Origin of the sequence: Microbacterium sp. HSID17254 (genome assembly GCF_003989315.1) — a bacterium.
Taxonomy (GTDB): domain Bacteria; phylum Actinomycetota; class Actinomycetes; order Actinomycetales; family Microbacteriaceae; genus Microbacterium.
Genome location: NZ_RBLT01000006.1, coordinates 107,877 through 163,822, shown reverse-complemented (window position 1 = coordinate 163,822; position 55,946 = coordinate 107,877). Strand labels below are relative to the sequence as shown.

At 70.9% G+C, this 55,946-nt stretch carries 54 protein-coding genes, 2 tRNA genes and 1 pseudogene (2 of these 57 cut by a window edge); 9 read left to right on the top strand and 48 right to left on the bottom strand.

Annotation, left to right across the window (positions count from 1 at the left end):
• Positions 1–1,109 carry the final stretch of a transglutaminase family protein gene (locus D8M34_RS05170; RefSeq protein WP_126893325.1) on the top strand. Its footprint begins 1,156 nt before the window's first position, so the window shows 1,109 of its 2,265 coding nt (coding positions 1,157–2,265); its start codon lies beyond the left edge, outside the window; the stop codon is at positions 1,107–1,109.
• 19 nt (positions 1,110–1,128) lie between these two features.
• Here the strand turns inward: D8M34_RS05170 and trhO are convergent, their stop codons facing one another.
• From trhO to mpaB, 12 genes and pseudogenes are all read right to left on the bottom strand, one after another.
• Complete coding sequence (gene trhO, locus D8M34_RS05165) at positions 1,129–2,037, bottom strand: oxygen-dependent tRNA uridine(34) hydroxylase TrhO (RefSeq protein WP_126893324.1); 909 nt, start codon at positions 2,035–2,037, stop codon at positions 1,129–1,131.
• Positions 2,038–2,066: 29 nt separating this feature from the next.
• Positions 2,067–2,798 carry a hypothetical protein gene (locus D8M34_RS05160; protein WP_126893323.1) on the bottom strand — a complete coding sequence of 244 codons (732 nt, stop codon included), beginning with the start codon at positions 2,796–2,798 and terminating at the stop codon, positions 2,067–2,069.
• A complete protein-coding gene (locus tag D8M34_RS05155) occupies positions 2,795–3,523 on the bottom strand; it encodes an ABC transporter permease (protein ID WP_126893322.1) in 729 nt (242 codons plus the stop codon). Before D8M34_RS05155 ends, D8M34_RS05160 begins: the two co-directional genes overlap by 4 nt.
• Entirely contained in the window at positions 3,520–4,242 is a 723-nt protein-coding gene (locus tag D8M34_RS05150) for an ATP-binding cassette domain-containing protein (protein ID WP_126893321.1), read from the bottom strand. Before D8M34_RS05150 ends, D8M34_RS05155 begins: the two co-directional genes overlap by 4 nt.
• Complete coding sequence (gene mpaP / locus D8M34_RS05145; RefSeq protein ID WP_126893320.1) at positions 4,239–5,924, bottom strand: daptide biosynthesis intramembrane metalloprotease; 1,686 nt, start codon at positions 5,922–5,924, stop codon at positions 4,239–4,241. Before mpaP ends, D8M34_RS05150 begins: the two co-directional genes overlap by 4 nt.
• Positions 5,921–6,733 (bottom strand): daptide-type RiPP biosynthesis methyltransferase, encoded by an 813-nt coding sequence (gene mpaM / locus D8M34_RS05140; protein WP_164498162.1) that lies wholly within the window; start codon positions 6,731–6,733, stop codon positions 5,921–5,923. Before mpaM ends, mpaP begins: the two co-directional genes overlap by 4 nt.
• Before the next feature lie 68 nt (positions 6,734–6,801).
• On the bottom strand, positions 6,802–6,921 hold the full coding sequence (mpaA3, locus tag D8M34_RS19815) for an MpaA3 family daptide-type RiPP (RefSeq protein ID WP_301178377.1): 120 nt from the start codon (positions 6,919–6,921) through the stop codon (positions 6,802–6,804).
• A gap of 10 nt (positions 6,922–6,931) precedes the next feature.
• Complete coding sequence (mpaA2, locus tag D8M34_RS19735; RefSeq protein WP_257721411.1) at positions 6,932–7,057, bottom strand: MpaA2 family daptide-type RiPP; 126 nt, start codon at positions 7,055–7,057, stop codon at positions 6,932–6,934.
• Positions 7,058–7,100: 43 nt separating this feature from the next.
• A complete protein-coding gene (gene mpaA1 / locus D8M34_RS19835; protein WP_374209022.1) occupies positions 7,101–7,187 on the bottom strand; it encodes an MpaA1 family daptide-type RiPP in 87 nt (28 codons plus the stop codon).
• A gap of 121 nt (positions 7,188–7,308) precedes the next feature.
• Positions 7,309–8,349 (bottom strand): annotated as a pseudogene (gene mpaC / locus D8M34_RS05135) (daptide-type RiPP biosynthesis dehydogenase); the annotation flags it as partial.
• Positions 8,350–8,408: 59 nt separating this feature from the next.
• Entirely contained in the window at positions 8,409–9,668 is a 1,260-nt protein-coding gene (gene mpaD / locus D8M34_RS05130; protein ID WP_126893319.1) for a daptide-type RiPP biosynthesis aminotransferase, read from the bottom strand.
• The gene (gene mpaB / locus D8M34_RS05125; protein WP_238695599.1) at positions 9,665–10,732 is read right to left on the bottom strand and encodes a daptide biosynthesis RiPP recognition protein; all 1,068 of its coding nucleotides are present in this window, start codon (positions 10,730–10,732) and stop codon (positions 9,665–9,667) included. The genes mpaD and mpaB overlap by 4 nt, the downstream gene beginning before the upstream one ends.
• 165 nt (positions 10,733–10,897) lie before the next feature.
• On the opposite strand from mpaB, the gene D8M34_RS05120 reads away from it, so the two are divergent.
• Positions 10,898–10,985: transfer RNA gene (locus tag D8M34_RS05120), tRNA-Ser, on the top strand.
• A gap of 52 nt (positions 10,986–11,037) precedes the next feature.
• Here the strand turns inward: D8M34_RS05120 and D8M34_RS05115 are convergent.
• The 7 genes from D8M34_RS05115 to D8M34_RS05085 form a co-directional block, all read right to left on the bottom strand.
• Positions 11,038–11,640, bottom strand: a complete 603-nt coding sequence (locus tag D8M34_RS05115; protein WP_126893318.1) for a GNAT family N-acetyltransferase — start codon at positions 11,638–11,640, stop codon at positions 11,038–11,040.
• Positions 11,641–11,658: 18 nt separating this feature from the next.
• Positions 11,659–12,300: a phosphatase PAP2 family protein gene (locus tag D8M34_RS05110; protein WP_234024150.1), complete on the bottom strand. Its 642-nt coding sequence runs from the start codon at positions 12,298–12,300 to the stop codon at positions 11,659–11,661.
• Positions 12,301–12,347: 47 nt separating this feature from the next.
• Positions 12,348–13,508, bottom strand: coding sequence for a cystathionine gamma-synthase (locus tag D8M34_RS05105; protein ID WP_126893317.1), 1,161 nt, complete (start codon positions 13,506–13,508; stop codon positions 12,348–12,350).
• Between the two features lie 54 nt (positions 13,509–13,562).
• Positions 13,563–14,933 (bottom strand): cystathionine beta-synthase, encoded by a 1,371-nt coding sequence (locus D8M34_RS05100; RefSeq protein ID WP_126893316.1) that lies wholly within the window; start codon positions 14,931–14,933, stop codon positions 13,563–13,565.
• A 121-nt stretch (positions 14,934–15,054) separates the two neighbouring features.
• The gene (locus tag D8M34_RS05095; RefSeq protein WP_025104231.1) at positions 15,055–16,023 is read right to left on the bottom strand and encodes a carbohydrate ABC transporter permease; all 969 of its coding nucleotides are present in this window, start codon (positions 16,021–16,023) and stop codon (positions 15,055–15,057) included.
• Entirely contained in the window at positions 16,023–17,360 is a 1,338-nt protein-coding gene (locus D8M34_RS05090) for a carbohydrate ABC transporter permease (RefSeq protein WP_025104230.1), read from the bottom strand. The genes D8M34_RS05095 and D8M34_RS05090 overlap by 1 nt, the downstream gene beginning before the upstream one ends.
• Before the next feature lie 111 nt (positions 17,361–17,471).
• On the bottom strand, positions 17,472–18,794 hold the full coding sequence (locus D8M34_RS05085; protein ID WP_126893315.1) for an ABC transporter substrate-binding protein: 1,323 nt from the start codon (positions 18,792–18,794) through the stop codon (positions 17,472–17,474).
• A 283-nt stretch (positions 18,795–19,077) separates the two neighbouring features.
• Between D8M34_RS05085 and D8M34_RS05080 the strand changes: the two genes are divergently transcribed.
• A complete protein-coding gene (locus tag D8M34_RS05080; protein WP_025104228.1) occupies positions 19,078–20,082 on the top strand; it encodes a LacI family DNA-binding transcriptional regulator in 1,005 nt (334 codons plus the stop codon).
• 66 nt (positions 20,083–20,148) lie between these two features.
• Here the strand turns inward: D8M34_RS05080 and rplL are convergent, their stop codons facing one another.
• The 3 genes from rplL to D8M34_RS05065 all read right to left on the bottom strand — a co-directional run bounded on the left by rplL (position 20,149) and on the right by D8M34_RS05065 (position 22,354).
• A complete protein-coding gene (gene rplL / locus D8M34_RS05075) occupies positions 20,149–20,532 on the bottom strand; it encodes a 50S ribosomal protein L7/L12 (RefSeq protein WP_025104227.1) in 384 nt (127 codons plus the stop codon).
• 48 nt (positions 20,533–20,580) lie between these two features.
• A complete protein-coding gene (rplJ, locus tag D8M34_RS05070; protein WP_025104226.1) occupies positions 20,581–21,069 on the bottom strand; it encodes a 50S ribosomal protein L10 in 489 nt (162 codons plus the stop codon).
• A gap of 325 nt (positions 21,070–21,394) precedes the next feature.
• The gene (locus D8M34_RS05065; RefSeq protein WP_126893314.1) at positions 21,395–22,354 is read right to left on the bottom strand and encodes a hypothetical protein; all 960 of its coding nucleotides are present in this window, start codon (positions 22,352–22,354) and stop codon (positions 21,395–21,397) included.
• A 255-nt stretch (positions 22,355–22,609) separates the two neighbouring features.
• Between D8M34_RS05065 and D8M34_RS05060 the strand changes: the two genes are divergently transcribed.
• Entirely contained in the window at positions 22,610–23,290 is a 681-nt protein-coding gene (locus D8M34_RS05060) for a YqaJ viral recombinase family protein (RefSeq protein WP_126893313.1), read from the top strand.
• A 30-nt stretch (positions 23,291–23,320) separates the two neighbouring features.
• On the opposite strand, the gene D8M34_RS05055 is transcribed toward D8M34_RS05060, so the two are convergent.
• Positions 23,321–24,205 (bottom strand): LysR family transcriptional regulator ArgP, encoded by an 885-nt coding sequence (locus tag D8M34_RS05055; RefSeq protein WP_174235372.1) that lies wholly within the window; start codon positions 24,203–24,205, stop codon positions 23,321–23,323.
• A gap of 69 nt (positions 24,206–24,274) precedes the next feature.
• On the opposite strand from D8M34_RS05055, the gene lysE reads away from it, so the two are divergent.
• Positions 24,275–24,928 (top strand): L-lysine exporter, encoded by a 654-nt coding sequence (gene lysE, locus D8M34_RS05050; protein ID WP_062765060.1) that lies wholly within the window; start codon positions 24,275–24,277, stop codon positions 24,926–24,928.
• Between the two features lie 4 nt (positions 24,929–24,932).
• Here lysE and D8M34_RS05045 read toward each other — a convergent pair whose 3' ends face one another.
• The 9 genes from D8M34_RS05045 to D8M34_RS05005 all read right to left on the bottom strand — a co-directional run bounded on the left by D8M34_RS05045 (position 24,933) and on the right by D8M34_RS05005 (position 30,665).
• On the bottom strand, positions 24,933–25,289 hold the full coding sequence (locus tag D8M34_RS05045; protein ID WP_126893312.1) for an iron chaperone: 357 nt from the start codon (positions 25,287–25,289) through the stop codon (positions 24,933–24,935).
• 40 nt (positions 25,290–25,329) lie between these two features.
• Positions 25,330–26,133: an amino acid ABC transporter ATP-binding protein gene (locus tag D8M34_RS05040; protein WP_062765066.1), complete on the bottom strand. Its 804-nt coding sequence runs from the start codon at positions 26,131–26,133 to the stop codon at positions 25,330–25,332.
• Positions 26,120–26,785 (bottom strand): amino acid ABC transporter permease, encoded by a 666-nt coding sequence (locus tag D8M34_RS05035; RefSeq protein WP_062765069.1) that lies wholly within the window; start codon positions 26,783–26,785, stop codon positions 26,120–26,122. The genes D8M34_RS05040 and D8M34_RS05035 overlap by 14 nt, the downstream gene beginning before the upstream one ends.
• Before the next feature lie 3 nt (positions 26,786–26,788).
• Positions 26,789–27,604: an amino acid ABC transporter substrate-binding protein gene (locus tag D8M34_RS05030; RefSeq protein ID WP_025102335.1), complete on the bottom strand. Its 816-nt coding sequence runs from the start codon at positions 27,602–27,604 to the stop codon at positions 26,789–26,791.
• A 197-nt stretch (positions 27,605–27,801) separates the two neighbouring features.
• The gene (gene rplA / locus D8M34_RS05025) at positions 27,802–28,491 is read right to left on the bottom strand and encodes a 50S ribosomal protein L1 (RefSeq protein WP_025102336.1); all 690 of its coding nucleotides are present in this window, start codon (positions 28,489–28,491) and stop codon (positions 27,802–27,804) included.
• An 11-nt stretch (positions 28,492–28,502) separates the two neighbouring features.
• Positions 28,503–28,934 (bottom strand): 50S ribosomal protein L11, encoded by a 432-nt coding sequence (gene rplK / locus D8M34_RS05020; protein ID WP_025102337.1) that lies wholly within the window; start codon positions 28,932–28,934, stop codon positions 28,503–28,505.
• Positions 28,935–29,203: 269 nt separating this feature from the next.
• The gene (gene nusG, locus D8M34_RS05015; protein ID WP_025102338.1) at positions 29,204–30,238 is read right to left on the bottom strand and encodes a transcription termination/antitermination protein NusG; all 1,035 of its coding nucleotides are present in this window, start codon (positions 30,236–30,238) and stop codon (positions 29,204–29,206) included.
• A 42-nt stretch (positions 30,239–30,280) separates the two neighbouring features.
• Positions 30,281–30,553 carry a preprotein translocase subunit SecE gene (secE, locus tag D8M34_RS05010; RefSeq protein ID WP_025102339.1) on the bottom strand — a complete coding sequence of 91 codons (273 nt, stop codon included), beginning with the start codon at positions 30,551–30,553 and terminating at the stop codon, positions 30,281–30,283.
• A gap of 39 nt (positions 30,554–30,592) precedes the next feature.
• Positions 30,593–30,665: transfer RNA gene (locus D8M34_RS05005), tRNA-Trp, on the bottom strand.
• 192 nt (positions 30,666–30,857) lie between these two features.
• On the opposite strand from D8M34_RS05005, the gene D8M34_RS05000 reads away from it, so the two are divergent.
• On the top strand, positions 30,858–32,678 hold the full coding sequence (locus D8M34_RS05000) for an HSP90 family protein (protein ID WP_126893311.1): 1,821 nt from the start codon (positions 30,858–30,860) through the stop codon (positions 32,676–32,678).
• Positions 32,679–32,706: 28 nt separating this feature from the next.
• Positions 32,707–35,499, top strand: a complete 2,793-nt coding sequence (locus tag D8M34_RS04995; RefSeq protein WP_126893310.1) for a hypothetical protein — start codon at positions 32,707–32,709, stop codon at positions 35,497–35,499.
• A gap of 63 nt (positions 35,500–35,562) precedes the next feature.
• Here D8M34_RS04995 and poxB read toward each other — a convergent pair whose 3' ends face one another.
• From poxB to gabT, 8 genes are all read right to left on the bottom strand, one after another.
• Positions 35,563–37,287, bottom strand: a complete 1,725-nt coding sequence (gene poxB, locus D8M34_RS04990; protein ID WP_062765086.1) for a ubiquinone-dependent pyruvate dehydrogenase — start codon at positions 37,285–37,287, stop codon at positions 35,563–35,565.
• A gap of 40 nt (positions 37,288–37,327) precedes the next feature.
• On the bottom strand, positions 37,328–37,765 hold the full coding sequence (locus tag D8M34_RS04985) for a pyridoxamine 5'-phosphate oxidase family protein (protein WP_062765090.1): 438 nt from the start codon (positions 37,763–37,765) through the stop codon (positions 37,328–37,330).
• A 122-nt stretch (positions 37,766–37,887) separates the two neighbouring features.
• On the bottom strand, positions 37,888–39,252 hold the full coding sequence (locus D8M34_RS04980) for an NAD-dependent succinate-semialdehyde dehydrogenase (protein WP_062765093.1): 1,365 nt from the start codon (positions 39,250–39,252) through the stop codon (positions 37,888–37,890).
• A 25-nt stretch (positions 39,253–39,277) separates the two neighbouring features.
• On the bottom strand, positions 39,278–40,744 hold the full coding sequence (locus D8M34_RS04975; RefSeq protein WP_060923240.1) for an NAD-dependent succinate-semialdehyde dehydrogenase: 1,467 nt from the start codon (positions 40,742–40,744) through the stop codon (positions 39,278–39,280).
• 14 nt (positions 40,745–40,758) lie between these two features.
• Positions 40,759–42,315 carry an APC family permease gene (locus tag D8M34_RS04970; protein ID WP_062765097.1) on the bottom strand — a complete coding sequence of 519 codons (1,557 nt, stop codon included), beginning with the start codon at positions 42,313–42,315 and terminating at the stop codon, positions 40,759–40,761.
• Positions 42,315–43,199 carry a universal stress protein gene (locus D8M34_RS04965; RefSeq protein ID WP_062765100.1) on the bottom strand — a complete coding sequence of 295 codons (885 nt, stop codon included), beginning with the start codon at positions 43,197–43,199 and terminating at the stop codon, positions 42,315–42,317. Before D8M34_RS04965 ends, D8M34_RS04970 begins: the two co-directional genes overlap by 1 nt.
• On the bottom strand, positions 43,199–44,581 hold the full coding sequence (locus D8M34_RS04960; RefSeq protein ID WP_062765104.1) for a flavin monoamine oxidase family protein: 1,383 nt from the start codon (positions 44,579–44,581) through the stop codon (positions 43,199–43,201). The genes D8M34_RS04965 and D8M34_RS04960 overlap by 1 nt, the downstream gene beginning before the upstream one ends.
• A 91-nt stretch (positions 44,582–44,672) precedes the next feature.
• The gene (gene gabT / locus D8M34_RS04955) at positions 44,673–46,034 is read right to left on the bottom strand and encodes a 4-aminobutyrate--2-oxoglutarate transaminase (protein WP_062633027.1); all 1,362 of its coding nucleotides are present in this window, start codon (positions 46,032–46,034) and stop codon (positions 44,673–44,675) included.
• A 93-nt stretch (positions 46,035–46,127) separates the two neighbouring features.
• Here gabT and D8M34_RS04950 point away from each other — a divergent pair, with 93 nt between their 5' ends.
• Entirely contained in the window at positions 46,128–47,636 is a 1,509-nt protein-coding gene (locus D8M34_RS04950; protein ID WP_126893309.1) for a PucR family transcriptional regulator, read from the top strand.
• A 329-nt stretch (positions 47,637–47,965) separates the two neighbouring features.
• On the opposite strand, the gene D8M34_RS04945 is transcribed toward D8M34_RS04950, so the two are convergent.
• Together D8M34_RS04945 and D8M34_RS04940 are read right to left on the bottom strand one after the other, a co-directional pair.
• Positions 47,966–48,355 (bottom strand): riboflavin kinase, encoded by a 390-nt coding sequence (locus tag D8M34_RS04945; protein ID WP_126893308.1) that lies wholly within the window; start codon positions 48,353–48,355, stop codon positions 47,966–47,968.
• Positions 48,352–48,861 (bottom strand): flavin reductase family protein, encoded by a 510-nt coding sequence (locus D8M34_RS04940; protein WP_060923367.1) that lies wholly within the window; start codon positions 48,859–48,861, stop codon positions 48,352–48,354. The genes D8M34_RS04945 and D8M34_RS04940 overlap by 4 nt, the downstream gene beginning before the upstream one ends.
• A 103-nt stretch (positions 48,862–48,964) precedes the next feature.
• On the opposite strand from D8M34_RS04940, the gene D8M34_RS04935 reads away from it, so the two are divergent.
• Entirely contained in the window at positions 48,965–49,567 is a 603-nt protein-coding gene (locus D8M34_RS04935) for a PadR family transcriptional regulator (protein WP_062765115.1), read from the top strand.
• A gap of 31 nt (positions 49,568–49,598) precedes the next feature.
• On the opposite strand, the gene D8M34_RS04930 is transcribed toward D8M34_RS04935, so the two are convergent.
• From D8M34_RS04930 to D8M34_RS04905, 6 genes are all read right to left on the bottom strand, one after another.
• A complete protein-coding gene (locus D8M34_RS04930; protein ID WP_062765118.1) occupies positions 49,599–50,483 on the bottom strand; it encodes a ribokinase in 885 nt (294 codons plus the stop codon).
• On the bottom strand, positions 50,476–51,855 hold the full coding sequence (locus D8M34_RS04925) for an NtaA/DmoA family FMN-dependent monooxygenase (protein ID WP_062765121.1): 1,380 nt from the start codon (positions 51,853–51,855) through the stop codon (positions 50,476–50,478). Before D8M34_RS04925 ends, D8M34_RS04930 begins: the two co-directional genes overlap by 8 nt.
• A gap of 111 nt (positions 51,856–51,966) precedes the next feature.
• A complete protein-coding gene (locus D8M34_RS04920) occupies positions 51,967–52,815 on the bottom strand; it encodes an ABC transporter permease (RefSeq protein WP_062765124.1) in 849 nt (282 codons plus the stop codon).
• The gene (locus tag D8M34_RS04915) at positions 52,808–53,605 is read right to left on the bottom strand and encodes an ABC transporter ATP-binding protein (protein WP_029989074.1); all 798 of its coding nucleotides are present in this window, start codon (positions 53,603–53,605) and stop codon (positions 52,808–52,810) included. The genes D8M34_RS04920 and D8M34_RS04915 overlap by 8 nt, the downstream gene beginning before the upstream one ends.
• Entirely contained in the window at positions 53,605–54,708 is a 1,104-nt protein-coding gene (locus D8M34_RS04910) for an ABC transporter substrate-binding protein (protein ID WP_231729496.1), read from the bottom strand. Before D8M34_RS04910 ends, D8M34_RS04915 begins: the two co-directional genes overlap by 1 nt.
• Positions 54,709–54,898: 190 nt before the next feature.
• Positions 54,899–55,946, bottom strand: the 3' portion of a protein-coding gene (locus D8M34_RS04905; protein WP_126893307.1) for a DUF6226 family protein. It continues 77 nt past the right edge of the window; 1,048 of the gene's 1,125 nt are visible here — the last part of the coding sequence; its start codon lies off the right edge, out of view; the stop codon is at positions 54,899–54,901.

The following is a 55,946-nucleotide window of genomic DNA, read 5'->3' as shown; positions in this document are numbered from 1 at the left end:
ACTACACCGTGACCTCCCTCCGCGTGACGCCGACGCTGGAGCAGATCCGTGCGACGGAAGCGGCCCCGCCCCGCGAGACCGACGAGGACGAGGAGGTGGAGCTCCCGGCCATCATCCCCGAGCTCGCGGCCGAGGTGACCGCGGACGAGGAGACCGACTACGACCGGCTCGTCGCGCTGCAGGACTGGTTCCGGTCGCAGTTCGAGTACTCGCTGGAGACGCCGGTCGACGAGGGCTTCGACGGCACCGGCGCCGACGCCGTGGCGCGATTCCTCGAGGAACGCTCCGGATACTGCGTGCACTTCGCCGGCTCCTTCGCGCTCATGGCCGAGAGCCTGGGCATGCAGGTGCGGATCGTGGTCGGATACCTCCCCGGTTCGCCCACCGACGAGAAGCGCGGTGACGAGTCGATCTTCTCGGTGTCGAGCGACCAGCTGCACTCCTGGCCCGAGGTGCTGTTCCCCGGCATCGGCTGGGTGCCTTTCGAGCCGACCGCCTCGCTCGGTGTCCCCACGGCCTTCCGTGCCGGCACCACCGGGGGCGGGAGCAGCAGCGGCCCGGCGACCCCCGCACCCACGACGGCTCCACAGACCGAGGAGACCTCCGGGCCGGAGGTCGACCGGAGGGATGCGGATGCCGGCTCGACGGACTCCGGGGAGCTGCGCCGGCTCGACCCGACACCGGTCCTCCTCACGACACTCGGCGTGGTGATCGTGCTCCTCCTCCCCGCCGTCGTCCGGCTCCTCGAGCGGCGCCTCCGGATGCGTCGTGCCGCCCACGGAGACGCCGCCGCGGCGTGGGCGGAGCTGCGCGACACCCTGATCGACCTCCGGATCCCCGTCTCGGACGCGGAGAGCCCGCGGATACGTGCCGCCGGGCTCGTCAGGGAGGCAGGTGCGGACGAGGCCGCGTTGGGCCGGTTGGTCACGGCGGTGGAGCGCGCGAACTATGCGCGCACGTCCGCCGCTGCCGACGACCTCGCCCTCCCCCTGCAGGCCGTGCTCGTCAGCCTCCGCGCGCACGTCGCCGGGGGGACTCGGGCCGAGGCGCTGCTGTTGCCGCGGTCGCTCTATGCGCCGCGGGGTTCCGACTCCCGACTCCTGGCCTGACGGTCGGCAGGCGCCGCGGTCAGAGGTGCGCCGCGGACGGCTCCGCGTGCGTCGGGCAGGCGACCGCGTCGCAGTCCGCACAGACGACGAACTGCGCCCGGCAGGAGGGGTCGGGGCAGTTCGCGGTGCGCTTCGTCGCCGCCCCGCATCCCGCGCAGACGCCGATCACCCGCGCGTGGTCCGAGAAGTCGACGGATCCGCGCCCGTCGAAGACGTAGAGCGATCCGTCCCAGAGGCCGTCGTCGCCATAGGTCTCGCCATAGCGGACGATCCCGCCCTCGAGCTGGTAGACCTCGCCGAAGCCGCGGGACACCATGAGGCTCGACAGCACCTCGCAGCGGATGCCCCCGGTGCAGTAGGTGACGACGGGCTTGCCCTTCAGGTCGTCGTACACGCCGGAGTCGAGCAGACGCACGAAGTCCCTGGTGGTCTCGGTGTCCGGCACGACGGCGCCGCGGAAGCGTCCGATCTCCGCCTCCAGCGCGTTCCGGCCGTCGAAGAACACGACCTCGTCCCCGCGTTCGGCGACCAGGGCGTGCAGCTCGTCGGGGGTGAGCCGCGCCCCTCCGCCGACGACGCCGTGCGCGTCGACCCGCAGCTCATCCGGGGCGCCGAACGACACGATCTCGTCGCGCACCTTCACGCTCAGCTTCGGGAAATCGAGGCTGCGGCCCGCCTCGTCCAGTCCGGTGCCCTCGCTCCATTTGATGTCGGTGTGCCGGAAAGGGGCGTAGGAGCGGAACGAACGCGCCCACTTCTTCAGAGCCGGGAGATCCCCGCCCAGAGTGCCGTTGACGCCGTGCGACGAGATCAGCAGCCGTCCGCGCAGCCCCAGCGCCTCGCCGAGGTCACGCTGCCAGACGCGGATGGCCTCCGGATCGGCGAGCGGGGTGAACGCGTAGAAGAGGACGATCTTGGGGGTGGCCACCCAGGAATCCTACGTCGCCTCCCGTCGAGCTAGCTCACGTCTCGCCGCAGGAACACCACCGCTCCCGCCCCGACCGCGAGCAGGATCCAGCCCGCCGCGATCGGCACCGCCGCCGGCCCGAGCCCCTCTCCCGCGGGGATGCCCAGGGCGGCCACGTCGAACCGGAAGGCGTCGAGCAGGGCGGGAAGCGGCAGATAGACGGCGCCGGCGCTCCAGAACATCGCCGCGAGGAGGCCCACCCCCATCGAGAGGGCGGCGACGAAGAGCGCCGCGAGATGCGCCTGCACGACGATGCCGATCCCCAGACCCCACAGCGCCGCGGCCGCACCGAGGGCGACAGCCGACGCGACGGCCGGCGCGTGCACGGGGACGCCGCCCAGGGTGACGAGAAGCGCCGTGTGCCCGCCGACCGCCGCGGCGGCCGCCACGACCGCGCCGCCCAGCGCCGCGGCGGGCACGCGGACGACGAGCATCGCCCACCGCGACTCCAGCATCAGCCGCTGCGCGACGACGCCGTCCCGCCGGTCGATCGTGTAGCGGAAGGAGCCGTAGACGGCCGCGAGGATGCCGGCGTAGGTCGCGAGCACGGCGTCGAAGGGGGCGACGAGCTCCTCCCTGGCCGCCGACGGGGCCTCGGCGAGCTCCGCCGGGATGCTCGTCGCCAGGGAGAGGGACAGCAGGAAGGCCGCCAGCGCGACCCCGAGGAGGACGACGTCCCCGGCCGCGCCCCGCGCCTGTGCCCGCAACGCTCGACCGATCACGCGACGCTCCGGCGTCCCCGGACGGCGGCGAGCGCGACGAGGCCGACCGCCCACGCCGTCCCGATGGCGAGGGCGGGCGCGAAGGCGAGCAGTCGGCCCTGGTACTCCGGCACGCTCAGCGCCGCGATGGCCATTCCCGGCGAGAACCGCGCGATCTCGGGTGCCGTCCGCAGCATCGCGAACTCCAGCGCCATCGGGAAGACGAGGACGATGATCGCCGTCGCGTAGTAGTTCCGGGTGATCCAGCCGATCGCTCCGCCGATGAGGGCGCCGAGGACCACGCCGCCCAGAGCCCCCGCGACGATGCGCCCCGCCTCCGCCGTGAACACGAGGCTGAGCCCGTGCCGGGCGAGGAAGACCGAGATGCCGAGCATCCACAGCAGGACGACCACCACGGCCAGCGCGAGGGCGATGACGACGCCGGCGACCAGCTTCCCCGGGAAGGCGCGGCGGAACCCGACCGCCGTGAGCGTCCGGTCCATGGAGCCGTAGTAGTACTCCCGCGTCACGGGGTACGCGCCGACGAACGCCGCCGAGATGACCGACCACGCGAGCGGCTCCAGCAGCCGGGCCGTCGCCGCGCCCGCGTCGAGGCCGTCCACCGCGAGACGGGAACCGTCGGAGAAGAGCACGAAGGCCGGCATGAGGACCGCGACGAGGTACACGGCCAGGATCGACAGCCCGCTCACCGCGCGCAGCAGTTCGCCCCGGATCACGCCGCTCATGCGGGGGCTCCTTCGACGAGATCGAAGTACCGGCTCTCGAGCGAGTCGGCCCCGCCCGTGACGAGGTCGTCCAGCCTCCCGGCGAAGAGCGCGCGTCGTTTGATGACGACCACCTCGTCCACGACCTGCTCGAGCTCGGAGAGCTGATGACTGGAGACGAGCACCGTGCCGCCGCGTTCGGCGAAGCCGCGGAGGAACCCGCGCAGCCAGCGGATGCCGTCGGGATCCAGACCGTTGGCCGGCTCGTCGAGGATGAGCGTCCGCGGCCCACCGATCAACGCCGCGGCCAGGCCTAGCCGCTGCGCCATACCCGTCGAGTAGGTCTTCACGCGGCGGCGCGCATCGGCGGCGAGGCCCACCTCGTCCAGCACCTCGTCGACGCGGCCGCGCGGCGCACCGGCTGCGAGTCGGCAGATCTCCAGGTGCCGTCGCCCGGAGATGCCGGGCTCGAAGCCGAACCCGTCCATGTGGACGCCGACGTGCGCGGCCGGGTTGTCCAGCGCCCCGAACGGCGCCCCGTCGATCACGGCCTCGCCGCTGGTCGGCCGCACGAGACCGACGATCGCCCGCAGCGTCGTCGACTTCCCCGCGCCGTTCGGGCCGAGAAGCCCGACGATCGCCCCGCGGGGCACCGCGAACGACAGATCCTCGACAGCGGTGCGGCGTCCGAACTTCTTCGTGAGGCTGCGTACCTCGATGGCGTGCTGATTCATGGTCATCCTCTCTCCTCCTCGCTCGTGAGAGCTGCCAGCGGCGACGCGACCGCCGCCCAGAGCGCCTGCCAGAGCGGCGCCGTGCCGAGCTGCACGCGCGCCTGTCCCGCTGCCGGGAGGGCGCTGCGCTCCCCCGACACCTCCACCTCCGCCACGGCCGTCGCCGGGACCGATGCCCCGGGCGTCCTGACCGGGAAGAGCGCCTCGACCGGCACCTCGGTCTCCGTCGCAGGTCGGGTCCTGATCGTCCCCTCGCCGCGGTACTCGCTGGCGAGGATGCCCCGCGTCGACAAGACCACCGGGGCGCCGTCCGGGATGCGGGTGCCGGGATCCCGTCCGCCCCGCACCAGGACCACCCGGTCGTCGTCCACGGAGAACCCCAGCACCGCGGCCGTCGGGACCGGGACGAGGATGCCGGCGGCCACGATTCCGGCCGCGAGCGCGGCGGTCACGCCGACGAGGCGGAACCGCGAGGCACCGGATCGCCACATCCGGACCAGAGCGCGCACCAGGAGGACGACGCCCGCCATGACCACGACGGCCTCCAGAGCGAGCACGAAGAGGCTCGCCGCCGGGCCGGCTCCGTCGAGCAGCTGCGCGGTCCGGACGACCGCGAACAGCACCATGACGACCGGGGCCGCCAGGCAGCAGAGACCGAACGGCACGCTCCACCACCGCTCCAGCGCCCGCGGCTGCCGCGGCGCCCCGAACACGAGGCGGGCGAGGAAGCCCGCGCCGTCGCGGATCGACCTCCTCCGGAGATTCGGCTCGTCCAGGGCGCTCATCAGGGCGAGGTACCCGTCGAAGCGCACGAAGGGGATCAGGTTCACGAGCACGACGACCGTGCAGGAGATCGCGAGGAGCAGCAGTGTCTCGCGGGCCGCCGACGACGGCAGGGCGAGAGCGGCGAGCATCGCCACCGCCGCCACCGTGGCGTGGACGGCGGGGCCGGCCAGGGCGATCGCCACACGATGCCGGCGGTCGGGGAGCCGCCAGCCGTCCGTGACATCGACGAAGAAGGCGGGCGTGAGGTACAGGAGCATGAACCCCGCGCGCCGCGGCCGGCCTCCCAGCCGGGTGAGGGTGAGCCCGTGCGCGGTCTCGTGGACCAGGGTCGCGAGGCCGAGCGCCACGACGACGAGGGCGAAGCCGGCGAGCGGCACCGGACGAGCGAGCACGGCACCCAGCTCGCCGAGGTGCAGGGCCGCGCCGACGGTCCCGGCACCGACCACCGCGGCGACGACCGCGAGGACCGCACGATGCGGGACGGGCACGACCACACGGTCGAGACGCGCGAAGAGCGCGGACGCGCGGAGGGTCGCGAACTGCACGGTGAACGGCGGTCGATACGTGACACGACCGGGCAGCCGGGACGCACCCCCGTCCAGGAGCCCGGTGTCGCGGAAGCGCTCCATCAGTCGCAGCACGCTCTCATCGGTCTCCCCCGCCGCGAAACGGGCACGCAGCGCGGAGACCGCGGTGCGGCCGTCCATCGCCGTCAGCAGGTCGACGACCGGTCGGGACAGCCGCGCCGACGGCACGCCCTGGACAGTGGCGAGCCACCCGGAGCCCTCCGCCGTCGGCTCGAACGCGACGCCGGCGGCCAGGGTCGGACACGACTCGGCGGTGAGGGCGTCCCGTCCTCGTCCGCGACGTCGCCGCACGGCTCGTGGTCCTGCCGTCGTCATCGCCCGCCCCTTCCATCCTCGGCGCGGGTGGTGGTGAGGAGGAGGATCTCCACGCCGACGGGCGTCCGCACCGGGGACGTCTCGGGCGCCGCGAAACCGGCCTCGACGAGTTCGTCGGCCAGGAGTCGGGGGTTCAGCACGTGCAGGCGACTCGTGAGGACCGGCACCTCCGCGCGCGGGGCGATGTCCGCGAGGCGGACCCAGTTGATCAGCCGCACGGCGCCGTCGTCCTCGATCTGCTGCGCGAAGAGGAAGGGCTCGTCTCCCGCGCTGCCGGGGACCGTGATCTCGCGGTCGGTCGGGAGGGCGAGAGTGTCCGCCGACGCCCCGTCCGCGATGGTGAGGGCGAAGACGCCGGCGGAGGCCAGATGACGTCGAACGCCCGCGTAGAGACGCGCCCGGTCTTCGCGATCGAGCAGCGTGATGGAGGTCGCCCCGAGGACGACGAGGCCGAAGTGCTCGCCGAGCGCGAGGTCGCGCATGTCCGCCACGACGCACTCGACGGTCGCCCCGTGCGGCACGGCGCCGCGGAGACGCGCGAGCATGTCCGCGGAGAGATCCACCGCCGTGACGCGATGCCCCGAGCGTGCGAGCGGGATCGTCAGCCGTCCGCTGCCCGCGGCGAGGTCCAGCACGGGTCCGGAGGCCGTGTGCGCGAGCCCCAGGACCTCGCGGATCTCCGCCCGGTCCGGGCCGACGAGCCGGTCGTAGAAGTCGGTGCCGGCTCCGGCGTACAGGTCTTGTGCCCTGGCGGTCGCGCCGACGAGGTCGAGCCGTGCCGCCACGGTCTCGGTGATCAGGGACGTCATCCGTGCATCGCCTCTCCTCGGCTGGATGGTCGGGGGGTGCGGGCGGACGATCCCGCCCGCACCCGCTGTCAGGTCGCGATGGCGGCGGCTCCGCCGATGATCGCGATGATGTAGCTCGCGTGCTCCCACCACTCGAGCGGGGTGTCGATCTGTTCGAGTTCCAGGAACTCCAGCGACGTGGACTGCACGGTGCACCTCCTAGGTCAGAGCGAGAATTCCGATGATCACGCCCACGGCGAAGCCGCGGATGTAGTCATCGGCATCGCCCGGCGCGTCCATGGCCTCGAGTTCGGTGAACTCGAGCGCCGGCAGTGCTGCGGTCATGCGTCCCTCCTTCCTTTCTCCGATCGGGTGCTGCCGGACGGCATCACGTGGCGGCTGCCGCACCGATCCCGATGAGGACCAGCGCGCCGATCACGCCCTGGTAGAAGCTGTCCCAGCTGGGCGCCTCCATCGGGTCGAGCTCCTGGAACCGGATGCTCATCTCCGTGCTTTCGTTCATTCCCATCACCTCCTCTCCGCTGCTCGGGCCGGCGATCGCCGACCGGGGACGGGCTCCACCGGGAGTCGTGGAGCACAGCGCGGACGTCCGCGGCGCGGACTCCGCGCAGCATGGGGCGGTGATCCCCCCACGCCGTCTCCACGGCGGCGGCGATCCGATCGATCTCCCGTCCGCTCGGGCGCGGCGGTGACGGGAGCCCTCCCTGGTCGACGACGGCGGCGATGCCGGCGGCCGGGTCACGAGGCAGTGCTGTCCCCGCCGCGACGCCGGCCCAGAAGGCGTCGAGGCTGGCGCGGTCGCCCCAGCGCGGATCGCCCGCACCGATCCGCCGCCAGACGGCGGCGATGACCGCCGCCGTGGCCGTCATCTTGCGGACGCCGAGATGGAAGGCGACCTCGTTCGCGAGGTACCAGTGGCGGGCGCTGTACGGATCGGGCCCGCGGAGGGCGGCCGTGCGCTGGGTCGCGGCGCTGAGCCGCGCGAGGCGCAGCCGTCCCGTCGTCGACATCACGTCAGCCGAGGCCGCCTCGAGCAGCGCCCGGCCGAGGAGCCGCGCGTCGCGGTCGGCCCGCGCCGTCCGTGGACTCGTCGAGGCGCCGGCCACCCGGAGGAACGCCTCCAGCGCTCCCTCCCGGACGGCCGCGGGGGTGAGTGTGGCGAGCTGGTCGGGATCGAGGACGGCGTGGCGCGGACGCAGCGAGCGACCGACGAGGAGCCGGGCTCCGCAGCGGTTCCGGAGGATGGCGACGCTGTTCGTCTCCGACGACGTGCCGAGCGTCGTCGGCATCGCGACGATGTCGACCGGCGGAGGCGCGTCGGGCAGGATCGTGAGCGCCGAGGTCGCCGCGTGCCGCAGGGCGAAGTCCAGGAGGCGTCCGCGGCTGAGCGCGAGGGCCGCGATCTTGCTCGCATCGAGGACGCTTCCGCCGCCGACGGCGACGATGACCTCGGGCGGTCGTCGGACGAGCTCGTCGGCGATCAGGACGACGCCGAGCTCGTCCACCCCCGAGGCGTCCACCGTCATCGTCCGGGCGGACGCTGCGGCGGGAAGCGGGCGCGCGACGGCCGCGTCGGCGATCACCAGCGTGTCGCGTCCCGCTGTCAGAGCCGCCATCGTCTCTCGTGCGCGCGGCCCGTGCCACAGCGTGGGGACGCGTGCGGTGAACGGCACGGTCATGCCGCCGCCTCCCGCACCCGTGCCAGGCCGCCTCGCACGGCCCGGTCGGTCTCGGCCACCTCCGCCGGGGTGAAGCCGTAGCCGGGGATGAGCTGGAAGGAGCTCGGACCGGGGTGCACCACGACGCCGCTGTCGGCGATGGCGGACACCACCTCCAGGACGTCGGTCCCGGAGAGCGGGGACCCGTCCGGGCCGCGGAGCCCCACCCCGACGAAGCAGCCGCTGCCGGTGACGTCGGTGACGATCCCGTCCTCCTGCCAGGTCCGCGCGAGGCGGCGCAGCGTCGACGCCAGGGCCTGCGTGGTGGCCTCGACGTCGATGCGGCGGAGCTCGTCGATCACGGCGAGGACCGCGGCCGCGCAGGCGGGCGTGCCCGCCTGCGTCTCCCCGTGGACGAACGTCCATCCGCCGCGGGCGAACGCCGTCGCGATGCGGTCGCCGACGAGGAGCGCCGCCGCTCCCATCGCCCCGTTCGTCAGCGCCTTCGACACGAGGAGGACGTCCGGCGCGGCCGCCCAGCGGTCGGTGGCGAACATCGCGCCCGTGCGCCCGAAACCGGTCGCCACCTCGTCTGCCACCAGCAGGAACCCGTGCCGCTCCCTCAGCTCCAGGAGACGACGGACGAAGACGGCGGACAAGGCATGGGCTCCGCTGCCGAGGACGGGCTCCACCACGACGGAGGCGACGCGGGAGCCTTCACGCTCCAGCAGCGCTTCGAGCTCCGCCCCGTCGTCGGCGTGCGACACGTGCCGCACCGTGCGCCGGTCGACGCCGTAGACCGACTGCAGCAGGTCGTCGCCGCTCAGCACGTGGCTGCCGTACATCGTGCCGTGATAGCTGCCGCGCAGGCCGACGACGAGCGACCGCGAGCCCGCGCCCTGCTGCGCCCAGTACTGCCGGGCGAGCTTCATGGCGGCGTCGTTGGCCGCCCCGCCGGAGGTGGAGAAGATCACCCGCCGGTAGCGCTCGGAACCCGCGAGGGCGATGAGGGCATCGGCGGCGTCCTCGGCGTACCGGTGCGGGGCGCGGAACAGCGAGAGGTAGGAGGCGTCGCGCGTCGCCCTGCTCACGGCCTCGGTCACCGCCGGGTTGCCGAAGCCGAGGGGCACATTCCACAGGCCGCTGGTCGCGCAGAGGCGGTCGGAGCCGTCGGCGTAGAAGAGGCGATGCCCGGAGGCGCCGACCGCCACCCGATCCGGAGGGAAGGCGGTGTCGGCGGGGAGCATCGACGTCCACAGCGCGTGCGGCGCGCTCATCGTGCTCCTCCCCCCGAGGTGTCCTCGATCCCCGCACCGAGGTGGACTCCGAGCGCGGCGAGCGCCTCCAGGCACAGATGCCGCGCGTGGGCATCGGGCACTCCGCAGGCGCGGGCCACGCGCGCCGCCGCACGTCCGCGTGTGCTCGAGGTCTGGATCGCGTCGACCACCGCAGCGGTCAGCGGGGACAGGAGGTGCCGGCGGAGCGTCCGGACATCGGCGAGCAGGAACCCCTCGGCGGTGTCGAGCAGGAACGGGTCGTCGGTCAAGGGTTCCGCGTCCGCGAGATCGTCATCCAGGAGCGCCCACCCGAAGCCCGCGATCCGAGCGGCGCCGTTCGGCAGGCGGAGCATCTTCCGGAGATCGGCCGCGTCGAGGTACCGGCGGAGCCACGGCCGGCGGTCGAGCTCGACGATGAGGTTCGCCGAGCCGGGCACGCCGCCCAGCGCCGACGCCAGGGGCAGGGCCTTCCCGAGGGCGGCAGGGAGGTCGTCCACGTGGCCGATCGCCTCCCCCTGCACTCCGAGATGCACACCGCCGTCCGCGTCGATGCGGAGGGCGCGCGGAGCCTCCACCTCCTGCGGCCGCGCGAGAGCGGAGCGGTCCGCGAGCAGCACCCGCGGGTCGAGCATGGCCGCGGCGAAGACTCCGGTGCCGCGCGCGAGATCGGCGTCGTCGAGGAAGGCACGCCAGCTCGCCTCGTCGAAGAAGCGCATCGCCGTCGGTCCGACGATCTGGACGAAGGAGGCCGCGATGTAGTCCTGGAGCTCGACGCCGCGCTCCCCCAGGAAGAGCTCGTCGCCGAGGTCGGCGAGCCGTCCTCCGTAGCCGACGACCCGCGCCGCCCCCGGCCGAGGCACCGATCCTGCGGGCTCGAGGATCACGTCCTCGGGGTCGGCCGCAGCCGCGAGGGCGTCAGCGCCGGTCTCCGCCTCGCGCAGGAACACGCGACCGCGTGCCGCATGCCCGCCCGTGACCCACGCCCGCAGGGCCTGCGGCCCGAGGAGCGGGTCCTCGCCCATCGACCCGTCGCCCTGCCGTGCCGTCGTCGCACTCGTCCCCATGATCCCCCCAGAGAACCGGATCCGTCTGACGCCGTTGCGTCTTCATATGAAGATATACAGGCCTCTGACGAGGTGCAATATAACAGCTTTCGCGACCGCAGGCCTGGATCGCCGGTATGTCACGAGGCCCCCGGGACATCGGATAGGATGGACAGGTTGTTCCCTGGTGACGTGTCCGAGCGGCCGAAGGAGCACGCTTGGAAAGCGTGTGTTGTGCAAGCAACCGCGGGTTCGAATCCCGCCGTCACCGCCACAGACGAAGAAGACCTCCGCATCGCGGAGGTCTTCTCTCGTTTCGGGCGGCGTCAGCCGTCGAAGCGCACCCCGTACGTCAGACCACCGGGCGCGGACGGGAGCACGGTCATGCCGAGCCGCTCGTAGAACGCGGCCGCGCCGGAGTTCGCGGGGTCCATGCCGAGGTGCAGCGCCGGGACACCGCGCCGACGCAGCTCGGCGAAGAGCGTCTCGATGAGACCGCGACCGAGTCCTTGCCCCTGGGTCTCCGGCAGCAGGTCGATGTGCAGATGCGCCGGGTACTCGGCGGCATGCGGCTCGACCCCCGGCTCCCTGGTGTAGCCGTACTCGATCAGCTTCTCTTCGCGCGTCTGCGGGTCCGCCGATCGCGGATAGCGCGCGTGCAGGCCCGGCCACCACTCGTCGCGGAACCAGGCGTAGAAGGCGTCGGTGTCGTCGGTGGCGACGATGTAGCCGATGGTGCGCCCGTCCTCGGCCTCCACGACCCAGGCGAGGTCCGGGTGCCGCTCGACGTACGGCACCGCGAAGAGATTCCCCCACAGCTCGTCATCGGACAGCACCCCGGTGGCGTCTCCTCCGGCGTCGGCCGTCCGCAGGCAGATCTCGAACATCGCCGGGCGATCGGTCGGACGGTAGGGACGGATGCGCGACACGGGGGCTCCTCGGACGGGTCAGGTTCCGCTCAGCCTATCGGCGCGGGCGGTCGCTTCGACGTCGCGTCGCACCCACGGCACCAGCCAGGCGGCGAGCACGAGGACGACGCCGGCGCCGACGAACGCCCCGCCGAGCGTGTCCGTGGCCCAGTGCACCGACAGGAAGGTGCGCGACAGGGCCATGAGCACGATCCAGGCCGCCCCCACGATCGCCACCCAGACCCGCGGGAAGAGCACCCAGAGCACCAGGGCGATGGTCGCCGCATTCGCGGTGTGACCGGACGGGAACGAGCCGTAGTCGCTCACGACGAGCATGTCGTGCGGGCGGGCGCGGCCGAACACGTTCTTCAAGAGCTGGACGGCACCGGCGCTGACGAGGAAGCACAACGCGGCGAACAGCGCCCCCCGCCATCGGCGCAGGAGCAGCAGGACGGCGATGGTCGCCAGCGGCACCGCGAGGATGGCGACCCAGCCACCGCCGATCCAGTTCAGTGCGAGGGCGAAGCTCAGCATCCAGTCCGCGCGGACCGCGGCGATCGTGTCGTTCCACCACTGGTCGAGGCCCGGCGTCTGCGGATACACGAAGACGACGAGTGCGCCGAGGGCAGTGGCCAGGAGGAGGCAGGCGACGCCCCACCACAGCAGCATCCGTCGATTCATCGTCCCATTGTGACGGACGCCCCGGCGATCGCGGGTCGCCGAGCCGGTCAGCGGGCGATGCGGGCGAGACCCTCCTCGAGATCCGCGATGAGGTCGGCCACGTCCTCGATGCCGACCGAGAGACGCACGATGTTCTCCGGGACGGCGAGCTCGGTGCCGCGGACCGACGCGTGGGTCATCTCCGGCGGGTAGCCAATGAGCGACTCCACGCCGCCGAGCGACTCGGCGAGCTGGAACACGCGGGTGCTCTCGGCGAAGGCCCGGGCGGCGTCCGCACCCGCGGCGAGACCGAGCGACAGCATGCCGCCGAAGCCGCTCATCTGCCGCGCCGCGATCTCGTGACCGGGGTGCGACGCGAGGCCAGGATAGAACACCTGCGCGAACTCCGGCCGCGCCTGGGCCCATTCGGCGATGGCCTGCGCGTTCTCGGAGTGCTGGCGCACCCGCACCGCGAGGGTCTTGATGCCGCGGGTCGTCAGCCAGGCGTCCAGAGGCGCGGAGACCGCACCCACCGCGAACTGCTGGAACTTCACGGCCTCGACGAAGCGGTCGTCACCGAAGACGACGGCACCGCCCAGCACGTCGGAGTGCCCGCCCAGGTACTTCGTCGTCGAGTGCACGACGAGATCGGCGCCGAGCGCGAGCGGCTGCTGCAGAGCCGGCGAGGCGAACGTGTTGTCGACCACGACGAGGGCACCGGCCGCGTGCGCCACCTCGACGATGAGCGCGATGTCGACGACCTTCAGCAGCGGGTTGCTCGGCGTCTCCAGCCACACGATGCGCGTCTCGGGACGGATCGCCGCGCGGATCACGTCGACGTCGGAGAGCTCGACCGTGGTCGTGTCGATCCCCCAGGGCGCGAGGACCTTCGTGAGCAGGCGGTAGGTGCCGCCGTAGACGTCGTTTCCGAGGAGCACGTGGTCGCCGGGCTTGAGGATGCCGCGCAGCAGCGCGTCCTCGGCCGCGAGACCGGACGCGAACGACAGCGCCCCGACCCCGCCCTCGAGAGCGGCGAGCTGCGTCTCCAGCGAGGAGCGCGTCGGGTTGCCCGCACGGTTGTACTCGTAGCCCTCCCGGAAGCCGCCGATGCCGTCCTGCACGTGCGTCGACGACTGATAGATCGGCGGGATGATCGCCCCGGTGATCGGGTCGGGCGCCTGTCCGGCGTGGATGGCTCGGGTGGCGAAGGCGTGGTCGTGGTCGGACATGCTCTCAGCCTATGTCCGGGCCCTCCGACGGGTGCCGGCCTGTTACGTCCCGCGTCACCGGGAGAGGTAGCCGAGCAGGTCCTGTCGCGTCAGCACGGTGTGCGGCTTGCCGTCCTCGGTGACGAGGAGGGCGTCGGCGTCGGCGAGCGCGGCCCGTGCCTGCGCGACCGACGCGTGGATGCCGATGAGCGGCAGCCGCTCCCCCACGTGTGCGCCGACGGCGTCGCTCGGTTCGGCGTCGCCCCGGAAGAGCAGGTCGAGAAGGCCCTTCTCGTCGACGGTGCCCACGACCTCGCCCATCATCACCGGCGGCTCCGCGCTGAGGACGACGAGCTGCGAGACCTCGTACTCCGTCATCATGCCGATCACCTCGAGCACCGTGTCGGTGGGGTGCGCGTGCACGAGGTCGGGGAGGCCGTGGCGGGAGGCCCGGGCCGCGAGCACGTCGGCGACCGTCTCCCCCTCCTCCACGTCGCTGAAGCCGTAGGAGCGCATCCAGCCGTCGTTGAAGATCTTGCCCAGGTAGCCGCGTCCGCCATCCGGGAGGAGCACGACCATGATCGCATCCGCCGGCAGGTCCTTCGCCACCCGCAGCGCCCCGACGACGGCCATGCCGCTGGAGCCGCCGACGAGGATGCCCTCCTCGCGGGCCAGGCGCCGCGTCATCGCGAACGACTCCGCATCGCCGACCGCGACGATCTCGTGCGGGACGGCAGGGTCGTACGCTCCGGGCCAGATGTCCTCGCCCACGCCCTCGACGAGGTAGGGCCGACCGGTGCCGCCGCTGTAGACGCTGCCCTCGGGGTCGACGCCGATGATGCGCACCGCGTCGTCGGACACCTCGCGCAGGTAGCGTCCTGTACCGGTGATCGTGCCGCCCGTCCCCACGCCTGCGACGAAGTGCGTCACGCGCCCGTCGGTGTCGCGCCAGATCTCCGGCCCCGTCGTCTCGTAGTGGCTGCGCGGCCCGTTGGGGTTCTCGTACTGGTTCGGCTTGAAGGCCCCGGAAATCTCCCGTGCGAGCCGGTCGCTCACGCTGTAGTACGACTCCGGGCTGTCCGCCGGGACGGAGGTCGGGGTCACGACGACCTCGGCACCGTACGCGCGGAGCACGTCGATCTTGTCCTCGCCCACCTTGTCCGGGAGCACGAAGACGCACCGGTAGCCGCGCTGCTGCGCCACGAGGGCGAGCCCGACGCCGGTGTTGCCGCTCGTGGGCTCGACGATCGTGCCCCCCGGCTGCAGATCGCCCGCGGCCTCGGCGGCGTCGATGATGCGGGCCGCGATCCGATCCTTCGCCGACCCGCCCGGGTTCAGGTACTCGAGCTTCACGAGCACCGTGCACGCGATGCCCTCGGTGACGTGCTGGAGCTTCACCAAGGGCGTGTCGCCGACGAGGTCGACGATCGAGTCTGCGTACTTCATCTGTTCAGGGTACGGCGCGGGCCCTCGCCTCCGGGGATGTGTTTCACCGCCGCTTCGACAGGCTCAGCGACCCAGAACCTGGGTCCCTGAGCCTGTCGAAGGGCCTGAGCCCGTCGAAGGGTCAGCCCTTCGTCGCCCCGGCCAGCAGGCCGCGTACGAAGAAGCGCTGCAGGGCGAAGAACACGATCAGCGGGACGATGATCGAGATGAACGTTCCCGCGGACTGCAGGAACCACTTGTTCCCCCAGGTCCCGGAGAGCGAGTTCAGCGCCTGCGTGATCGGCAGGGCGCCGGGGGAGGCGAAGATCGTCGCGACCAGCAGGTCGTTCCACACCCAGAGGAACTGGAAGATCGCGAAGGACGCGATCGCCGGAGCCGCCAGCGGCAGGATGATCCGGAAGAACACCTGACCGTGTCCGGCGCCGTCCACGCGGGCCGCCTCGATGATCTCGCCGGGGATCTCGGAGATGAAGTTGTGGAGCATGAACGTCGCGAGCGGCAGCGCGAAGATCGCGTGCGCGATCCAGACGCGGGCGAAGCTGTACTGCACCTCGTTCAGCCCGAACCCGGGGAAGATCGGCACGTCGTTGATCGTCAGTCCGTCCGAGAACAGGCTCAGCAGCGGCACGAGGGCCATCTGCAGCGGCACGATCTGCAGCGCGAACACGAAGATGAAGAGCATGTTCCGACCCTTGAAGTCGATCCATGCGAACGCGTACGCGGCGAGCGACGCCATCACGATCGGGAACACGGTCGCGGGGATCGTGATCGCCAGCGAGTTGATGAACGCCGTCGCGAGAGTCGTCGAGGTGCCGCCCGAGTTCCACGCCTGCACGTAGTTGTCGAACGTGAACTCCGGGTTGGAGAAGACCGTCCACCAGCCGCTGTTCTGCGTGTCGGCGCCCGGGCGGAACGACGTCACGAAGAGGCCGAAGGTCGGGATCGTCCAGAAGAGCGCGATGACCGCGGCCGCGATCGTCGCCCCCTTCGAGGTCAGCTTCTTGTGGGCGGTCGCCTCGTTGCGGCGCGTGTCCCGCGCCACCTGGCGCTTGGTGCGGTTGTCCACGACGGTGGCCTGCGTTGCACTCATCAGCGGATCTCCCTCTGCTTGGCCATCGATCGGGCGTTGTAGATGATCAGCGGCAACACGAACAGGAACAGCACGACGGCGAGCGCCGACGAGTGCCCGTAGCTCTGGAACCGCTGCTGCTGATTGACCATCTCGAAGCCGAGGACGCTGGTCTCGTCCCGTCCGCCGGTCATCACCGCGACGATGTCGTACACCTTGAGCGAGGCGATCGTGATGGTCGTGAGCACGACGATCAGCGACGACCGGATGCCGGGCACGGTCACGTTGCGGAAGCGCTGCCAGGCGTTCGTGCCATCGAGCTCGGCCGCCTCCATCTGCTCCACCGGCACGGCCTTGATCGCGGCCGAGAGGATGACCATGGCGAAGCCGGTCTGGGTCCAGATGAACACGATGAGCAGCATGAGCGTGTTGAGGATCGGCTTGATCGCCAGCCACTGCACGGGGTCGCCGCCGAAAGCGGTCACGATCGCGTTGAGGAGACCGATCTGGTCACCCTGCCGGGCGTCGTACATGAACTTCCAGATGATGCCGGCGCCGACGAACGAGATCGCCACCGGCATGAAGACCAGCACCTTGAGGAACTTCTCGCCGCGGGCCCTGTCGATGAAGACGGCGTAGGCGAGGCCGATGACCACGGAGATGACCGGAGCGAGCAGCGCCCAGATGATCGTGTTGATCACCGACGACGTGCCGACCGGGTTGGTGAAGACCCAGATGTAGTTCTCGAGCCCGACGAACTCGTCGCCGGTCTTGTCGAAGAAGGACTTGAAGATCGTCGAGATCGCCGGGTAGATGAGGCCGAGCAGCAGCATGATGGCCGCCGGGGCCATGAAGAGCACGAGCTGGAAGAGATAGCCCGCTCCCTGCCGCGCGCGGAAGTCCGCGAAGAAGAGGAGCGCCCCGACGAGGAGCGCGATCGCGACGACGTACACGACGGCGTTCGCGTAGGGACGGAGCAGCAGCAGCGCGAGCACCGGGATGACGAGGCACGCGACCAGCCGCATGATGAAGTAGCCGCGACCAGGGCGGGGCGCGAACTCGATCAGCACGAGGATGATCGCCACGACCACGCCGAACACGAGCAGCACGGCGGGGATCTGCACCAGCGGATTCAGACCGCCCAGCCACAGGAAGAAGCTGTTGAGCGAGAACCCGATCGTGATCCGCGAGGACTCCTCGGTCGGAGCGGTGAAGACGAGGAGGAGAGCCAGCGCGACGACGACCACGAAGCCGATCGCGAGGATCGTGCGTGTGGTCTTCCTCCCCTTCTCGTCGGTGCCGTGCGTCGTCGGCGGCGCGTCAGCCTCGACGGGTTTCTCGATGGTCGCGTGCGACATGAACGTCCCCTTCTGGATCGTGCTGGGTTCCCGCGCAGTATGGATGGGTGGAGCGGGGCCGGGCTTGTGCAGCCCGGCCCCGCTCAGCCTGAGAAGATCGCGTCGAGGCGATCAGTTCTCGTAGCCGGCCTGGATGTCGGAGAGCACCGTGTCGGTGTCCTTGCCGTCGATCCAGTCGACCATCCCCTTCCAGAACGATCCCGAGCCGACGGTCGACGGCATCAGGTCGGAAGCGTCGAACCGGAAGGTCGTCGCATCGTCCTGCATGATGGTCATCGCCTCCTGGAGGAACTCGCTCGAGGCGAGGCTCGGGTCGGCGTTCTTGTTGGCGGAGATGACGCCACCGAGCTCGACACGGGCGTCGGCGAACTCCGGCGATGCCATGAACTCGAGCACCTGCTGGGTGGCCTCGTCGTCGGAGAAGGCCGCGACGAACTCGCCGCCACCCTCGACCTGGAGCTCACCGGCGGTCTCGCCCGGCATGATGAACGCGTAGACGTCGCCGTCCGGCGCGACCTCGGGGACGTTGCCGTCCGCGGTCTCCGTGTCGAGGAAGTTCGCCGACAGGAACGACGCCTGGTGGGTCAGCGCGCAGTCGCCCTTGGCCACCGCGTTGGCGACGTCACCGAAAGCGGTCGAGTTGATGCTCTTGACGTCGCCGTAGCCCGCGTTGACGTAGTCCGGGTTGAGCAAGATCTCACCGACGGCGTCGAAGGCCTGCTTGATCTCGGGGTCGGTGAACTTCACGTCGCCGGCCACCCAGTCGTCGTACACGTCGGGGCCCGACTGGCGCAGGACGAGGTCCTCGATCCAGTCCGTCCCCGGCCAGCCCGACGCCGCCTCGGAGGCGAAGCCGGCGCACCAGGCGGGACCGCCGGTCTTCTCGACGATCGTGTCGGTCAGGGCGATCATGTCGTCCCAGGTCTCCGGGACCTCGACGCCCCACTCGGCGAACTGCTTCGGCGAGTACCAGACGTAGCCCTTGAGGTTCGCGAGCATCGGCGCCGCGTAGAAGGTGTCGTCGAACGTGCCGTACTTCTTCCAGTCCTCGGACCAGTTCTCGTCGACGGCGGACTCGACCGCCTCCGGCGCCGGCATGACCTTGCCGGTGTCGACGAGGGTCTTGAGCAGACCGGGCTGCGGGACGATCGCGATGTCGGGGGCGTCGCCACCGGTCACCTTGGTGACGATGTTGCCCTCGAAGCCCTTGTCGCCGGTGTACTCGACCTTGATCCCGGTGTCCTTCGTGAACTGCTCGAAGGAGGCGTTCAGGTCATCGGCCTCGACGCCCGTGATGCCGCCGGAGATCCGGACGGTGTCCTTGGTCTCTCCGCCCTCATCGCCCCCGCCCTCGGCGCAGCCGGCGAGCGCGAGAGACGCGACGCCGACGAGTGCGATGGGGGCGAGCAGGCGGTATCGCTGTGACAAAGCCATGTACTTCTCCTCTTCCGGTGGATCTTCAGTCCGCCCAAGGAGAGCAATCGCCACATCCATTGGGGAACCGATTCCAGGCCAACCTACTCGGGTTCCTTCGCGCCGTACAACTGGGGAAGGTTACAAGATCACAACCGTTTGAGGTCGGTGCCCTCCGTGTGGTGGGAGCGCTCCCAGTTCCACGGGTCTGGAACCGGTTCCTCCTCGCGTGTGGAACGGCTACGATGGCTCCCGGCGAGCGCCCGATGGCTCGCCGTCGTGGAACCGGGTCGAGGAGGACACGATGAGCACGATCGCCGACGTCGCGACGCGCGCCGGTGTGTCCAAGGCGACCGCGAGCCGCGCCCTGAGCGGCCGCGGCTACGTCTCGGAGGAGACGAGACAGCGCGTGGAGGAGGCGGCGCACGACCTCGCGTACGTCGCGCACTCCTCCGCCACCAGCCTGGCGACCGGGCGCACCGGCACCATCGGCCTGGTGATGCCACCGGTCGACCGGTGGTTCTTCTCGGAGCTGCTGGCGGGCGTGCAGGAGGCGCTGCTCGTGCGCGACCACGACCTGTCGCTGTACGGCGTCCCTGAGCGCTCGGAGACCAGGGAGCGGCTGTTCGAGAGCGTGCTGCCCGGTCGGAGATTCGACGGCATCATCGCCGTCGGCATCCAGCCCAGCGCCCGCGAGCTGGAGCGCCTGCACCGCACCGGGCGCCCGCTCGTCAGCGTGGGGCCCTACAGCGCCGGATCGAGCGCCGTGTCGATCGACGACGCGGCCGCCGCCCGGATCGCCACCGAGCACCTGATCGAGCTCGGCCACACCGACATCGCCTTCGTGGGCGGCGCCACCGACGACACCGACCTCAGTTACGGCGACGCCCGACGCCTGGCCGGCTACCGGGAGGCGCTGCACGCGGCGGGGCTGACTCCGCGGGCGCGCATCGCCGGGGCGGCCCCCACGATGCCCGGCGGCTATGCCGCGGCGGCGGGACTCCTCGGCGACCGTCGCCACCGACCGACCGCCATCGTCGGCGTGTGCGACGAGGCCGCCATCGGCGCCGTGATCGCCGCCCGCCGCCTGGGCATCGCGGTGCCGACCGAACTCAGCGTCGTCGGCATCGACGACCACGAGCACGCGGAGATGTTCGCCCTCACGACCATCGGGCAGTCGCCGCGGGACCAGGGCCGGGAGGCCGTGCGCCTGCTCATGCGACGGATGAGCGAGCCCGACGCTCCGGTCGAGCACGTCGAGGCCGCTTCGGCGCTCGTCGTTCGCAGCTCGACCGCGGCGCCGCGCTGACCCCGCAGACGCACGAAGGCCCCGGGCGGAACCCGGGGCCTTCGCAGAAGCGCTGGTGCGCTGGAATTACTTGAGGGTGACGGTCGCGCCGGCCTCTTCCAGAGCAGCCTTGGCCTTCTCGGCCGTCTCCTTGTTGGCGCCCTCGAGGACGGCCTTCGGAGCACCGTCGACGACGGCCTTGGCCTCGCCGAGGCCGAGCGAGGTGAGCTCGCGGACAGCCTTGATGACCTGGATCTTCTTGTCGCCAGCAGCCTCGAGGATGACGTCGAAGGAGTCCTTCTCCTCCTCGGCCGCGGCCTCGCCTGCGCCGCCAGCGGCACCGGCGACGGCGACGGGAGCAGCAGCGGTGACCTCGAACTTCTCCTCGAACGCCTTCACGAACTCGTTGAGCTCGATGAGGGTCAGGCCGGCGAACTGCTCGAGCAGCTCCTCGGTGGAAAGCTTCGCCATGATGTATCTCCTAGATAGATGGGGTTTGTAGACGAGATCGCCGGTCGCTTACGCGGCCTCGGCGGTCTCCAGCTTTTCGCGAAGCGCGTCGATGGTGGCCGCAGCCTTGCCCATCGTCGCCTTCATCATGCCCGCGGCCTTCGCCAGCAGAACCTCGCGGCTCTCGAGCGAGGCGTACGTGTTGACCTCGTCGGCGGTGAGGGCCTTGCCCTCGAAGATGCCCGACTTGATCACGAGAAGCGGGTTGGCCTTGGCGAAGTCACGCAGAGCCTTGGCGGTGGCGACGAAGTCACCGTGCACGAACGCGACAGCCGACGGCCCCTTGAGGTCGTCGTCCAGCGCGGAGATGCCGGCCTTGTTGGCGGCGATCTTGGTCAGCGTGTTCTTCACCACGGCGTACTCAGCGTCCTGACGGATGCTGTTGCGCAGCTGCTTGAGCTGGGCAACCGTCAGACCGCGGTACTCGGTCAGCAGGACGGCGTTCGAGTTCTCGAATGACTTCGTGAGCTCGTTGACCGATGCATCCTTCTGCGCCATGGTCACTCCTTGGTGTGTACGAGGCGCCGCACGGTGGTGGGGCGCCGGCCTCCGACCCCCTGCAAAAGAGAAGAGCTCCGGCGCAAGCGCACGGAGCTCGGAAGTTCGTGACACCTGCGCGGGCCCCTGCGATGCAGAGCTTCGATCCTGTGCACTCGCGCGCACACGATGACCAGCGGTCTTCGGTTATGACCACTGTACCCCACCCCCACCTCTCCCCCAAATCCCCCTCCTCTTCCCGTCGACCCACCCCTTTGCGTGCACCCCGGCCCCTTACGCCTGCACGCACGGGGCCGGAGGGCACGGAAGGGGGTGGGCCAAGGGTTCACCGGGCGAAGAGGCGGAAGGCACGGAAGTGCGCGTCGGCCGCGGCGAGGGAGGCGACGTGCTCGCTCGACACCCGGATCACCCGCCAGCCGGTGGTCCCGCGCACCCAGTCCTCGCGGATCTTCTCGTCGAGCACGACGCTCTCCGCCGTGCGGCCCCCGCGGTACTCGTCATCCAGGTACTTGTCCCGGCCGTCGCACTCCACGAAGGTGCGGGACTGGTCGACGGCGATGTCCATCCAGAACCGACCGCCGCGCGGTCCGTCCACCGGCACCTGCAGCCGCGGTCTGCCGAAGCCGAGCTGATGGAGCCGGTACCGCGTCACGCTCTCCAGAGGCAGTTTCGCGCGACCGTCGGCCAGGCCCACGATCCGGCGAGCCTGCACGATGCCGCGGAGCCGTGGACGGCGGACCCGATCCGCGAGGTCCGCCAGGAGAGCCTGCTCCGCGGTGTCGTCGAACTCCCACGGGTCACCGCCGACCAGAGCGAGGGCGGCATCCGCGACCGCGAGAGCCGCCTCCGGAGCGACCGTGCGGGCGAGGTCGACGACCGTCCGGGCGAGGGAGGTGCAGCGGATGCCGTCGCGCTCCACGATGTCACCGGCGGCAACAGTGCCCTCGTGCCGCAGGATCCCGGACGTGCTGTGCCGGCGGTCCGGTGGCGCCGTCACATGGACCCTCGTCGGACGCACCCGATACAGCGGCAGTCCCCACAGCACCGCAGCCGAGGCGTGCGAGAACACGGGCCGCGTCCCCGAGGCCGCGAGATCGGCGGCCACCACCTCCGCACGATGCCGGGACTCCGGGGCGAGCTCGCTCCAGGTCCGCAGCGCGAGGTACCACCCACGGCGCACATGATGCAGCTGCCGCCCTTCCACCGCGGCGTGGAGCGTCCGAGACCCCCAGCCCTCCTCCTCCAGCCGTCGACGACCGAGGAGCATCCCCCTGATCTCGTCCACGCTCACCTGTCTCACCCCTCCGACTCTCCCCTCTCCTCTCGCCACTCCCCCGCCCTCCCCGGTTTCTCCACACCCCTCTCTCCCCTCCCGCCCCTTGTGCAGGAGTCGTCCTCCCCCGCCGACCCACCCCCTTGCGTTCGAGCCACCCCCTTGCGCGCGCGCGTAGGGGGCCGGGACGCACGCAAGGGGGTGGGTCGGCGGGAGGGGGCGGCGTGTACGACGGGAACGGGGGTGGGGGAGAGTTAGAGTCTTCTGGTGCCCCCGGAACTCCAAGCTCGCATCGTCGCGGACTCGCGCGACCGCGTGGCATGGATGAGGGCACGCTCTCGCGGAATCACGGCCACCGACGTCGCCGGACTCACCAGCGAGCGCTCGATCGCCCGTGCTGCCGACGCCAAGCTCGGCGGCGGGCCGCGGTTCGGCGGCAACGCCTACACGGACCACGGCCGGCGCCGCGAGCCGGAGATCGCCGCCTGGGTCGCCGCGACGCACGGCATCTTCCCCTCCTCCGCGCTGTTCCGCGCCGAGGTCGAGCACCGCCACCTGGCTACGCCCGATGGCATCTCGGTGGACGCGGACGGCCGTGTCAGCCTCGCGGAGATCAAGACCACCAACAAGGCCTTCCGGGGGATCCCCCGCACCTACCTGCGCCAGGTGTGGTGGCAGCAGCACGTGCTGGGCGCCGAGCGCACCCTGTTCGTCTGGGAGGAGCACGTCGACTTCTCCCCCGTCCACGACGAGCCCCGCTGCGTGTGGATCGATCGCGACGACCGCGAGATCGCCAAGCTCGTGGGGCTCGCCACCGACCTCATCGACGAGCTGTACCGCCGCACGACCGGACGCACGGTCCCGGCCCGCTCCGCATCCCCGGCGGACAGCCGTCGGGAGCAGCTCCGCGAGCGCGACGCCTTCCGCGCCCTCGCCCTCGCCGACTGACCGCGCGGCGGCGATGCCGTCCCGGCGGCGTCAGGGTTCGCGAGCGAGCACCCGACGCGCCTCCCCCGCGACCTCGGACGCGATCGTGTCGAGGAGCGCGGAGCGCAGGTTCCACTGCTGCCAGTACAGCGCCACGCGCAGGATCGGACCGCCGAGCGCCACGAGTCCCGGCACCTCCTGCAGCCGCGGCACCATCCCCCAGCCGAGGCCGAGGCCGACGGCGAGCGCATAGTCGTGCGACGCCGGGACGTAGTGCCGGGGAACGCCGGCCGCCGGCACGCCCCGCGCGGCCAGCCACTCGTGCTGCAGGGTGTCCCGGCGGTCGAAGTCGACGAACGGCGCGTGCGCCAGAGCATCGGGGGTCACGCCGTCCGGGAACCATCGGCGGGCGTAGGCGGGTTCGGCCATGGCGCGGTACTCGAGCACGCCGAGGGGCGCGACCGTGCACCCCGCGACCGCCGTGGCCTCGCTCGTGACCGCCGCCATGACGGTCCCCGATTCGAGCAGGCGGGCGGTGAAGTTCTGATCGTCGCGGTGCAGGTCGACATCGATGTCGTGCGCGGCGGAGAGCCGGGCCATCGGTGCCAGGAACCAGGTCGCCATCGAATCCGCGTTGACGGCGAGCGGCACGCTGATCCGCCGCCCCTCAGCGCTCCCCTCGATCCCGACTCCCGCGAGAGCATCCTCTTCGAGGAGGGCGATCTGCCGCGCGAGCCGCACGACGGACTCCCCCGCCTCGGTGAGGCGGACCGGCTTGCTACGCACGAGGAGGATCCGCCCGAGCTGCTGCTCCAGCACCTTGAGACGCTGACTGACCGCGGACGGGGTGACCTGCAGCCGACGCGACGCGGCATCGAGAGTGCCCTCGTCGGCGACGGCGGCGAGCGTGGCGGCGAGCTCCGGGTCGATCCTCACATCAGTGATGCTAATGGTGCGGAAGGAATCTTCGCTGCACCTCATGCTCAGCCCTCATAGGCTCGACGCATGCTCACGGTCCTCGCCGGTCTCGGCCTCGGTCTCTCCCTCATCGTCGCGATCGGCGCACAGAACGTGTTCGTGCTGCGTCAGGGCATCCGGCGCGAGCACGTCCTCGCCGTCGTGATCGTCTGCGCCCTCTCCGACGCCGTGCTGATCATCGCCGGTGTCGCGGGGCTCGGGTTCGTGCTGTCCGCCGCACCCTGGCTCGTCGTCGTGGCTCGCTGGGCAGGGGCGCTGTTCCTCCTCGGATACGGACTGCTTGCGGCGCGGCGGGCCTGGCGGGGCGGCGAGGAGCTGGTGGTCGACGGGGGCGACGCCCCGGTCTTCGAGGCGTCCGGGGGCACCGGCACGCTCACCCGCACCCGCCTCGCCCCGGTGATCCTCACGACGCTGGCGTTGACGTGGCTGAACCCGCATGTGTACCTCGACACGGTGCTGATGCTCGGGTCGATCGCGGCGACGCACGGGGACGAGCGGTGGCTGTTCGCGGCCGGGGCGGTCGCGGCGAGCATCCTCTGGTTCACCGCCCTCGGCTTCGGCGCCCGCTACCTCGGACGGTGGCTCCGCACCCCGCGCTCCTGGCGCATCCTCGACGCGGTGATCGCGGTCGTGATGATCACGCTCGCGGTGAGCCTCGTGCTCCCGGTGCTCGGCGCCTAGGCGTTCACCCGGCCTCGATCTGCGACACCCGCGCCCGGATGAGCGCGCGGACCGCCTCGACCGGCAGGGGGTGCTCCGGCTGGAACCGGATCGTCCCCTTGTCGAGGCTGACCCCGGGGTGACCGTCGAGGAAACCCGCTATGGCAGCGACCGCCTCGGGGCTGAACGGGTAGACGCCGATGTGCTTCTTCGCACGCATCACCGAGAGCAGCGGCTTGCCGTAGTAGACGAGGGCCGGCATCCCGTAGCCCTTGCCCTGTTCCGCCTCCGGCACCTCCTCCGTGGCGATCGCGTACACGCCATCGATCACCGCACGGTCTGCGGCGTCGAGGTCGGTCAGGTAGTCGTCGATGGTGCCCACGCACCGCATCCTGCCATCGAATCCCCTCGGGGTCGAGGGCTCACGCGCCGTCGAGGGGCCGGAGGATGCGGGTGAGGAACCGCTGCGTGCGCTCGTGCTGCGGAGCGCTGAACAGCTGGGCAGGTGGTCCCTGCTCCACGACGACGCCGCCGTCCAGGAAGAGCACATGATCGGCCGCCTCCCGTGCGAAGCTCAGCTCATGCGTGACGACGGCCATCGTCCAGCCCTCGTCGGCGAGCTCCTTGATGACGAGCAGCACCTCTCCCACGAGCTCGGGGTCGAGCGCGCTCGTCGGCTCATCGAACAGCAGCAGGTCCGGCTGCAGAGCCAGGGCGCGCACGATGCCGACGCGCTGCTGCTGCCCGCCGGAGAGCTGATGCGGCCTCGCGTCGGCCTTGTCGGCGAGGCCCACCCGGGCGAGCAGGGCCTGCGCTTCGGCGACGACCTCGGCCTTCGGACGCCCCTGCACCCGCCACGGCCCCTCGATCACGTTCTCCAGCACCGTGAGATGCGGGAAGAGGTTGTGGTGCTGGAACACCATCGCCGACCGATCGCGGAGCGCGAGCCGCTGCTGCTTCGCGACGCGGGGCTTCGGGCGGGCCTCCGGTGCGAAGTCGATCTCCGGGCCCCCGGCCATCGCGATGGTGCCGGCGTCCGGCGTCTCCAGGCCGTTCAGAGCCCGCAGGACGGTCGTCTTCCCGGAGCCGCTCGGCCCGATGAGCACCACGACCTCGCCGCGGTGCAGGGTGAGGTCGAAGCCGCGGAGCACCTCGGTGGCGCCGAAGCTCTTGTGCAGGCCCCGGGCGGTGAGTAGCGGTCCGGTCGTGGGGTCAGTGCGCGACACGACTGTCGAGCCTCCTCTCCAGGGCGCTCTGCCCGAAGGAGAGCACCAGGCAGATCACCCAGTAGACCAGCGCCGCGGCCAGATACACCACCATGAACTCGAGCGTGGTGGAGGCGATCTGCTGCGCCACCCTGAACAGCTCCGTCACGAGGATCAGCGAGGTGAGGGAGGTGTCCTTCACGAGCGAGATGAACGTGTTGGACAGCGGCGGCACCGACACCCGGGCGGCCTGCGGCAGGATGATGCGGGTCAGCGTGCGGGTGCGGTTCATGCCGACCGTGTACGCGGCCTCCCACTGCCCCTTCGGCACCGAGAGGATCGCCGCCCGCACGACCTCGGCGCCGTAGCCGCCGACGTTGAGCGAGAGCGCGATGATGGCGCTCGGCCACGGATCGAGGGTCACCCCGACGGACGGCAGGCCGTAGAAGATCACGAAGAGCTGCACGAGCATCGGCGTGCCGCGGATCACCGAGATGTAGAACCGCGCGATGCCGGACACCACCGGATGCACCGAGATCCGCATCAGCGCCATGCCGATCGCGATCACGAGCCCCAGCGCGAACGACACCAGGGCGAGCGGGATCGTCGCCGTCAGCCCCGCCCAGGCGATCGGCCCGAGCGAGGAGAAGAAGAGCTCCCAGGGATTCTGCATCGCCTACTGCGAGACGTCTTCGCCGAAGTACTTCTCGCTGATCTCGGCCAGGGTGCCGTCGGCACGGAGCGTGTCGAGCGCTTCGTCGACCGCATCGACGAGCGCCTCCTTGTCCTTCGTGAACACGAAGGCCTGCTCACCGGCGTCATCGGTCTCCGCCGCGATCTTCAGACCCGTCGGGCTGTTGGTCGTCTCGTAGTCGAGGAACGTCAGCTTGTCGTTGACGGTCGCGTCCACCCGGCCCTGGCGGAGGAGCTCCACGGCCTGCGCCCACCCCTCGACGCCCTCGACCTTGGCGCCGGACTCGGTGGCCAGCTCGTACCAGTTGCTCGTGAGGGACTGCGCCGTCGTCTTACCCTCGAGGTCGTCGAAGGACGAGATGGAGTCGTCGTCCTCCTTCACCACGATCACGCCGGGCGACACCGTGTACGGGGTGCTGAAGAGGTATTTCGCCTCGCGCTCCTCGTTGATCGACACCTGGTTCGCGATCACGTCGAAGCGGCCGGCGTCGAGACCCGCGAAGATCGCATCCCACTGCGTCTCCTGGAACTCGACCTTCAGGCCGAGCTCGTCGGCGACGGCCTGGATGATCTCGACGTCGTAGCCGGTGAGGTCGCCGGAGCCGCCGTCGTCGTGGAAGCTGAACGGGCGGTAGGTGCCCTCGGTCGCGACCGTCAGCGTGCCATCCTTCACCAGGCCGAAGTCGGAGCCCGCGGCGCCCTCGCCGTCCGTGCTCGCGGGCGTGCTGGACCCGCTGCAGGCGGTCAGCGCGGCGGCGGCGACGACGAGTGCGGTGACGGCGATGAGACGACGGGACATGGACCCTCCTGGGGTGAGAAAGCGCGGGAGCGAGTTTACGCGACGACCGCGGGAACTCCCCCACAGTACGCGGCGCCTCCGACGTCCGCGCATCGGATGACGCCGGATGTCGCGCGCCGAACCGCCCCGGGAACGCAGAACGCCCCCGGGCGGACCCGGGGGCGTTCGGTGCGACAGGTGCGAGACCCGTCGACGCGTCAGATGGCGTTGACGTCCAGCGGGATGCCGGGGCCGAACGTGGTCGACACCGCACCCTTCTGGATGTAACGACCCTTGGCGCTGGACGGCTTGAGGCGGACGATCTCCTCGAGCGCGGCGTCGATGTTCTCGTTCAGCTGCTCGGCCGAGAAGGAGGCCTTGCCGATGACGAAGTGCACGTTGGCGTGCTTGTCGACGCGGAACTCGATCTTTCCGCCCTTGATCTCCTCGACGGCCTTGGCCGGGTTCGGAGTCACGGTGCCGGTCTTCGGGTTCGGCATCAGGCCACGGGGACCGAGCACCTTGCCGAGACGGCCGACCTGGCCCATGAGCTCCGGGGTCGAGACCGCGGAGTCGAAGTTGGTCCAGCCGTCGGCGACCTTCTGGATGAGCTCGGCGCCGCCGACCTCATCGGCGCCGGCCGCGATCGCCGCCTCGGCCGCGGGGCCGGTGGCGAACACGATGACGCGGGCGGTCTTACCGGTGCCGTGGGGCAGGATGACGGTGCCGCGCACCATCTGGTCTGCCTTGCGAGGGTCGACGGCGAGCTTCAGCGCGACCTCGACGGTCGAGTCGAACTTCGCCGAACCGGTCTCCTTCGCGAGCGCGACGGCCTCGGACGGCGTGTAGAAACGGTCTGCCTCGATCTTCTCGGCGGCAGCCTTGTAAGCCTTGGACTTGGTAGCCATGATTATTCTCCTCAGCCCTCGACCGTGATGCCCATGGAACGGGCGGTGCCGGCGATGATCTTCGAGGCGGCCTCGATGTCGTTCGCGTTCAGGTCGGCCTGCTTCTGTTCGGCGATCTGACGGACCTGGTCCTTGGTGATCTTGCCGACCTTGACGGTGTGCGGGGTGGCCGAAGCCTTCTGCACGCCGGCGGCCTTCTTGATGAGCTCCGCCGCGGGCGGGGTCTTCAGGACGAAGGTGAAGCTGCGGTCCTCGTAGACGGTGATCTCGACGGGGATGACGTTGCCGCGCTGCGACTCGGTCGCGGCGTTGTACGCCTTGCAGAACTCCATGATGTTGACGCCATGCTGACCGAGCGCGGGGCCGATCGGCGGCGCCGGGTTGGCGGCACCGGCGTTGATCTGAAGCTTGATCAGGCCGGTCACCTTCTTCTTCGGTGCCATTCTCTTTCCTTTCCTCGAGGCGGATGCGAGCATCCGCTTCTCCCACGGCTCCGGCCTCTCCGGCCCGTGGTCGTCTGCGCGCCCTTCGATAAGCTCAGGGACGCACAAACCACGTAAGTCTACCTGATCACTCCCCCACTCGCGAGCCGGCCTCTTGCGTGCGAGCCGGCCCTGTACGTACGTCCGCAACGGGCCGGGAGACACGAAAGGGGGTGGGTCGGGGAAAGAAAACGGCCGCCCCCGAAGAGGGCGGCCGTTCTCGTGCACTGTCAGATCATCTTGGTGACCTGGTCGAACGACAGCTCGACCGGGGTCTCGCGCTCGAAGAGCGAGACGAGGACCGTGAGCTTGCCGCTCTCCGGCTTGATCTCGCTGATCGAACCGGGAAGACCCGCGAACGAGCCCTCCTTGATCGTGATGGTCTCGCCGACCTCGAAGTCGACCTCGGCGGGAAGCGGACGGGCGACGGCGACGCCGCCCTTGGCCGCGATGTTCTTGGCGGTCGGCACGTCCTTGACCTCGACGAGGGACTTCAGCATGTTGAAGGCCTCTTCGAAGCGCAGCGGCGTCGGGTTGTGGGCGTTGCCCACGAAGCCGGTGACGCCGGGGGTGTGCCGCACGACCGACCAGGTGTCTTCCGTCAGCTCCATGCGCACCAGCACGTAGCCGGGGATGCGCACGCGGGTGACCATCTTGCGCTGGCCGTTCTTGATCTCGACGACGTCCTCCATCGGGACCTCGACCTGGTAGATCTCGTCCTCGACCTCGAGCGTCGACTTGCGCTGCTCGATGTTCGCCTTGACCTTGCGCTCGAAGCCGGCGTACGAGTGGATGACGTACCACTTGCCCGGGAGCATGCGCAGGTCCATGCGGAAGGCCTCGTACGGGTCTTCCTCGGACGCCGACTCGTCCTCGTCGGACTCGGCGGCGGGACGGTCGTCCTCGCCGTTCACGTCGGGCCCCTCGTACGGGGTGACCTCGTCGGCCGCCTCGGCCTCCTGCTCCGCGACCTCTTCGGCCACGGAATCGTTGAGGACCTCGGCGGCGGCTTCGGACTCCGCGGCCTCGTCCAGGTTCAGAGCGTCGTTCACGATGGCGTCCGCCTCCGGGTCGTCGATGTCGATGTCGATGTCTTCCGTCTCCTGCTCGCCGTCCTCGTCCTCGACGTGGACCGCGACGTGCTCGGCAGAGGTGACCGAGAGCTCCTCCGCGGCGAGCACGTTGCCCTCCTGGGCCTCGTCCTCCTCGCTGGACTGCTCTGCGGCGGTCGCCCAGTCGGCGTCGTCGGAATATCGTTCAGACACGTTGCTTCTTCTCCATAGCTGCGGCGGTCGCCGCGGGGGTCATCAGCCAGGGATTCCGAACACGTAGTGCGTCAGGAGCCCGAAGACGTAGTCGAGACCGTAGACGATGCCCATGACGATCAGGACGAAGACGAGCACCACACCCGTGAACTTGAAAAGCTCCTTGCGGGTCGGGGTGACGACCTTGCGCAGTTCGGCGATGACCTGGCGGATGAACAGGGCGATGCCCCCGAAGAACCGGGAGAAGGGGTTGCCCTTCTTCTGGCGCGTGGCGCCGGCCGCGACGACGTCGCCGCGCGGTTCGTCCTGATCCATCCTGAATGTACCTTTCGTGTGTCAGCGTGCGCTGACGCGCAGGGCGGACAGGAATCGAACCTGCAACCTGCGGTTTTGGAGACCGCTGCTCTGCCAATTGAGCTACCGCCCTAGAGACCCGGAGGTCTCGGGGATGCTCTCCTCACCCTGCCACCGGCCGATGTCGTAGACGCCAGGCACGGCGAAAGAATGCAGAGAACAACTGCTCACCAAGCATACGGCATCGATCCGGTGGTGCCGAACAGGAAGCGGAACCGGCGTTGTTGCTAGGCTCGGCGGGCGGACGAAGCAGGAAGGGACGCATGTGAGTGGGGATGTGCAGCAGTTCCAGGTGGACCTGCGCGGAGTCGTCGATCTGCTCAGCCGGCACATCTACTCCAGTCCCCGGGTCTATCTGCGGGAACTGCTCCAGAACGCGAGGGACGCGATCGCCGCGCGCCGTGAGGTCGACGGCGGCGGCAGCCGCATCCGGATCACACCGCTGACCGCGCAGTCGGGCGAGTTCGTGCTCCGCGACGACGGCGTGGGATTGACCGCCGCCGAGGTCGCCGATCTGCTCGCGACCGTCGGGCGCAGCTCCAAGCGGGACATCTTCGACCTCCCCCGGAGCGACTTCCTCGGCCAGTTCGGCATCGGGCTGCTGAGCTGCTTCATGGTCGCCGACACCATCGTCATCCGCTCCCGCAGCGCCAGAGGCGGCTCCGCGGTGGAGTGGACGGGCAGCGCGGACGGCACCTTCCGCGTCACGGAGATCGATGACGACCTCCCGATCGGCACCAGCGTGCACCTCGTGCCGCGCTTCGACGCCGACGAGCTGCTGCGGCCGGCGGCCGTGCACGAGCTCGCGACCACCTTCGGGGAGTTCCTGCCGGTGCGGGTGACCATCGACGCGACCGGCGGGGACATCGATGTGACGCGCGAGCCTCCCTTCCGCGACCCCGCCGCCGACGTCGAGGCGGCCGTGCAGTACGGTCGCGACCTGCTCGGGGCCGCTCCGCTGGACGTGATCCCGCTGAGCGAGCCGGCGACCGGCACGCAGGGCCTGGCGTACGTCCTGCCCTTCGCTCCTCCGCCCGGCGCCCGGCAGGCGACCCGCATGTACCTCGGGCGCATGCTGCTGTCCGAGCGCGTCGACGACGTGCTGCCCGACTGGGCCTTCTTCGTTCGCGCCGTCGTCGACTCCACCGGCCTCGCGCCGACCGCGAGCCGCGAGTCCCTCGTCGAGGACACGGCCCTGGAGCACGTCCGGGAGCAGCTCGGCGCCGGGATCCGCCGCTGGGTGCTCGAGCTCGGGCTGCGCGAACCGCATCGCCTCGCCCAGTTCGTCGCCGTGCACGAGGTCGGCCTCAAGTCGCTGGTGCGTCATGACGAGGAGCTCGCGCGCTTCATCACGCGCTGGCTCACCGTGGAGACCACGCACGGCACGCTGCGGATCGGCGAGCTCGTGGAGCGTTACCCGCACGTGCGCTACGCCCAGACCGTCGACGAGTTCCGCCAGGTGGCGGGCATCTCCCCCTCGGACGAGGTACTGGTCAACGGCGGCTACCTCTATGACGCGGATCTGATCCGCCTGCTCCCCGACCTGTACCCGCAGGTCACGGTGGAGAAGGTCGACGTGACCGGCGAGCTCGATCGCCTCGACCCGCCGCCGCTCGACGACCGGGACATCGCGATGGCGCTGGAGTCCCGCGCCGGCGCCGTGCTCGCCGCCTCCGACTGCGCCGTCGTCGTCAGGGCGATCGATCGCCCCGAGCTGACCGGACTCTACGTCGCGGATCCCGAGGTCCTGCGCACGATCGACCGCGGGCGCACCAAGGGCATCGCGAGCACGCTCTGGGGCGGGGTGCTCGACCGGATCGATCAGACGCTCTCCTCCGCACGGGACGACGACCTCACGGCGCGACTGTGCCTGAACTGGTCGAACCGCGTCGTCCGCGCCCTCGTCCGCGTCGAGGACGACGCCGTGTTCGCGCGCACGGTCCAGCTCCTCTACATCCAGGCGCTCCTCGCGGGACACCACCCCCTCTCGGACGCCGACCGGGCCCTCATGACCAGCGCCCTCTCCGACCTCGTCTCGCTCTCCGCCGGCATCGAGGGGGACACGCTCCCCTTCGACGCGCGCTGACACCCCCGACTACCCGAAAGGGCCCTCCATGGCACGTCCGAAGAAGCGCTTCCAGCAGCTCATCGAGGAGATCGACCGCACCCCGTGGGGCCCGGCGGAGCAGGCCCTCGTGGCGGAGGCGGTGGCGCTGGCCGTCGAGATCGGCGACGAACGGCTGGAGTACGAGGCCCGGATGCGGCAGACCGCGTCGGCGAACATGGTCGGGGCCACCGACGTCATGCTCAACTCCTTCGCGTGGTGCCTCGCGCACCACGACGCCGACCCGCAGCGGTTCCCCGCCGACCTCGACAACGGCGGCGCCGACCTCATGTGGCAGTTCAAGTGGATGGCGTCGTCCCTGCGCTCCTCCCCCGCCTTCTCGCAGGAGCAGATCGCCGCGGTGCTCGATGACATGGAGGCGCACTACCGCGCCGCAGGTCTCGGCCTCAGCGGCGTGCTGACCGCCCGTTTCGAGGACGCCTGGGACGCGGGCCGGTTCGACGCCGCCGAAGCCCTGCGCGTGCAGCTCGAGGCCACGCCGCGCGACGAGCACAGCCACTGCGACGCGTGCAGCCGCAGCCAGTTCGCAGGATTCTTCGCGGCGACCGATCGCGACGCCGAGGCCATCCGCCTCGTCGAGGAGATGATCGAAGGCGGCTTCTCCTGCGGCGAGGAGCCGGAGCATGCTCTGTCCCGCGTGCTGCTCCCGTATCTGCGCGCCGGTCGCACGGAGGACGCGAAGACCGCGCACCTGCGCAGCTACCGCCTGGCGAAGGACAACCCGGACAACCTGCGCATCGTGGCCAACAACATCGTGTTCGCGGCGATCACCGGCAACGAGGCGCGGGCGCTGGCCCTGATCGAGAAGCACATCGCGTGGCTGGCCCACGATGGCCTCAACGTCGACGCGCACTTCGCCGCCCTCACCGCCTTCGCGGTCGCTCTCGACCGCGTCACCGCTGCCGGACACGGCGATACCCCGGTCCGCGGCGCCGACGCCCCGGCGCTCGTGCCGCTGCTGGGCACGCACGACGGCCCGTGGAGCGCCGCCGAGCTCGCCGCGACCGCCTGGTCGACGGCCGAGCGCATCGGCGCACAGTTCGACGAGCGGGACGGCACCGACGGCCACGCCCGCAGCCTCGCCCGGATGCGCGCTCTCGCCGACGAGAGCTACGACGTCGCGATCCGCTCCGACGCGTTCGTCGCCCCCGCGCCGGCCACGACCCCGACCGACCCGGACGGCTGGTTCGAGCGGGCGATGCAGCTCGCGCAGTTCGGCGCCGAGCAGGAGACCCTCGCCGCGCTCCCGCACGCCCTGGAAGTCGACGACGCCGCCAAGCGCGCGCAGCTCCTGTCGATGCACCTCGGCATCCTCGTTGCACTCGATCGCGTGGACGAGGCCGAGCGCCTCCTCCCCGAGCGGATCGCCGCGCTTCGGGTCGCCGGGAACGACGCGCAGGCCGACCTCGAGGAGCGGCTCGGACTGGCGACCTTCGGCCTGCACACCGACGAGACCATGGCGGCGCTCGAAGAGGAACTGGCCGAGGCCGACCGTCTTCCCGCGTGGTCGCGCGGCGACCTGGCGATCAGCCGCGCGTCGCTGCACCTCCGGGCGGAGGAGCCGGACGCGGCGCTGGACCTCGCGGAGCTCGCCGCCCGCTCGTTCGCGGAGGCCGAGGACACCCGGCTGTCCAACACCACGACCCTCGTGGCGATCGGCGCCGTGCTGAGCAAGGGCGACCTCGACGCCGGTCGCACGCTCCTCGACCGCTTCCTCTCCCAGGAGGACGTGTCCGCCGGACACCGGGCCCACGCGCTGCAGACCCGGGCCCGCGTGCGCGGCGGCACGGGTGCGTACCAGGACGGGGCCGTCGACGCCGACGAGGTGTGCCGACTGCTCGCCGAACTCGGCGCCACCCGCGCTCTCGCCGAGGCCCATGTGCTCGCGGGCGCGCTCTGGGAGGACGCCGAGGAGCCCGAGAAGGCCGTCGCCCGCTACCGTCTGGCCGCTCGGCTGCAGGACGACGGCGATCGCACCGGCGTCGACTTCCGGCTGGCCAGGGCGATGCTCCGCGCGGGAGACGCCGAGGAGGCAGCCGAGCTCTTCGGCGACGTGCTCCAGCGCGAGGAGAACGCCGAGACCCCTGCGGGTTCGCGCGCTATGACCGCCTCCCTCCTGGCCCGGTCGCTCGCCGAGTCCGGAGAGTACGGACAGGCGGTCGGCGCGCACGGCTACGCGGCCGAGCTGTTCGGACAGGCGGAGGCCCACGCCGACCAGGCCATGGCCATGACGGAGCAGGCGAAGATCCTCGCCCGCTTCGAGGAACACGACGACGCGGTGCGGCTGCTGGAGGGCGCTGCAGACATCGTGCGGCGTGCCCCCGAGGCCGTCGGCGCGCTGTCCGAGGTGCTGCACAGCCTCGGCCAGGCCTATGCAGGCCGGGGTGACGAGCGCGCCTTCCCCCTCTTCGACGAGGTCGCGGCACTCGCCCAGGAGCACGAAGCCGGCTGGCTGCTCGCCGACGTGACCGACTCCCGCGGCCGCGCGCTGGCCCAGCGGGGCCGGATCGATGAGGCCGTCGCCGCCGCCCTCACCGCGGCGGACGGCTTCGCCGCGCTGGGCGATCAGGGCGCCGCCGGCAGCTCGGAACTGTTCGCGGGCCGGGTGCTCGCGGGGAACGACCGCCCGGCCGATGCCGTGCCGGTGTACCGGAGCGCCCTGGAGCATGCCGAGGGCTTCCCGCCGCTGCGTCAGGTCGCGGCGCTGGAGCTCGGCGACGTGCTGGAGGCGCTGGGGCGGCACGCCGAGGCCGCCGAGGTCAGGGCTCTCGTCGAGAGCTGACGCGACACCGGCGCGGGATCCGGAGGGGATCCCGCGCCGATGCGGATGCGGCGGAGGGCCGCGTCAGAAGAGCTGACGCCAGTTCGCCCGTGCGAGGTCGAGCAGCTCGTCTCCGCGACCCGACATGACCGTGCGGATCGCGTAGAGCGCGAAGCCCTTGACCTGCGCGGCCTCGATCGCGGGCGGCATGGACAGCTCCTGCCGCTCGGTCACGACGTCGAGCAGCGCGGGGCCGTCGTGCGCGAGGACCTCGCGGACGGCCTCCGGCAGATCTTCGCTGCGCTCCACACGACGGGCGAAGATCCCCATGGCCTCGGCGATCGCGGCGAAGCTGGGGTTGTCCAGCCCGGTGCCGTAGGTGACGAAGCCGGCGGCCTTCATCTCCAGCTCCACGAAGTTCAGCGACGAGTTGTTCACCACGATCGTCTTGACCGGGAGACCGTTCTGGGTGAGCGTGAGCAGCTCGCCGAGCATCATCGCGAGACCGCCGTCGCCGGCGAGCGCCACGACCTGACGGTCCGGATGCGCGACCTGCGCGCCGATCCCGTGCATCAGGGCGTTCGCCATCGAGCCGTGCGTGAACGATCCGATCAGCCGGCGCCCCTCGGTCATGGACAGGTAGCGCGCGGCCCAGACGGTCGGCGACCCCACGTCGGCGGTGAAGATCGCATCGTCGGCGGCGTACTCGTCGAGCAGTCGGGCGAGGTACTGCGGGTGGATGGGGCGCGTGCCCTTGGCCGGCACCGCGAGCTCGTCGAGCTTCTTCCGCGTCTTCCGGTAGTGGGCGACGGCGTCGTCGAGGTGGCCGCGGTCGTCCTTCCGCGCGATGCGGGGCAGCAGCGCTTCGGCGGTGGCCTTCACGTCACCGACGAGACCGAGGTCGAGCGGGTGGCGCTTGCCGAGCTGGGACCCGCGGATGTCGACCTGGATGGTGGTCGCGTGATCCGGGTAGAACTGCTCGTACGGGAAGTCGCTGCCGAGGACGAGGAGCGTGTCGGCCGCCTCCATGGCGCGGTAGCCGGACGCGAAGCCGAGCAGTCCCGTCATGCCGACGTCGAAGGGGTTGTCGTACTCGATGAACTCCTTGCCGCGCAGCGCGTGGACGATGGGGGCACCGAGTGCGTCGGCGAGCGCGATCACCTCGTCGTGCGCCCCCTCGACGCCGGCCCCGGCGAGGATGGTGACCTTCTTGGCCGCGTTCAGCATGCTCGCGGCCTTCTCCAGCTCCGCGCCGCTGGGCTGGATCAGCGGGCGGGTGCGCTCGATCACCACGGCGCGGTCGTCCGCGATCTCGGACAGCGCCACGTCGCCGGGGATCACGAGGACGGCGACGCCGCGCTGCTCGATGGCCGCGCGCATCGCGATCTCCATCAGCCGCGGCATCTGCGACGGGTCCGCAACGTATTCGACGTACACGCTGCACTCGCGGAACAGCTCCTGCGGGTGCGTCTCCTGGAAGTACCCGGTGCCGATCTCGACGGTCGGGATGTGCGCGGCGATGGCGAGCACCGGCACGCGAGAGCGCTGCGCGTCGTACAGGCCGTTGATGAGGTGCAGGTTGCCGGGGCCGCACGAGCCCGCCACGACGGCGAGGTCTCCGGTGGTGCCGGCGTCGGCCGCGGCGGCGAAGGCGGCGGACTCCTCGTGGCGCACGTGCACCCAGCGGATCCGGCCGTCCTTGCGGAGGGCGTCCGTGAGACCGTTCAGGGAGTCGCCCGGGATGCCGTAGACCCGGTCGACTCCGTTGGCGTTCAGAGTCTTGACGATGTTCTCAGCGACGTTGGCCATACCCCGACCCTACGCCCGCCGAGGCCTCCCCGGGCCGGGCTCAGTACTCCTGCGGGCCGTCCCGGTCGGGCTCGGGATCGCGCTGGAACGCGCGGCCGGACACCGATGCCGGGGCGATGCGCACGTACACCCGCTTGTCGGTCGGGATCCACGGGCGCAGACCCGCCGCCTCCGCCCGCTCGATGTCGGCGTCGGTCTCCAGCGCCTCGGCACGCCCGCGCACGATGACGCTCCACGCCGCAGTGTCGGTGTGGTCGTCGACCTCGAAGAGCACGTCGGCGTTGACCGTCAGCTCGAACAGCTTGCTCCCGGGGGCCGTGCGGAACAGGAGCGCTTCGCGGTCGACGGCGTAGTTCACGGGGAAGATGTCGATGGTCTCGCCGACCCTGGTGACGAGCCGCCCGAGCTCCTGGCTGCGCAGGTGCTCCCAGCTCTGCTCCGCGGTGAGGGACTGGACCGGATCCGTGTGCGCACTCATGCCGCCATTGTGCCTCGTCCGTCTTCGACGCGCACCCTGTCGACCCGGCCCCTCTCGTGCGAGCGGCCCCCTTGCGTGCGCACGCAAGGGGGCCGCTCGGCCGCAAGGGGGTGGGTCGACGGTCAGCCGATGCGGATCAGCTTCTTGTTGACGAACTCGTCGGCGGCCAGGTGGCCGAGCTCGCGGGCCGTGCCGCTGCGCTTGATGCCGCCGAACGGGAGCTCGGGGCTGTCGGCGAGCACGAGGTTCACGTAGACCATGCCTGCCTCGATCCGGTCGGCCACCCGCTCCGCCTGCGCCTCGTCCGTCGTGAAGACGTAGGAGCCGAGACCGAACGTGGTGTCGTTGGCCAGCGCGACCGCCGCGTCCTCGTCCGCGACGCGGTACACGACCGCTGCGGGGCCGAACAGCTCCTCGCGGTAGACGTCCATCTCCGGGGTCACGTCGGCGAGCACGGTCGGTGCGAAGAACGCCCCGTCGCGCGTGCCGCCCGTGAGGAGGGTCGCGCCCTGGGCCACGGCGGTGTCGATCTGCTTCTGCAGGTTCTCCGCCGCTGCCTCCGACGAGACCGGACCGAGGACCGTGTCGTCGAGCGTGGGATCGGTCGCCTCGACGGCCGCCATCGCCGCCGTGAACTTCTCCACGAACGCGTCGTAGAGCTCGTCGACGATGATGAAGCGCTTGGCGCCGTTGCACGCCTGGCCGTTGTTGTCGAGGCGCGCGTCCACACCCGCCTGCACGGTGGCGTCGAGGTCGTCGGTGGAGAGCACGATGAACGGGTCGGACCCGCCGAGCTCCAGCGCGACCTTCTTGAGGTTGCGCCCCGCGACCTCGGCGACCGCGGCGCCGGCGCGCTCGGAGCCGGTCAGCGACACGCCCTGCACCCGCCAGTCCGCGATCATCGCCGCGATCTGGTCGTTCGTGGCGAGCACGTTCTGGTACGCGCCCTTCGGGAAGCCCGCGTCGTGGTAGATCGCCTCGATCGCGCTCGACGACTCGGGGCACTGCGGCGCGGGCTTGAGGAGGATCGTGTTGCCGACGATCAGGTTCGGCGCGGCGAAGCGCACGATCTGGTACGCCGGGAAGTTCCACGGCATGATGCCCACGAGCGGCCCCAGCGAGGAGCGGCGGATGATCGCCGAGCCCTCCCCGAGGATCTTGATGGGCTGGTCGGCCATGATGTCTTCGGCCTGGTCCGCGTAGTACTCCGCGATGTCGGCGGCGAAGTCGACCTCGCCGAGTGCGGCCTCCCGCGGCTTGCCCATCTCGCGCACGAAGATGTCGGCCAGCTCCTCGCGGCGCTCACGGTGGAGCTCGGCCGCGCGACGCAGCAGCGCGGCACGGTCGGCGACCGTCGTGGAGCGCGACCACTCGCGGTGCGCCTCGTCGGCGGCCGCGACGGCCTCCTCGATCTGGGCGTCGGTGAACGTGTCGTACGACGCCAGGGTCTCGCCGGTGGCGGGGTTGACGACGGCGTAGTCGGTCATGTGTCTCCTCCTCTTGCCGTGCCGGTCAGGAGACCGGGATCAGCGTGTACTTGGTGGACAGGTACTCGTGGATGCCTTCGAAGCCGCCCTCGCGACCGACGCCGGACTGCTTGACGCCACCGAAAGGAGCCGCCGCGTTGGAGACGACACCCACGTTCAGACCCATCATGCCGGTCTCCAGCGCGTCGATCATCCGCTGACCGCGCTGCAGGTTCTCGGTGAACACGTAGGAGACGAGGCCGTACTCGGTGTCGTTGGCGAGGCGCACGGCCTCGTCCTCGGTCTCGAAGGTCGCGATCGCGAGCACCGGGCCGAAGATCTCCTCGCGGAGGATCGCGGACCCGGGGACGACGTCGGTGAGCACCGTGGGCTCGTAGAACGTGCCGGTGCCCTCGAGTGCCTTGCCGCCCGCGAGCAGGGTCGCGCCGCGCTCGACGGCGTCGTCCACGAGCTCGCCGGCCTTGGCCACCGCGTCCTCGTCGATGAGCGGGCCGATCGCCACGCCCTCCTCCGTGCCGCGGCCGATCTTCATGCCGTTGACACGCTCGGTGACGCGCTTGGCGAACTCGCCCGCGACGTCCTTGTGCACGATGAAGCGGTTCGCCGCCGTGCAGGCCTGACCGATGTTGCGGAACTTCGCGGCGAGTGCGCCGTCCACGGCCTTGTCGAGGTCCGCGTCGTCGAACACGACGAACGGCGCGTTGCCGCCGAGCTCCATCGAGACCCGCAGCACGCCCTCCGCCGCCTGCGCGATGAGCTTGCGGCCGACCTCGGTCGACCCGGTGAAGGACAGCTTGCGCAGGCGCGGGTCGGCGATGATCGGCGCGGACAGGGCGCTCGACTTCGAGGTCTGCACGACGTTGACGACGCCCTTCGGCAGACCGGCCTCCTCGAGCAGTGTCGTGAAGAAGATGGTCGTGAGCGGCGTGAGTGCCGGGGGCTTGATCACGACGGTGCAGCCGGCGGCGAGGGCCGGCGCGATCTTGCGCGTGGCCATCGCGAACGGGAAGTTCCACGGCGTCACGAAGAACGACGGGCCGACCGGGCGCTGCGACACGATCATGTGACCGGTGCCCTCGGGGTTGAGGCCGTAGCGGCCGCTGATGCGCACGGCCTCCTCGCTGAACCAGCGGAGGAACTCGCCGCCGTACGCGACCTCGCCGCGGGCCTCGGCGAGGGGCTTGCCCATCTCGAGCGTCATCAGCAGCGCGAGGTCCTCCTTGCGCTCCTGCACGAGGTCGAACGCCCGGCGCAGGATCTCGCCGCGCACGCGCGGCGCCGTCGCGGCCCACTCGTCCTGCGCGGCGACGGCCGCGTCGAGCGCCCGGATGCCGTCCGCGGGGGTGGCGTCGGCGATCGTGCGGATCACCTGGTTGGTCGAGGGGTCCTTGACGTCGAAGGTCGCGCCGGTCTCCCCCTCGATCCACTCCCCGCCGATGAAGAGGCCGGTGGGGATGCTGTCGAGCAGCGCCTGCTCGTTCTGAGTGCTCATGGATTCTCTCTCTTTCAGACGGACGTGGGACGACGGCGGCGGCTGGGCGGAGCGTCCATACCCAGCGTCTCACCGCGGAAGAAGGCGGGGCGGCGGATGGCGTTCCAGATCATCACGGCGATGCCGACGACGATGATGAGGATGCCGAGGATGAAGACGATCCCGATGCCGCCGATCTCCGACCCGGAGCCGTAGGCCGGGTCCATGGAGTCGATCAGCGTGGTGAAGAACAGGATCGCCAGGATGATGCCGCCCACCAGCGGGAACAGGAAGGTGAAGAAGACGTTCCGCGCCGAGTCGAACCACTGCTTGCGGAAGTACCAGACGCAGGCGAACGCGGTGATCCCGTAGTAGAAGCAGATCATCATGCCGAGCGTGAGGATCGTGTCCCACAGCGTGTCCTCGCTGACCACGCGCATCACGGCGTAGAACGCGGAGGCCACGATGGCCGACACGATCGTAGCGTAGCCCGGGGTGAAGAACCGCGGGCTCACCTTCGCGAACGACTTCGGGAGCGCACCGTAGTGGCCCATCGCGAGCAGGGTACGGGCCGGACCGACGAACGTCGACTGCAGCGACGACGCCGAGCTCGTGAGCACCGCGAGGGAGACGAGGAACGCGAGCGGACCGAGGATCGGTCCGGAGAGGTGGAAGAACACGTTCTCCTGGATGTCGCCGTTGCCGAGGCCGAGCTCTCCGGTGCCGACGCCCGCGAACATGATCATCGCGACGGCGAGGAGCAGGTACAGCGAGACGATCGTGAGCACCGTGACGGTCGCCGCGCGACCCGGGGTCTTCTCCGGGTCCTTCGTCTCCTCGTTCATGGTGAGGGTGACGTCCCAGCCCCAGAAGATGAAGATCGACAGCGACAGACCCGCGGCGACGGCGCTGAACGACGAGATCGCGAACGGGTTGAACCAGTTGAGGTCGAACGGCTGGTAGTCGAAGCCGTTGCCGCCCACGGCCTGCACGATCGCGGCGACCGCGAAGAACACGAGCACGAGGATCTGGAATCCGACCAGCCAGTACTGCAGCTTCTGCGTGGTCTGCATGTCGCGGTACGACACCCACGTCGCGCCGAGCATGAAGAGCAGGCAGACGCCGATGTTGATCCAGGTCACGCCGGCGAGATCAGCGATCTCCGGATTGCCCGTGATCTGCGACAGCAGCAGGAACAAGAAGTCGACCGCGACGCCGGCGAGGTTGGAGAGCACGAGGATCGTGGCGACCACGAGGCCCCAGCCGGCCATCCAGCCCACCCACGGTCCGAACGCCCTGGCGGCCCAGGTGAAGGACGTACCGGAGTCGGGCATGCGGTTGTTGAGCTCGCGGTAGCCGAAGGCCACGAGGAGCATCGGGATGAAGCCGACGAGGATGATTGCCGGGATCTGCGCGCCGACCTCGGATGCGGTGGGGCCGACGGCGGCCGTGAAGGTGTAGGCGGGGGCGATGCACGAGATGCCGATCACGACGGCGCCGATCAGGCCGACGGTGCCGGCGCTCAGGCCCTTCGTCGAGATTCCGGTCGTGACGCCGGATGCGGGCTCCGTCGCCCGGTTGGTGCTGCTCATCAGCGGTCTCCTGCTTCATCGCGGGTACGCGGGACGACGATCATGGGGACGGGCAGCTCGTGCAGCATCTTCGCCGCCGTGGAGCCCAGGAAGAGTCGGCGCGGCTGCGCCAGCCGGCTGGAGCCGACGAGCACGACCTCACCGGGGAGCCAGGAGAGCCCGGCGACGGCGTCCTCCACCGTCTCGCCGGGGGCCTCCTCGACGACGGCACCGAGACCGTCCGGCAGCCGCTCGGCGGCCACGGCCAGCACCTTGTGCGCGTGCTCGCTGCCGGCGAGGCGGATGGCGCCCGTGTCGAGCCCCGGCGGCACGTCGAACGGCACGAGGGACACCAGGCGCAGGCTCACCTCGGCGGCGCCGGCGAGGGCCACGGCCTGGTCGAGCACGCCCTCCGCGCCGGGACGGGTGCCGACGGCGACGGTGACGCGCGGGAGCACGTGGTCGTCCTGCTGCGCGAGACCGGACGGCGCGAGAGCCACCGGGATCGGCGAGGAGTGCAGCAGCTCCGATGCCACGCTGCCCAGGCGGTGCCGACCGAAGAGGCCCCCGCCGGCCGTGCCGATCACGATGACGCTGGCGTCGAACTCCTCACCGGCGGCGATGAGGCCCTCGGCGAACGACTCCGAAAAGCGCACGTGGCCGCTGCGCACGAGCTCCTGCGGCAGGCGCACAACCGCGTCCTGCAGCCAGCTCCGGGCCTGCTTCCGGATGACGTCCTCGTAGGCGCGCTCCGGCGGTACGGCGGCGCTCCGGGTGCCCTCGGTCGGCAGCACGATCACGAGGTGCAGGGTCGCCCCGATGCTGCGCGCCAGTCGCGCGCCCAGCGCCGCCGCGTCGGCCCCCGCATCCGTCGCCGTGTAGCCGACGACGACCGAGCCGGTCATCAGCCGATGCTCTCGGGAGCGCCGGTCTCGCGACGGGCGTCGACGATGTTCGCCGCGACGAGGTGGCCCATGCGGATCGCCCCGTCGACGTGCTGGTACCCCGCTCCGGCCATGTCGCTGCAGGCGAAGTGGATCGGTCCGACCGGCGTGCGCAGGTCGGCGCCGTAGCGGTGCAGTCCGCCGAGGTCGAAGCTCGCGGCGTACGCGCCGCGGGTCCACTCCTCGCTGCCCCAGTCGCTCTCGTAGTAGACGATGGGGTTCTTGGCCTCGGGACCGTAGTAGTGCGAGAGCGACTCGAGGATGCGCTCCTTGCGCTCCTCGGCCGACAGCTCGAACACGCCGTCGGCGTTCGCGTCGGACACGAAGCCGACCAGGGTGCCGCGCTCGTCGCCGTGGTTGGTGTTGTCGTACGCCTCGTGCGAGAGCTCGTACGGGCTGAACGCCGTACCGCTCAGGCCCTGCTCGCGCCAGAACGGGCGGTCGTAGACCGCGTGCACCTTGATGACGAAGCCCATCGACAGGTGCTGGTGCAGCTGGTGCTGACGACGCGGCAGCGGCGGGACGAAGGAGATGCGGTTGTAGAGGATGGGGGCGTGCGCGAGGATCGCGTACCGCGCCCGGACCGTGAGGTCGTCGGTGGTCGCCACGACCCCGTCATCCGACCACTCCAGGCTGCGGACGGGCTGGTTCAGCAGCACGTCGTCGCCCAGGCGCTCGGCGAGGCGCAGCGGCACCTGCTGCAGACCGCCGACGACGCGCTTGTCGAGGATGAAGTCGGCGTCGACGAGGTTCGAGTACGAGCCGGCGGACGCCGCCATGAGCAGCGACTGCAGCAGCGAGAACGCGTGAGTCGGCTTGGTCAGCATCGCCGAGCCGGTCGCGAAGGCGAGGTTGCGCACGGCCTCGTCGTCGTCGGTCTGCGAGCGCAGCCAGGCGTCCCAGGAGATGGAGTCCCACTCGGCCGCGTTCGGGTGCTCCCACGGCCGGTCCGGGTCGATCTCGGCGACGAGGGCGTCGAGGATGCCGGTGATACGGGCGATCACGGCCTCGGTCTCCGCCGACACCGGGAACATCTCGCCCGTGAAGCGATGGGCCTTCCCGTCCGGGCCGACGTAGACGCTGTCACCCTCGCGGTACCGGCTGTAGGTCTCGAGCCCCAGCTCCTCGATCGTGTCCTTGAGGGCGTCCTGGTCGGGCGAGACCCACTGGCCGCCGATCTCCAGCATGGCGCCGTCGATCACGTCGGTCCACAGCCGGCCACCCACGCGGTCGCGGGCCTCCAGCACGGCGACCGACAGTCCGGCCTTCCGCAGGTCGTTGGCCGCCGTGAGCCCTGCCGCTCCGGCGCCCACGATCAGCACGTCGCGGGTGATCTCAGCCATCTGCAACTCCTTCGTCGTCGGGGGATGCGGGGGAAGAAGTACCGGTCGCGTCCCGAAATCCCCCGATCCGGGGACGCGACCGGACAGTGTGTCAGGCGCCGGCGAGCGCCTCGGCCACGACGTCGAGGCCCTCGTTCAGCAGCTCGTCGCCGATGGACAGTGGCGGGAGGAAGCGGATGACGTTGCCGTACGTGCCGCAGGTGAGGACGATGACGCCCTGAGCGATGCACGCCTTGGCCACGGCGGCCGTGAGCGCGGCGTCCGGAGCCTTGGTCTCCGGGTCCACGAACTCGGCCGCGACCATCGCGCCGTGACCGCGGACGTCGCCGATGCGGGCGTCCTCGGCCTGGAGAGCGGTGAGGCGGCCGATGAGGATCTCGCCGATCTCGCGGGCCCGCTCGATGACGCCGTCGTTCTCGAACACGTCGATCGCAGCCAGCGCCGCGGCACAGGCGATCGGGTTGCCGCCGTAGGTGCCGCCGAGGCCGCCGGAGTGCGAGGCGTCCATGATCTCGGCGCGACCGGTCACGGCCGCGAGGGGCAGCCCGCCCGCGATGCCCTTGGCGGTGGTGATGAGGTCGGGCTCGATGCCGAAGATCTCGCTGGCGAACATGTGCCCGGTGCGGGCGAAGCCGGTCTGCACCTCGTCGGCGATGAAGACGACGCCGTTCGCGCGGCACCAGTCGACGATCGCGGGGAGGAAGCCGTCGGCGGGGACGATGAAGCCGCCCTCGCCCTGGATGGGCTCGATGATGACGGCCGCGAGGTTGTCCGCGCCGATCTGCTTCTCGAGCTGGAGGATCACGCGGGCCGCGGCCTCGCCGCCCTCGAGTCCGTCGCGGAACGGGTAGGACATCGGCGCGCGGTAGACCTCGGGGGCGAACGGGCCGAAGCCGCTCTTGTAGGGCATCGACTTCGCGGTCAGCGCCATGGTGAGGTTCGTCCGGCCGTGGTAGCCGTGGTCGAACGCGACGACGGCCTGGCGTCCGGTGTGCTTGCGGGCGATCTTGATCGCGTTCTCGACGGCCTCGGCGCCGGAGTTGAACAGGGCGCTCTTCTTGGCGAAGTCTCCGGGGGTGACGCGGTTGAGCGCCTCGGCGACGCCGACGTACGACTCGTACGGCGAGATCATGAAGCAGGTGTGCGTGAACTGCGCGGCCTGCGCGGCGACGGCCGCGGCGACCTTCGGGTGCGCGTTGCCGACCGTGGTCACCGCGATGCCGGAGCCGAGGTCGATGAGCGAGTTGCCGTCGGCGTCGACGACCACCCCTCCCCCGGCCGCGACGGCGGCGACGGGCACGGTGTGTCCGACACCGGCGGCGACCGCGTCCGCCTTGCGGGCGAGGACCTCGGCCGACCGCGGGCCGGGGAGTTCCGTGACGAGGCGACGCTCCTGCGGGAGGTCGGGGCCGCCGAGGGGGACTGCGGGTGCTGCGGTGTCGAGGAGAGCCATGTCGCGAGCGTACGGCGGCAGCGGAGACGCCCGCATTCGCCGGGTCGTACAATCGGAGGATTGATTTCGCCGTCTCGTACAACCGGAGATCGCATGGCCCCCACCGATCCGCCCACGCTGTCCGCCCTGCTGCGGCGCCGTGATCTGGACCTGCGGCTCGTCTCCGCCGCCACCGACCTGCCGGACGGCGCACTCGACCGGCCGCTGCGCTGGGTGCACAGCTCGGATCTCGCGGACCCGACGCCCTTCCTCGCGGAAGACCTGGTGCTCCTGACCACGGGTACCCAGTTCGACGACGCGGACGCCATCCCGCCCTACGTCGTGCGCCTCGCCGAGCGCGGGGTGCTGGGGCTCGGGTTCGGCACCGACGTGCATCGCTCGGGAACGCCGGAGGAGTTGATCGCGGCGTGCGCCGACCAGGGCATTCCGCTGTTCGAGGTGCCGTACCGCACGCCGTTCATCGCCGTGGCCCGCGCGCACTCCGAGGCGATCGCGGCGCAGGCCTACGCCCGGCGCACCTGGGCGCTCGACACCCAGCGCGCCCTGGCCCTCGCCGCGCTCCGACCGCGCGGGCTGGACGCCATCGTCACCGAGCTCGGCCGTCGTCTCGGCGCCTGGGCCGGCATGTTCGACGCGGCGGGCGACCTGCTCGTCGCCCACCCCCGCGATGCGTTCTCGACGACTGTCCGGGAAGAGCTCGGGACGCGGGTCCAGGAGATCCTCGACCGCGGACTCGAGGCGGGGCAGTCCCTCACCCTCGAGGCGCACACCTTCATGCTCTTCACGGTGGGGCGGGGCGGGCACCTGCGCGGCGTCCTCGCCGTGGAGGCCGACGCCCTCGACCAGGAGGCCAGAGCCGTCGTCACGTCGGTCATCGCGATGGCCGGACTCGCGCGGGAGCAGAGCGAGCAGCTCACCCGCGGCCGTCGCCGCCTGCACACGCAGCTGCTGCGCTCGCTCCTGGGCGACGACCCCGGCCTCGCGCGCCGGGTGCTCGGGAGCCTCCCGCCCGCCCCCGTGGTGGTCGCCGTGACGGGAGACGCCCCGGCGGAGCCGCTCCTCGACTGGTGGGAGCGCCGGCGCCTCGACCACGGCACTCCCGCGTTCCTCGCCGATTCCGAGGACGGCGTCGTCATCTGCATCTCCGCGACCGACGAGCCGCTTCTCGACGATGTCGCCGCCCGCTTCACCGCCCGCGTCGGCGTCTCCGCTCCGGAGGGGTACGACGCCTTCTCCCGGGCACACGCGCAGGCGCTCGTCGCCCTCCGTCAGCCCGGCACGAGCGGCGCCGTCCGGTACGCCGACACGGTCGGATCCAGTCTGCTCACGGCACTGGCGACAGATGAGGCCCGGCTCGTCGCGGAGTCACGGCTCGCCCCGCTCCGGGAACACGACGCCGCCCACGGCACCGCGCTCGAACACGCGCTGCGCACCTGGCTCGACCACGACGCGCGGGCCGAGCAGGCCGCAGCCGCCCTGGGCATCCACCGCCACACCCTCCGCTCCCGGGTCTCCCATGCCGGCGCCCTCCTCGGGGCCGACCTGACGACCTTCCCCGCCCGGGCCGAGGTGTGGGCACTGCTGCAGACCGCCCGCGACTGACCCGGCCCCTTCCGTCCCCCTCTCCCCTCTCCCCCGCGCGACGCCTGCACGACCTCGCCGCGTATGCACGACGGATCGGCCCGCCAACTCGTGCACCCGGACCGGGATCGTGCCGCCGGAACCGGTCGGCCTGGGAGCGGGTCCGGGGTCGTCTCAGCCGGCAGAATCCGCCGCGACCGACCCGGCCCCATCCGTGCCCACCTCTCCCGCGACACCTGCACGACCTCACCACGTATGCACGACGGATCGCCCCGATGAGTCGTGCAGCCGGACCGGAATCGTGCCGCCGGAACGCGGAACTCGAACCACGAAACCGGAGTCGACGGGGCTCAGCGGGCGAGGAGCCGCCGGGAGGCGGCGACATCCGCGGCGGTGCGAGCGACGAGCTCCTCGACCCCATCGAAACGGAGGGTCGGCCGGAGCAGCGCGACGAGCTCAACCGACAGCCGCTGTCCGTAGAGGTCGCGGTCGACGTCGTGCAGGTGCACCTCGAGTCGCCGCGCCCGGTCGCCGCAGAACGTCGGGTTGGCCCCGACGCTCGCCGTCGCCTCCCACCGCCGGTCGTCATCGGGCAGCCGCGCCCAGGCCGCGTAGATGCCGTCGTCGGGCAGCAGCCGCTCGGGCAGGGCGAGGTTCGCGGTCGGGAAGCCGAGCAGTCGCCCGCGGCCGTCGCCGGGGACGACGAGGCCGGAGAGCACCGGGAGCGCCGGTCCGGTCACACGTCTGCGGCGGGCGAGATCGCGCGGTAGCGGCTCTGGTGGAACACGAGCGGCTCGACGTCGTCGAAGAGCGTCACGTCCTGGATCTCGTAGAGCGCGATCTCGTGGTCGCCGCCGTCGAACGTGCTGTGCAGGCGGCAGGTGAGCCAGAGCGCGGCGTCGTCGATCAACACGGCCCCGCCCTCCGAGCGATGCCAGGCATGGCCGCCGAACCGGTCCCCTTCGCGCGCGGACAGCGAGCGGCTGAGCGGCTCGTGGTGCGCCGCGAGGACGCTCATCCCCAGCTCCGGGACGGCTCGGAGCACCGGCCAGGTCTTCGAGGTGCGGGCGGCACTCACCGCGACGAGGGCGGGTTCCAGTGAGATCGAGGTGAAGGAGTTGACCGCCATGCCGACGGCTCGATCGTCGACGTGCGCGGCGAGCGCGACCACACCGGTCGGATAGACGGAGAAGGCGCGACGGAGAGCGCGGTCCCGCGGCAGGGCGTCGGTCACGGCAGTGGTCATCACGAAGTCCTTTCGTTAGTCAACTTTGACTAGTTTGAATCATATGCATTTTTGACCATGCAAACAACAGGTTTCGCGACACCGAGCCGTTAGCATGAAGCGCATGTCGACCACCCGCCTCGTCGTCCTCGGCGCTGTCAAGCAGTTCCAGCCCGTTCACGGCTACTTCCTCCGCCGCGAGCTCATGACCTGGCACGTCGACGAATGGGCGCACATCCAGCCCGGTTCGATCTACAACGCCCTCCGCGCACTCGAGGTCGACGGCTACGTGGCGGAGAGCGGCACCGAGACCGAGGGCAAGCGCCCGGCGCGCACCACCTACCGCATCACCCCGGCCGGCGAGGTGGAGCTGCAACGCATGCTGCGCGAGAACCTGTGGAACGTCGCGGCATTCGACACGCAGGCGATCATGACCGTGGCCTCGTTCATGTTCGTGCTCAGCCGGCAGGAGGTCATCGCCGGCCTCGAGCACCGCCTCATCAAGAGCGATGCCATCATCACGCAGAACGGCTTCGACGTGCAGGACACGCTGCGCTCGGAGACGACGCCGGAGTACGTCCGCGAGATCTTCGACCTCTCCACCGCCCGACTCACCGCCGAGAAGGAGTGGCTCCTGGCACTGCTGGAGCGGCTGCGCGCCGGGGCGTACACGTTCGCCGGCGAGACGGCGGAGACGACGGAGGCGGAACCCGCTCCCCCACGGTGACCTCGGAAGGCGCACGCACGGCGCACGGGACTCAGCGCCCGGCCACCAGAGCCTCCAGGGCCGCCACAGACAGCGCCGGCGTGGTCGCCCCGCGGTGTCGGGCGACGATCGCCCCCGCGGCACAGGCGCGCACGAGAGCGTGCTCGATGTCGCGCCCCTGGGCGAGCCCGGCGGCGAGGGCGCCGCAGAAGGCGTCCCCGGCCCCCGTCGTATCGACAGCGTCGATGCGGAAGGCCGCCACGTGCGCACCGGGCCGTCCCGGCCGATGCAGCGTCACCCCCGCGGCCCCCTCCGTGAGCACGATAGCTCCGGCACCCGCGCTGAGGAGCCGCTCGACGCCGCCGAGCTCCGCGCACTCGGTCTCGTTCACGACCAGCACGTCCACCTCCGGCAGCAGCGCGACCGCCGCCTCGTGCGCGGGGGCGGCGTTGAGGATCGTGCGCGCCCCCGCACCCCGGGCGGCCGCGAGGGCGGCAGCGACTGCGGCGAACGGCACCTCGAGTTGAGCGAGCACCACAGCCGCCCCGGCGATCCCGGCCAGGGCGTCCTCCGGAGTGAGCTCGCCGTTCGCCCCCGCCGCCACGAGGATGCTGTTGTCGCCGTCGTCGAAGGCCAGCACATGCGCGACCCCGGTCGGCGCGGACGCGGAGCGGCGGAGCACGGCGTCCACGCCCGCCTCCGTCAGCGCCGCCTCCAGCACGGCCCCCGCCTCGTCCGCTCCGACGACACCGCAGAACCGCGTCGAGGCTCCCGTGCGCGCCGCCGCGACGGCCTGATTGAGGCCCTTGCCACCGGGGAAGCGTCCCCCGGCACGACCGAGCAGCGTCTCTCCGACGCGGGGTGGGCGCGAGACCTCGACCACGAGATCGAGGTTCGCGCTCCCCACGACGGCGACGCCGGCGAAGGTCTCAGACACGGGCCATCGTCCGCCGGAACGACGAGCCCACGTGGGACTCGGCGAGCGCGGGCGTCGGGGTGCCCATCAGCCGTTCCCGCAGCGACTCCGGCTCGGCGGCGGGGTCGCTGATCGCCCCGCGCTCCTTGAGGATCGGCAGCACGTGCTCGATGAAGTCGGCGGTCGACGCCGGCGGGATCACGGGGGCGAAGAGGAAGCCGTCGAGGTCGGCGCCGTCGGCGAGCTCCATCATCCGGTCCGCCACCTGCTCCGGCGTGCCCACGATGGGCCGGGCGCCGACCCCGTGCGCGTGCCAGTCGCCCAGCACGTCGCCCACCGTCTTGTCGGCGAAGCGGGCGACCTGCGTCTGCGAGAGCTCGGTGCTGAGTTCTGACATCGGGGTGCTCGGGTCGTACGACGACAGGTCGAGCCCGGTGAACCAGGCGTAGGACGCCACGGTGACCTGGGGGTTCTGCGCGTCGGCGACCTCCGCGTACGTGCGGCGCGCCTCCTCCTCGGTGCTTCCGACGACCGCGGCGAACGCCGACATGATCTTCACCTCGTGCGCGCCACGGCCGTTCTTCACCGCCTCCTCGCGGATCGCCGAGGAGTGCGCACGGAGCTGCTCGACCGAGCCGCTCCCCACGAAGATCGCCTCGCCGTGCCTGCCGCCGAACTCGCGGCCGGCGGGCGAGGCCCCGGCCTGGAACAGCACCGGCGTGCCCTGCGGCGAGCGCTGCGTGTTGCCGTAGCCGTGCGAGCGGAAGTAGGGCCCGTCGTGCGCGATGCGGTGCACCTTGGCCGGGTCGGCGAAGCGGCCCGCCTTGTCACGCTCCAGGGCCCCTTCCTCCCAGGCCTCCTCCCACAGCTTGTAGACCACCTGCATGAAGTCGTCCGCCATCAGGTAGCGTTCGTCGTGCCCGACCATCGGCACACCGAAGCCCTGCACCGCGGTGTCGGCGGTGCCGGTGGTGACGACGTTCCAGCCGATCCGGCCGCCGGAAAGGATGTCGAGGGTGGCCAGGCGCCGGGCGAAGGAGTAGGGCGGCTCGAGCAGGGTCGACCCCGTGGCGACGAGGCCGAGGCGGGTGGTCTCCGGGATGAGCGCGGCGAGGATGATCGCCGGGTCGAGCCGCGGCAGGTCCAGGCCCTCGACCGAGCAGATGTCCGGGCGCTCACCGGCGACGTCGGCCCAGCCCCACGCATCGGCGAGGAAGAGGAAGTCGAAGCCCGCGTCCTCGACCAGGCGCGCGGTGTCGCGCCAGTAGTCGAGCTTGTCGAACAGGTAGCGCCGGTTGTCGGGGTGGCGCCAGGTCGCGGTGCCGGAGTCGTTGGCCTGGGCGTTCTCGAAGAGTCCGAGCCGCAGGGTCTTCACGGGGTGCTGAGCGGTCATGGCGGATGCCTTCCTGGGAGTGGGGGATGGTGTCGTTCGGAGTTTCCGGGCACGCCGGGGGAACCCGGGGGCGCAGGGGTCGCGCCCCCGGGACCGGGGGGGGTGGTGAGCTCAGCCCTTCGCGGTGACCTCGCCGTCGCTCCACCACAGGACGCGCCGGCGCACGACCGCGAGAAGCACGATGAGGAGCACCCCGAGCAGACAGAGCAGGGCGATGCTCGCCCAGGTCACGGGCAGGTTCGCCTGCGCAGCCGAGGTGGTGACGAGGGAGCCGAGACCGGCCTGCTGCCCTGCCGCGACGAACTCGGCCACGGCCGCGCCGACCACGGCGAGGGGCAGAGCGATCCGCAGACCGGCGAACACGTACGGCATGCTGCCGGGGAACCGCAGCTCGCGGAAGATCTCCCACCGCGAGGCGTGCAGCGTCGTGAACACGTCGAGCGCCTTCTGGTCCACGTCGCGGAGGCCCGCGAGCGAGTTCACGAGCATCGGGAAGAACACCACGAGGCCGGTGACGATGAACTTCGGCACCATGCCGAACCCGAAGGCGACGACGAGCGCCGGAGCGATCGCGACGATCGGCGTCACCATCACGATGATGACCAACGGCATGACGGCGCGCTCGATGATCTGGAACTCGGCCATCACGACCGCCAGGAGGAAGCCCGCGAGGATGCCGGCGGAGGCTCCGACGACGACCTCGAGCAGCGTCACGAGGAAGTTGGACCAGTACATGCCGGCGTCCTCGACGAGGCTGGCGCCGATGGCCTCCAGCGTCGGGAGGACGTACGGGTTGGTCCACGCCACGATCTGCCAGAGCAGGGCCGCGATCACGAACGTGATCAGGGTCGGGACCCAGGAACCCCAGCGGAGCCACCCGGGGATGCCGCGTCGGGGCTGCGCCTTCAGCCGGGCGGTGGCGAGGGTCGCGGTGGTGTCTCTCATCGTCAGCTCAGACATGGGCCTTCTCCGTCTGCGCGCGCAGCGCACCGCGCACGACTGCCTCCAGGTCGCGGAACTCGTCCGTCGCGTACGCCTCCTCGGTCCGCGGCCGCGGGAGGTTCACATCGATCACCTCGGCGATGCGTCCGGGGTGGGCGGCCATGACCACGATGCGGTCGGACAGCATGATCGCCTCCGGCACCGAGTGCGTCACGAACATCACGGCCTTGCGGTTCGACTGCCAGAAGTCCAGCAGGGCGATGCGCTGCAGGTCGCGGTTCATCTCGTCGAGGGCCGAGAACGGCTCGTCCATCAGCATGATGGCCGGATCGAACACGAAGGCCCTGGCGATCGCGGCGCGCTGCTGCATGCCGCCGGAGAGCTGCCCGGGGTACTTCTTCAACGCATGGCCGAGACCGAACGTCGACAGCAGCTCGGCCGGGTCACGGAGGGCGCGGTCGCCGTTGGCCCCGCGGTTGATCCGCACGGGGAGCTCGACGTTCTCGCGGACCGTCTTCCACGGCAGCAGCGCCGGGGACTGCGGGACGAGACCGATCTTCTTGTCGCGGGAGGCCGCCGTGACGCTCTCGCCGTCGATCGTGACGGTGCCGGAGTCGGCGTCGAGGAGTCCGGCGACCACCTTGAGCAGCGTGGACTTGCCGCATCCGCTGGGGCCGATCACCGACACGAACTCGCCCATGCCGATCGTGAGGCTCACGTCGTCGAGCACGGTCACCTGGGCTCCGTCGACGCCGAAGGCCTTCGAGACGTTCCTGACCTCGACGCCCGCCCCCTGTGCCGCGGTCATCACTTCTCCGCCCAGATGAGGGTGTCGCCGTCGTACAGGTCGGCCACGAGATCCGGGTCCATCATGTCGGCGATGGCGGGGAGGTCCTTGACATCGCCGTACTCCTGCACGATCTCGTACTCCGGCTGCCACATGTCTGCCGTCTGCACGCCGGGGTTGCCGCCCGCGCTCTCGCGCACCCAGGCCGACTCGACCTCCCACGTGCGGGCGAGCTGATCGCGCGGGAACGCCGCGCCCTGACCGTTCTCCTCCGCGAGGGCCGCCAGCATGTCGATGCACTCGTCCGCCTCGTCGAGGCAGAACTGCAGGGCCTTGAGGCTCGCGCGCATGAAGTCGGCCGCGACCTCGCGGTGCTCGTCGAGGAAGCGCGAGTTCACCTCCATGACGTTGTACGTGCCCTCGACGCCGAGGTCGGCGGGCAGGAACTCGCTGAACGGGAGGTCCTGCGCCTTGAGGGTCTGCGGCTGGTTGGAGGCGTAGCCGACGATCGCGTCGACCTGCTCGCGCACGACGACGGTCGGGTCGTAGTTGGTCATCTTCACCATCTCGACCTTCGAGACGTCGACGCCGGCCTCGTCGAGCATGGCCGAGGCGATGGGCGTGAGGTTGATGAAGTACCCCAGCGAGCCGCCTTCGAGGTCGGTGAGGTCGGTGAGCTTCTCATTGCCGAAGATCGAGAACGGCGGGGTCGTGCCGTACGTCGCGACCGCGGTGAGGTTCTTGCTGTTCGCCGCGGCGAGCATCACATCGGAGGCGGAGCCGAGCGCGGTGAACTGCGCCTGCCCCGAGGCGACGAGCTGCTGCCCGTTCGCGCCGGAGGCGTTGATCTCCACGTCGAGGCAGAGGTCGTCGAAGTAGCCCAGCTCCTTCGCCAGGAACACGTCGAGCTGCCCGGCGCTGGCGGAGTAGCCGTAGCCGGAGATGTAGGTGATGGTGCCGGCATCCTGGTTGCGCTGGCAGGCGTCGCTGCCGCCCGCGCTCGTGGGGGCGGTATCGCCGCCGGGCGCCGGCGAGGAGCATGCTCCGAGCGTCAGCGTGGCGGCGAGAACGCACGTCAGGGTGGCAGTGGTGCGGAATCGGGTTTCCGCAGAGGAAGTAGCCATGAGGGTCCCTTCTCGGCCGTTCGTCATTGATGGCTCGATGAAAGTAACATAGTCAATCTTGACTAAGCAAGATCAAACTAACTTCCCCTGCACGATCCGGCGACGGATGCACGATTCACCCGCCCCTCGGGTCGTGCACGCGGAACACCGTCGTGCAGGCGGGGCGGAGGTGGGCCGGGGTGGCGCGGGGTCAGGCGGGGGTCGAGCGGAGGGGCCAGGCGGGCCACCAGCCGTCGTCGAGCCCGCGCAGCAGGACGGCCGCGCGCTCTCGCGCCTCCGCGGGCGCCTCCGGGGCGGGGCCTGAGCTGCTCTCCCGCCGCTCGCCGTCCGGTGACCGGACCTCCGTGTACAGCCACGCACGGTGACCGACGGGGTACTTCTCCCGGAAGCCGCCAGCGGCGATCGACAGCACGATCCGCTCCAGCTCGTCCGCCGCGGTCTCGGCGGTCTCATCGCACGCATCGCAGATGCACGACGGCACGATCGCGTGGAACAGGGCGCCGGCCTCGACGCAGACGGAGGGAACGGCCGGCGTGATCGTGATCTGCGCACCGCGCGCCGGTGCGAGCACGATGCGCTCCGTCGCGCCCTCCCCCGCCTCTCGCCGCACATCGACCTCGTACTCGCGGGAGAGGTGCTCGACGAGCGCGTCGACCACGAGGGAGAGCGGTGCGAAGCGCTCCGGGTGGGACTCGCGGGAGTACGACTCCTCCGGCGCGATGCCGTCGGGCCAGCGGTGTCCGTAGCGGATGACCTGGCCGCTCTCGTCATGGAAGTCCAGCAGCGGGAGAGCAGGCCGGACGTACGCGCGCGCCGGGACGACGACCGCAGGAGCGGAGTCCTCCGCGGACAGCGCCCTCATCTCCTGGTCATCGAGGTCGTCCTGCTCCCACGACGCGAGCATCTGCAGGAACGCGTCCCGCTGCTCGGGCTGCTGGACCATCCCCTGCACGAGCCCCGCGACCGGGATCGAGAGGGTGTTGGTCCCGATCTCCGGCTCGCCCGTCATCCTCCATGTCGCGGCCGGGTGCACGACCGCGATGACGTTCCCCACGAACCGCGCCGCCGCCGTGGCCAGCCTCTCGCTTTCCAGCGCCTCTGGATGACCGGCGACGAAGTCCCACGTCGCCCCGAGGTCGACGGCGAGCACTGCGGGGTCGGCCCCCTGGCCCCACGCGAACTCGGCGAAGGGCTCGAAGCCGTCGACGAAGCGGACCGGCCCCGGAGCATCCGCCTGC

Excerpts from the sequence above, each read along its gene's own strand:
- D8M34_RS04965 (WP_062765100.1), bottom strand. The coding sequence starts at position 43,199 with ATGACCGGCTCGGTCGTCGTCGGCTACACGGCGACGGATGCGGGGGCC.
- D8M34_RS05105 (WP_126893317.1), bottom strand. The coding sequence starts at position 13,508 with ATGTCCGACCACGACCACGCCTTCGCCACCCGAGCCATCCACGCCGGA.
- D8M34_RS05095 (WP_025104231.1), bottom strand. The coding sequence starts at position 16,023 with ATGAGTGCAACGCAGGCCACCGTCGTGGACAACCGCACCAAGCGCCAG.
- D8M34_RS05035 (WP_062765069.1), bottom strand. The coding sequence starts at position 26,785 with ATGCAGAATCCCTGGGAGCTCTTCTTCTCCTCGCTCGGGCCGATCGCC.
- rplK (WP_025102337.1), bottom strand. The coding sequence starts at position 28,934 with ATGGCACCGAAGAAGAAGGTGACCGGCCTGATCAAGCTTCAGATCAAC.
- D8M34_RS05155 (WP_126893322.1), bottom strand. The coding sequence starts at position 3,523 with ATGAGCGGCGTGATCCGGGGCGAACTGCTGCGCGCGGTGAGCGGGCTG.
- mpaD (WP_126893319.1), bottom strand. The coding sequence starts at position 9,668 with ATGAGCGCGCCGCACGCGCTGTGGACGTCGATGCTCCCCGCCGACACC.
- mpaA1 (WP_374209022.1), bottom strand. The coding sequence starts at position 7,187 with ATGGAGGCGCCCAGCTGGGACAGCTTCTACCAGGGCGTGATCGGCGCG.
- D8M34_RS04960 (WP_062765104.1), bottom strand. The coding sequence starts at position 44,581 with ATGGCTGAGATCACCCGCGACGTGCTGATCGTGGGCGCCGGAGCGGCA.
- D8M34_RS05100 (WP_126893316.1), bottom strand. The coding sequence starts at position 14,933 with ATGAAGTACGCAGACTCGATCGTCGACCTCGTCGGCGACACGCCCTTG.
- secE (WP_025102339.1), bottom strand. The coding sequence starts at position 30,553 with ATGGATCAGGACGAACCGCGCGGCGACGTCGTCGCGGCCGGCGCCACG.
- gabT (WP_062633027.1), bottom strand. The coding sequence starts at position 46,034 with ATGGCTCTCCTCGACACCGCAGCACCCGCAGTCCCCCTCGGCGGCCCC.
- D8M34_RS04925 (WP_062765121.1), bottom strand. The coding sequence starts at position 51,855 with ATGACCGCTCAGCACCCCGTGAAGACCCTGCGGCTCGGACTCTTCGAG.
- rplA (WP_025102336.1), bottom strand. The coding sequence starts at position 28,491 with ATGGCTACCAAGTCCAAGGCTTACAAGGCTGCCGCCGAGAAGATCGAG.
- mpaA2 (WP_257721411.1), bottom strand. The coding sequence starts at position 7,057 with ATGACCGCAGCACTGCCGGCGCTCGAGTTCACCGAACTCGAGGCCATG.
- D8M34_RS05085 (WP_126893315.1), bottom strand. The coding sequence starts at position 18,794 with ATGGCTTTGTCACAGCGATACCGCCTGCTCGCCCCCATCGCACTCGTC.
- D8M34_RS04935 (WP_062765115.1), top strand. The coding sequence starts at position 48,965 with ATGTCGACCACCCGCCTCGTCGTCCTCGGCGCTGTCAAGCAGTTCCAG.
- D8M34_RS04975 (WP_060923240.1), bottom strand. The coding sequence starts at position 40,744 with ATGAGCACTCAGAACGAGCAGGCGCTGCTCGACAGCATCCCCACCGGC.
- D8M34_RS04950 (WP_126893309.1), top strand. The coding sequence starts at position 46,128 with ATGGCCCCCACCGATCCGCCCACGCTGTCCGCCCTGCTGCGGCGCCGT.
- D8M34_RS04995 (WP_126893310.1), top strand. The coding sequence starts at position 32,707 with ATGGCACGTCCGAAGAAGCGCTTCCAGCAGCTCATCGAGGAGATCGAC.
- D8M34_RS04920 (WP_062765124.1), bottom strand. The coding sequence starts at position 52,815 with ATGTCTGAGCTGACGATGAGAGACACCACCGCGACCCTCGCCACCGCC.
- mpaM (WP_164498162.1), bottom strand. The coding sequence starts at position 6,733 with ATGACGTCCCTGATCACCGAGACCGTGGCGGCACGGCTCGACCTCGTC.
- D8M34_RS05110 (WP_234024150.1), bottom strand. The coding sequence starts at position 12,300 with ATGAATCGACGGATGCTGCTGTGGTGGGGCGTCGCCTGCCTCCTCCTG.
- D8M34_RS04980 (WP_062765093.1), bottom strand. The coding sequence starts at position 39,252 with ATGACCGACTACGCCGTCGTCAACCCCGCCACCGGCGAGACCCTGGCG.
- poxB (WP_062765086.1), bottom strand. The coding sequence starts at position 37,287 with ATGGCCAACGTCGCTGAGAACATCGTCAAGACTCTGAACGCCAACGGA.
- rplJ (WP_025104226.1), bottom strand. The coding sequence starts at position 21,069 with ATGGCGCAGAAGGATGCATCGGTCAACGAGCTCACGAAGTCATTCGAG.
- D8M34_RS04910 (WP_231729496.1), bottom strand. The coding sequence starts at position 54,708 with ATGGCTACTTCCTCTGCGGAAACCCGATTCCGCACCACTGCCACCCTG.
- rplL (WP_025104227.1), bottom strand. The coding sequence starts at position 20,532 with ATGGCGAAGCTTTCCACCGAGGAGCTGCTCGAGCAGTTCGCCGGCCTG.
- mpaB (WP_238695599.1), bottom strand. The coding sequence starts at position 10,732 with ATGGGGACGAGTGCGACGACGGCACGGCAGGGCGACGGGTCGATGGGC.
- D8M34_RS04940 (WP_060923367.1), bottom strand. The coding sequence starts at position 48,861 with ATGACCACTGCCGTGACCGACGCCCTGCCGCGGGACCGCGCTCTCCGT.
- lysE (WP_062765060.1), top strand. The coding sequence starts at position 24,275 with ATGCTCACGGTCCTCGCCGGTCTCGGCCTCGGTCTCTCCCTCATCGTC.
- D8M34_RS04970 (WP_062765097.1), bottom strand. The coding sequence starts at position 42,315 with ATGAGCAGCACCAACCGGGCGACGGAGCCCGCATCCGGCGTCACGACC.
- D8M34_RS05150 (WP_126893321.1), bottom strand. The coding sequence starts at position 4,242 with ATGACCATGAATCAGCACGCCATCGAGGTACGCAGCCTCACGAAGAAG.
- mpaP (WP_126893320.1), bottom strand. The coding sequence starts at position 5,924 with ATGACGACGGCAGGACCACGAGCCGTGCGGCGACGTCGCGGACGAGGA.
- D8M34_RS05090 (WP_025104230.1), bottom strand. The coding sequence starts at position 17,360 with ATGTCGCACGCGACCATCGAGAAACCCGTCGAGGCTGACGCGCCGCCG.
- D8M34_RS05030 (WP_025102335.1), bottom strand. The coding sequence starts at position 27,604 with ATGTCCCGTCGTCTCATCGCCGTCACCGCACTCGTCGTCGCCGCCGCC.
- D8M34_RS04985 (WP_062765090.1), bottom strand. The coding sequence starts at position 37,765 with ATGAGTGCGCACACGGATCCGGTCCAGTCCCTCACCGCGGAGCAGAGC.
- D8M34_RS04915 (WP_029989074.1), bottom strand. The coding sequence starts at position 53,605 with ATGACCGCGGCACAGGGGGCGGGCGTCGAGGTCAGGAACGTCTCGAAG.
- D8M34_RS05080 (WP_025104228.1), top strand. The coding sequence starts at position 19,078 with ATGAGCACGATCGCCGACGTCGCGACGCGCGCCGGTGTGTCCAAGGCG.